The 42397-nt window shown below is 65.9% G+C and carries 46 protein-coding genes; 19 read left to right on the forward strand and 27 right to left on the reverse strand.

Annotation, left to right across the window (positions count from 1 at the left end; translation table 11 throughout):
* Nucleotides 1-416: 416 nt before the first annotated feature.
* The 3 genes from CKJ82_RS11005 to CKJ82_RS11015 are packed head-to-tail and all read right to left on the reverse strand — an operon-like array spanning nucleotide 417 to nucleotide 2646.
* Entirely contained in the window at nucleotides 417-1451 is a 1035-nt protein-coding gene (locus tag CKJ82_RS11005) for a hypothetical protein (protein ID WP_095538181.1), read from the reverse strand.
* Nucleotides 1448-2275: an ATP-binding cassette domain-containing protein gene (locus tag CKJ82_RS11010; protein ID WP_095538182.1), complete on the reverse strand. Its 828-nt coding sequence runs from the start codon at nucleotides 2273-2275 to the stop codon at nucleotides 1448-1450. The genes CKJ82_RS11005 and CKJ82_RS11010 overlap by 4 nt, the downstream gene beginning before the upstream one ends.
* The gene (locus tag CKJ82_RS11015; RefSeq protein ID WP_095538183.1) at nucleotides 2272-2646 is read right to left on the reverse strand and encodes a GntR family transcriptional regulator; all 375 of its coding nucleotides are present in this window, start codon (nucleotides 2644-2646) and stop codon (nucleotides 2272-2274) included. The genes CKJ82_RS11010 and CKJ82_RS11015 overlap by 4 nt, the downstream gene beginning before the upstream one ends.
* A 206-nt stretch (nucleotides 2647-2852) precedes the next feature.
* Here CKJ82_RS11015 and CKJ82_RS11020 point away from each other — a divergent pair, with 206 nt between their 5' ends.
* Nucleotides 2853-3962: an NYN domain-containing protein gene (locus tag CKJ82_RS11020; protein WP_095538184.1), complete on the forward strand. Its 1110-nt coding sequence runs from the start codon at nucleotides 2853-2855 to the stop codon at nucleotides 3960-3962.
* Here CKJ82_RS11020 and CKJ82_RS11025 read toward each other — a convergent pair.
* Complete coding sequence (locus CKJ82_RS11025) at nucleotides 3959-4759, reverse strand: PspA/IM30 family protein (protein ID WP_095538185.1); 801 nt, start codon at nucleotides 4757-4759, stop codon at nucleotides 3959-3961. The genes CKJ82_RS11020 and CKJ82_RS11025 overlap by 4 nt on opposite strands.
* 60 nt (nucleotides 4760-4819) lie before the next feature.
* Complete coding sequence (locus tag CKJ82_RS11030) at nucleotides 4820-5203, reverse strand: thioredoxin family protein (protein ID WP_095538186.1); 384 nt, start codon at nucleotides 5201-5203, stop codon at nucleotides 4820-4822.
* Nucleotides 5204-5308: 105 nt separating this feature from the next.
* Here CKJ82_RS11030 and CKJ82_RS11035 point away from each other — a divergent pair, with 105 nt between their 5' ends.
* Genes CKJ82_RS11035 through CKJ82_RS11045 form a run of 3 tightly spaced genes read left to right on the forward strand, consistent with a single transcriptional unit; the run spans nucleotide 5309 to nucleotide 7934 of the window.
* Entirely contained in the window at nucleotides 5309-5521 is a 213-nt protein-coding gene (locus CKJ82_RS11035) for a transporter (protein WP_095538187.1), read from the forward strand.
* Nucleotides 5522-5569: 48 nt separating this feature from the next.
* The gene (locus tag CKJ82_RS11040; RefSeq protein WP_095538188.1) at nucleotides 5570-5770 is read left to right on the forward strand and encodes a heavy-metal-associated domain-containing protein; all 201 of its coding nucleotides are present in this window, start codon (nucleotides 5570-5572) and stop codon (nucleotides 5768-5770) included.
* Nucleotides 5771-5807: 37 nt separating this feature from the next.
* Nucleotides 5808-7934, forward strand: a complete 2127-nt coding sequence (locus CKJ82_RS11045) for a heavy metal translocating P-type ATPase (protein WP_095538215.1) — start codon at nucleotides 5808-5810, stop codon at nucleotides 7932-7934.
* Here CKJ82_RS11045 and dnaB read toward each other — a convergent pair.
* Nucleotides 7915-9414 (reverse strand): replicative DNA helicase, encoded by a 1500-nt coding sequence (gene dnaB / locus CKJ82_RS11050; protein ID WP_095538189.1) that lies wholly within the window; start codon nucleotides 9412-9414, stop codon nucleotides 7915-7917. The genes CKJ82_RS11045 and dnaB overlap by 20 nt on opposite strands.
* A gap of 485 nt (nucleotides 9415-9899) precedes the next feature.
* Between dnaB and CKJ82_RS11055 the strand changes: the two genes are divergently transcribed.
* Entirely contained in the window at nucleotides 9900-11459 is a 1560-nt protein-coding gene (locus CKJ82_RS11055; protein ID WP_165765433.1) for an HNH endonuclease signature motif containing protein, read from the forward strand.
* Between the two features lie 11 nt (nucleotides 11460-11470).
* On the opposite strand, the gene rplI is transcribed toward CKJ82_RS11055, so the two are convergent.
* The 8 genes from rplI to CKJ82_RS11095 form a co-directional block, all read right to left on the reverse strand.
* Entirely contained in the window at nucleotides 11471-11923 is a 453-nt protein-coding gene (gene rplI, locus CKJ82_RS11060) for a 50S ribosomal protein L9 (protein WP_095278337.1), read from the reverse strand.
* 51 nt (nucleotides 11924-11974) lie between these two features.
* Nucleotides 11975-12484 (reverse strand): single-stranded DNA-binding protein, encoded by a 510-nt coding sequence (locus CKJ82_RS11065; protein WP_095538191.1) that lies wholly within the window; start codon nucleotides 12482-12484, stop codon nucleotides 11975-11977.
* Between the two features lie 48 nt (nucleotides 12485-12532).
* Nucleotides 12533-12829 (reverse strand): 30S ribosomal protein S6, encoded by a 297-nt coding sequence (gene rpsF, locus CKJ82_RS11070; protein ID WP_095278341.1) that lies wholly within the window; start codon nucleotides 12827-12829, stop codon nucleotides 12533-12535.
* 114 nt (nucleotides 12830-12943) lie between these two features.
* Nucleotides 12944-13249 (reverse strand): DUF2442 domain-containing protein, encoded by a 306-nt coding sequence (locus tag CKJ82_RS11075; protein ID WP_095538192.1) that lies wholly within the window; start codon nucleotides 13247-13249, stop codon nucleotides 12944-12946.
* Nucleotides 13250-13287: 38 nt separating this feature from the next.
* A complete protein-coding gene (locus CKJ82_RS11080; RefSeq protein ID WP_095278346.1) occupies nucleotides 13288-13479 on the reverse strand; it encodes a hypothetical protein in 192 nt (63 codons plus the stop codon).
* Nucleotides 13425-14933: a glycosyltransferase family 87 protein gene (locus tag CKJ82_RS11085; protein WP_095278348.1), complete on the reverse strand. Its 1509-nt coding sequence runs from the start codon at nucleotides 14931-14933 to the stop codon at nucleotides 13425-13427. Before CKJ82_RS11085 ends, CKJ82_RS11080 begins: the two co-directional genes overlap by 55 nt.
* A gap of 13 nt (nucleotides 14934-14946) precedes the next feature.
* The gene (locus CKJ82_RS11090) at nucleotides 14947-17241 is read right to left on the reverse strand and encodes a transglycosylase domain-containing protein (protein ID WP_095538193.1); all 2295 of its coding nucleotides are present in this window, start codon (nucleotides 17239-17241) and stop codon (nucleotides 14947-14949) included.
* A 77-nt stretch (nucleotides 17242-17318) separates the two neighbouring features.
* On the reverse strand, nucleotides 17319-17696 hold the full coding sequence (locus CKJ82_RS11095) for a DUF5318 family protein (protein WP_095538216.1): 378 nt from the start codon (nucleotides 17694-17696) through the stop codon (nucleotides 17319-17321).
* A gap of 58 nt (nucleotides 17697-17754) precedes the next feature.
* On the opposite strand from CKJ82_RS11095, the gene CKJ82_RS11100 reads away from it, so the two are divergent.
* The 3 genes from CKJ82_RS11100 to CKJ82_RS11110 are packed head-to-tail and all read left to right on the forward strand — an operon-like array spanning nucleotide 17755 to nucleotide 19597.
* On the forward strand, nucleotides 17755-18213 hold the full coding sequence (locus CKJ82_RS11100) for a MarR family winged helix-turn-helix transcriptional regulator (RefSeq protein WP_095538194.1): 459 nt from the start codon (nucleotides 17755-17757) through the stop codon (nucleotides 18211-18213).
* Nucleotides 18214-18223: 10 nt separating this feature from the next.
* Nucleotides 18224-19186, forward strand: coding sequence for a universal stress protein (locus CKJ82_RS11105; RefSeq protein ID WP_095538195.1), 963 nt, complete (start codon nucleotides 18224-18226; stop codon nucleotides 19184-19186).
* Nucleotides 19187-19189: 3 nt separating this feature from the next.
* Entirely contained in the window at nucleotides 19190-19597 is a 408-nt protein-coding gene (locus CKJ82_RS11110; RefSeq protein WP_095538196.1) for a hypothetical protein, read from the forward strand.
* Here CKJ82_RS11110 and trhO read toward each other — a convergent pair.
* From trhO to CKJ82_RS11125, 3 genes are read right to left on the reverse strand one after another with little or no spacing between them, the layout of a single operon-like run.
* Nucleotides 19572-20477, reverse strand: a complete 906-nt coding sequence (gene trhO, locus CKJ82_RS11115) for an oxygen-dependent tRNA uridine(34) hydroxylase TrhO (RefSeq protein WP_095538197.1) — start codon at nucleotides 20475-20477, stop codon at nucleotides 19572-19574. The two genes, CKJ82_RS11110 and trhO, sit on opposite strands and share 26 nt — an antisense overlap.
* The gene (locus CKJ82_RS11120) at nucleotides 20464-20823 is read right to left on the reverse strand and encodes an excisionase family DNA-binding protein (protein WP_240510767.1); all 360 of its coding nucleotides are present in this window, start codon (nucleotides 20821-20823) and stop codon (nucleotides 20464-20466) included. The genes trhO and CKJ82_RS11120 overlap by 14 nt, the downstream gene beginning before the upstream one ends.
* A 44-nt stretch (nucleotides 20824-20867) precedes the next feature.
* Nucleotides 20868-22361, reverse strand: coding sequence for a DUF1846 domain-containing protein (locus CKJ82_RS11125; protein ID WP_095538199.1), 1494 nt, complete (start codon nucleotides 22359-22361; stop codon nucleotides 20868-20870).
* Between the two features lie 46 nt (nucleotides 22362-22407).
* Between CKJ82_RS11125 and CKJ82_RS11130 the strand changes: the two genes are divergently transcribed.
* The 3 genes from CKJ82_RS11130 to CKJ82_RS11140 are packed head-to-tail and all read left to right on the forward strand — an operon-like array spanning nucleotide 22408 to nucleotide 25697.
* A complete protein-coding gene (locus CKJ82_RS11130) occupies nucleotides 22408-23214 on the forward strand; it encodes an Fpg/Nei family DNA glycosylase (protein ID WP_095538200.1) in 807 nt (268 codons plus the stop codon).
* A 10-nt stretch (nucleotides 23215-23224) separates the two neighbouring features.
* Nucleotides 23225-24757, forward strand: coding sequence for a bifunctional ADP-dependent NAD(P)H-hydrate dehydratase/NAD(P)H-hydrate epimerase (locus CKJ82_RS11135; RefSeq protein ID WP_095538201.1), 1533 nt, complete (start codon nucleotides 23225-23227; stop codon nucleotides 24755-24757).
* The gene (locus CKJ82_RS11140) at nucleotides 24750-25697 is read left to right on the forward strand and encodes an NAD(P)-binding domain-containing protein (RefSeq protein ID WP_095538202.1); all 948 of its coding nucleotides are present in this window, start codon (nucleotides 24750-24752) and stop codon (nucleotides 25695-25697) included. The genes CKJ82_RS11135 and CKJ82_RS11140 overlap by 8 nt, the downstream gene beginning before the upstream one ends.
* Here CKJ82_RS11140 and CKJ82_RS11145 read toward each other — a convergent pair.
* Nucleotides 25673-26419, reverse strand: coding sequence for a YwaF family protein (locus CKJ82_RS11145; RefSeq protein WP_095278372.1), 747 nt, complete (start codon nucleotides 26417-26419; stop codon nucleotides 25673-25675). The two genes, CKJ82_RS11140 and CKJ82_RS11145, sit on opposite strands and share 25 nt — an antisense overlap.
* 245 nt (nucleotides 26420-26664) lie before the next feature.
* Here CKJ82_RS11145 and CKJ82_RS11150 point away from each other — a divergent pair, with 245 nt between their 5' ends.
* The 3 genes from CKJ82_RS11150 (at nucleotide 26665) to CKJ82_RS11160 (ending at nucleotide 29820) form a co-directional block, all read left to right on the forward strand.
* Complete coding sequence (locus tag CKJ82_RS11150; protein WP_133064075.1) at nucleotides 26665-27810, forward strand: hypothetical protein; 1146 nt, start codon at nucleotides 26665-26667, stop codon at nucleotides 27808-27810.
* An 18-nt stretch (nucleotides 27811-27828) separates the two neighbouring features.
* Nucleotides 27829-28641 (forward strand): hypothetical protein, encoded by an 813-nt coding sequence (locus tag CKJ82_RS11155; protein WP_095538204.1) that lies wholly within the window; start codon nucleotides 27829-27831, stop codon nucleotides 28639-28641.
* 66 nt (nucleotides 28642-28707) lie between these two features.
* Nucleotides 28708-29820 carry an MFS transporter gene (locus tag CKJ82_RS11160; protein WP_095538217.1) on the forward strand — a complete coding sequence of 371 codons (1113 nt, stop codon included), beginning with the start codon at nucleotides 28708-28710 and terminating at the stop codon, nucleotides 29818-29820.
* On the opposite strand, the gene CKJ82_RS11165 is transcribed toward CKJ82_RS11160, so the two are convergent.
* Nucleotides 29789-30448 (reverse strand): ABC transporter ATP-binding protein, encoded by a 660-nt coding sequence (locus CKJ82_RS11165; protein ID WP_095278378.1) that lies wholly within the window; start codon nucleotides 30446-30448, stop codon nucleotides 29789-29791. The two genes, CKJ82_RS11160 and CKJ82_RS11165, sit on opposite strands and share 32 nt — an antisense overlap.
* The gene (locus tag CKJ82_RS11170; protein ID WP_095538205.1) at nucleotides 30449-31429 is read right to left on the reverse strand and encodes an ABC transporter permease; all 981 of its coding nucleotides are present in this window, start codon (nucleotides 31427-31429) and stop codon (nucleotides 30449-30451) included.
* A gap of 89 nt (nucleotides 31430-31518) precedes the next feature.
* Between CKJ82_RS11170 and CKJ82_RS11175 the strand changes: the two genes are divergently transcribed.
* A complete protein-coding gene (locus CKJ82_RS11175; protein ID WP_095538218.1) occupies nucleotides 31519-32619 on the forward strand; it encodes a sensor histidine kinase in 1101 nt (366 codons plus the stop codon).
* Complete coding sequence (locus CKJ82_RS11180; RefSeq protein ID WP_095278383.1) at nucleotides 32616-33215, forward strand: response regulator; 600 nt, start codon at nucleotides 32616-32618, stop codon at nucleotides 33213-33215. The genes CKJ82_RS11175 and CKJ82_RS11180 overlap by 4 nt, the downstream gene beginning before the upstream one ends.
* Here CKJ82_RS11180 and CKJ82_RS11185 read toward each other — a convergent pair.
* Nucleotides 33212-34402: a multidrug effflux MFS transporter gene (locus CKJ82_RS11185; RefSeq protein WP_095538206.1), complete on the reverse strand. Its 1191-nt coding sequence runs from the start codon at nucleotides 34400-34402 to the stop codon at nucleotides 33212-33214. The genes CKJ82_RS11180 and CKJ82_RS11185 overlap by 4 nt on opposite strands.
* Nucleotides 34403-34419: 17 nt before the next feature.
* Between CKJ82_RS11185 and CKJ82_RS11190 the strand changes: the two genes are divergently transcribed.
* The 3 genes from CKJ82_RS11190 to CKJ82_RS11200 are packed head-to-tail and all read left to right on the forward strand — an operon-like array spanning nucleotide 34420 to nucleotide 37324.
* Nucleotides 34420-34956, forward strand: a complete 537-nt coding sequence (locus CKJ82_RS11190) for a pirin family protein (protein ID WP_133064076.1) — start codon at nucleotides 34420-34422, stop codon at nucleotides 34954-34956.
* Nucleotides 34957-35871: an SLAC1 family transporter gene (locus CKJ82_RS11195; RefSeq protein ID WP_095538208.1), complete on the forward strand. Its 915-nt coding sequence runs from the start codon at nucleotides 34957-34959 to the stop codon at nucleotides 35869-35871.
* Between the two features lie 37 nt (nucleotides 35872-35908).
* The gene (locus tag CKJ82_RS11200) at nucleotides 35909-37324 is read left to right on the forward strand and encodes an IS1096 element passenger TnpR family protein (RefSeq protein ID WP_095538209.1); all 1416 of its coding nucleotides are present in this window, start codon (nucleotides 35909-35911) and stop codon (nucleotides 37322-37324) included.
* Between the two features lie 7 nt (nucleotides 37325-37331).
* Here the strand turns inward: CKJ82_RS11200 and CKJ82_RS11205 are convergent, their stop codons facing one another.
* The 6 genes from CKJ82_RS11205 to CKJ82_RS11230 all read right to left on the reverse strand — a co-directional run.
* Nucleotides 37332-37670, reverse strand: coding sequence for a DUF202 domain-containing protein (locus tag CKJ82_RS11205; RefSeq protein ID WP_095538210.1), 339 nt, complete (start codon nucleotides 37668-37670; stop codon nucleotides 37332-37334).
* Complete coding sequence (locus CKJ82_RS11210; protein ID WP_095535617.1) at nucleotides 37670-38041, reverse strand: YidH family protein; 372 nt, start codon at nucleotides 38039-38041, stop codon at nucleotides 37670-37672. The genes CKJ82_RS11205 and CKJ82_RS11210 overlap by 1 nt, the downstream gene beginning before the upstream one ends.
* Before the next feature lie 10 nt (nucleotides 38042-38051).
* Nucleotides 38052-38552 carry a VanZ family protein gene (locus tag CKJ82_RS11215; RefSeq protein WP_165765434.1) on the reverse strand — a complete coding sequence of 167 codons (501 nt, stop codon included), beginning with the start codon at nucleotides 38550-38552 and terminating at the stop codon, nucleotides 38052-38054.
* A 31-nt stretch (nucleotides 38553-38583) separates the two neighbouring features.
* Nucleotides 38584-39276, reverse strand: coding sequence for a hypothetical protein (locus tag CKJ82_RS11220; protein WP_095538212.1), 693 nt, complete (start codon nucleotides 39274-39276; stop codon nucleotides 38584-38586).
* Between the two features lie 49 nt (nucleotides 39277-39325).
* Nucleotides 39326-40837 carry a hypothetical protein gene (locus CKJ82_RS11225; RefSeq protein ID WP_095538213.1) on the reverse strand — a complete coding sequence of 504 codons (1512 nt, stop codon included), beginning with the start codon at nucleotides 40835-40837 and terminating at the stop codon, nucleotides 39326-39328.
* A 116-nt stretch (nucleotides 40838-40953) separates the two neighbouring features.
* Nucleotides 40954-42397, reverse strand: a 1444-nt coding sequence (locus tag CKJ82_RS11230; RefSeq protein WP_240510768.1) for a hypothetical protein, incomplete at its 5' end; no start/stop codon positions are given.

Consider the following 42397-nt stretch of genomic DNA (forward strand, 5'->3'; position numbering starts at 1 on the left):
TCACAAGCAGCGCCACCGGCACACACCAACCACACAAAACGTGCAGCCAGCACAACACAGGCACGCAACCAATCCACAAACAAAAGTACATTGGCACACTATCGAGTTCTCAAACAACACACGCACATTTACCCACCACCAAGCATTTTGCTCAGCAGCTGTAAAAAGCGACTTTGTCGACACTACACAAACCACAATCCGAAAGTCAAATCCTTGACCCAACCGGACCGAAGTCCATATTTTCTTATGTCGGCCAGCGATCGTTTTCCTGACCGCCATCTCACCAGCTCAACCCCCTCGCGGAGTCTGTCTGGCGGGGCGTTGTCGGTCTCGCTGACTCACATAAAGTTACACACACCCAAACACCAACACAAATCCCCAGCGTAAGGGCGGTGTCTGGGTGAACGTAACGTTACTTACTTCTTGACTTCGCGCGGTCGCTTTGGGTCGAGCCGACCAGTAAGCATGAGCGCGAAGCCTACCGCAGCCGAGAGCAGGCACAAGCCGCAGAATACGAGCGCCACCTGCATCGCGTCGGTGCCAACACCAGCTTGGTTGCCGGCGACGTCCATGATTTGGCGTGTAGACGTCCACGCGAAGATCACGATGAAGAACACCAAGGATGGCATCCAAGTCTCCACCGCCTTCGCCAGCAGGATCACGCTGAAGCCAATGACTCCGTGGAGAAGAAGTGGGAGGACGGGCACGTTGGCGTCGATAAGCATTGCCACAAGAAGTGCGCTGCCAGTGACCAGCACTGACGCAACGGCCACAACGCTAACCGATGTGACAACCCAGGACTTCCGAGTGATGCCGAAAGATTGCGCCGTAGCGACCGAGGGCAAGCCGCTTCCCACAGCCCAGGCCCAGTAGAAGAGCAACGCGCCAGAGGGGAGCACTGCGGTGACCCAGCTACTGGCGGACCGGGCACACAGCGCGTAGAGGATGCCCGTAATCACGCCGACTGGCACTGCCCACACGCACATGGGGCGCCAGAAGACTTCGAACGCGAAGCCGCCGCGTCGCCGCGCCAAGCTGATGCCTCCGGTGCGAGTGAGGTCGACCGGCTCACCCGACGGCCGCGCCGAGACCAGGAACGTCACTGCAGCGAGGACCACACCAATGGCGCTGGAGATGACCGCCCGGTGCGGGTTGATGAGGCTGAACACGGCGAAGACGACGACCGCGAAGGGCACAACAAGCGTGAGGACCTGCTGGCGGACGCGCGCGCGGTTCATGCCTAGCGCCTTGAAGGCGCTGGGTTCGGGGATGGCGATCCACGACAGCGTCATCACGCACATGAAACTGCCGAAGAGAATCATCCATTGCGCCCCATCCATGGCGAAGAGCACGAAGAGCGGCAGCGATGCGGCACCGAGGAAGCGCATCCACGGCCCCGCCTTGAACTGGTGCCAGAGGAACCTGCGGTCGAGGTGCGTCATTGCGCTCATGCCTGCACCTCCAGGATCGCCTCGAGCACGTCGCCGAGGTCCGCGGCCTGGCCGCGTAAGCCCAGTTCAGCGGCGGTTGGGGCGGGGAGGATGGCGCGGGCGGCGGTGGCGTGGCGTCGGTAAGCGATGGCCCCGGCGGGCTCGTCGAAGTCGCCGGTGGCGATGACGTAGCCGTCGGCGTCCTCAGCGAGCAGATGCTTATCGACGCTCCCCTGCCTACCCAACACAAGCGCCGAGTCCAGGATCTTGGCTGCGTCCTCAATGTGGTGGGTAGCCATGACGAAGCAGCGGTTGCCCCCGGAGAGCCTCAGGAGATGGCGGTAGAAAACCGAGGTGTTGTGAACGTCGAGTCCGACGTAGGGCTCGTCAAGAAGTGTGAGCTCGGCGCCGGAGGCGAGGCCGACCACGATGCCGATCATCGCGCGCTGGCCGCGGGAGCACTTGCTGTAGATGGTGGGCGCGTGCTCGTCGAGGGCGAAGTCGCGCATGAGCGTGTCCGCGAGGTCCTGCGACCAGTGCGGGTAGCGCTTCGCCGCGGCGGCGACGATGTCCGCCAGCGACCACGAGGCGGGGTACGCAGTGTCGACGCCGGTAAAACAGACGCGGTCCATCACGCTTGCGTTATCGAAGGGCTGCTCGCCGAAGACGGTGAGCTCCCCGCTGGTCGGCTTGAGCTGGCCCGCGATCATGGCGAGCAAGGTGGACTTGCCCACGCCGTTGCGGCCGAGCAGGGCGTGGATGCCGGAGCCGGGGAGCTCGAAGGTGATGTCGGTGAGGACCGGCTGCTTCCGGAACTGTTTTTCCAAGTGCGTTGCGGTGATCATTGGTACATTCCTCTGCTTTCTGCGACGCGGTCGATGAGGGTGTGCAAGGTGGCGCGGTCGTAGCCGAGGCGGACGGCCTCGTCGATGGCTGGGGCGAGGTACTCGCCGGCGTAGCGCTCGCGGCGCGACTGCACGGCCCGCTCGCGCGCGTCGGGGGTGACGAACATGCCGAGCCCGCGGCGCTTTTCCAGGATCCCGTCGTCGACGAGGATTCCCAGACCTTTGCGGGCGGTGGCGGGGTTGATCTCGTGGAAGGCGGCAAGCTCGTTGGTGGAGGGGGCACGCTGGCCGGGCTCCAAAGAGCCGTCAACGACGAGGTCCTCCACGAAGCGCGCTACCTGCACGAAGAGGGGATCTGATTCAGCGTTCATGGCATGGGTCCTGCGGTTCCTTCCCTGCCCCGTGGCGTCGAAAAGCTGCCCTGGTGCGTTGGTTGGTTACTTGAGTAACTAACAAGATAACTGCGGAACATTGGGCCGTCAAGGATCGTTGAAAGGGGTGGACCCAGCAGGCCAATTCAGGCACACTGGGGAAGTAAATAGCACTTAGCAACGAAAAGAATCGGAATTTAGGAGCCATGCTTGAACGCACATTGGTGTTCGTCGACACGTCTTACCTGCTCGCGAGCTTTTACAACTCGTGGGAAATCGGCGCACGATCCCAGTTAGAAATTGACCTGCCCGAGGTCGTGGCAACCCTCGGCACCATGATCAGCCAGCAACTCAACCAGCCCATCCACCGCCAGCTCTGGTACGACGGCATCCCGGATTCGGGCCCGCACCGCTACCAGCGCGCGCTGCGGACCTGCGACGGCGTGCAGCTGCGCACCGGCCAACTCATCGAGTGGGGCGACCGTCGCACGCAGAAGGGCGTGGACACCCGCTTGGTGGCGGACCTGGTCGCGCATGCCATGCGCGGGCAGTTCACCGACTTTGTCCTGGTCTCCGGCGACGCGGACATGATCCCCGGCGTCGAGGAGGCGACCGACAACGGGATGCGCGTGCACCTCTACGGGTTCGGCTGGGACTCCATGTCCTCCGCCCTGCGCCACGCGTGCGATACGACGACGATCCTGGACCCCCGCGAGGACTTCGCCGACGCCATGCAGCTGCAAGTCCTCGAAGGCCCGCTGCCACCGACGATCCGGGAGCGCCCGCTCGCGGACGCCGAGCCGCTCGACGAGGCGGAGGGGCCGTCCCCCGTCCCGCTCGGCCCGGACCCGCTGGCGCCCGAGGAACCCGAAGAACCGGAGGCGCAGGAGGAGCCGGAGGACCAGGAGGCGGAGCCCGATGCGCAGCCGGAACCGGAGCCCGAGCCGGAGGAAGCGCCGGCACCGAAGCCGAAGCCCGCTCCGAAGCCGTCGATGATGGCGCCCCGGCGCAAGCTACGCTCGCGCTACGTCCCTCTCCCGGAGGAAGTGTGGACCTCCGCAGGCTTCCAGACCCCGTACGACGTGGGCCAGCAGTATGCGTCCTGGTGGTACGAAAACGCCGCCTCCTCGGAGCAGCGCGACAAGGCGCACATGCTCTCCGGAGGCGGCCTCCCGCCCGAAATTGATCGCCCGCTCCTGCAATTCGCGTGCGAGACGCTGCACGAGTACACGCTGAGTGAAACCCAGCGCGTCAATCTCCGCGATGGGTTTCACTCGGGCATTCGCGGCGTGCTGATCAGCATCAGCCGCAACTAGTCGCCCTTGCTGGACTCCTCGGACTCCTCGGACGCCTCAGGAGCTTCCGGGGCCTCCAGCTGCTTGTCGGCGCTCCCGGAGCCCATCGAGGCGCGGATCTCGTCCAGCTTGCTTGCCGCAGCAACGTCCGTGCCAGCGGATTCGATCTCCGCCATGCGGTCGCCCAGCGAGTCCTTGGCCAGCTCCTGCTGGCCGAGCGCGGTGGCGTAGCGCTTCTCAATCTTGTCGCGCACGCCATCCATGGTGGGCACGTTCTGGTCCGCGGTGAAGTTGTTCATGGAGTCCATCGTCTTGGACGTGGCCTCCTGCATCTTCGCCTGGCCCAGCTGGGATTCGAGCTGCTTCGCCTGCTGCAGCTGCTCCTGCAGGCGCGCCTCGGACTGCTGCTGCTGCGCCTGTGCCTCGCGCGCCGCCTGATCGGCCGACGCGTGGGCCTGCTTCGTCTGCTCCAGGTCCTGCTCCACCGCGACCAGCTGGGACGCGAGCACCTCGGCGGTGTTGTTGAACTCCTGCGCCTTCTGCGCGTCGCCCTCGCCCTGCGCCTTGTCGGCGGCCTGGAGCGCCACGCGGGCCTTCTGCTGCAGGTCCTCCTGCGACTTGATCAGGCGGTCCAGCTTCATCTCCAGCTGGTTGCGGTTACCAATGATGGTGGCCGCCTGCTCGGAGATGTCGCGGTGGTTCTTCTTCGCTTGCTCAATCGCCTGCTGGAGCTGCACTTTGGGGTCAGCGTTTTCGTCGATCTTGGTGTCGAACGACTGCATCAGGTACTTCCAGCCCTTAGAGAACGGGTTTGCCATGTGTCGTGTCCTTCCGTCGTCGCAAAATGGTCGCCGCCCCAGTGTACGCAGGTTTTCGGGCTACTCGCCCTGCTTGCCCTGCTCGGCCAGCATCTTCTCGTACTGCTTGCGGACCTCTTCCATGTCCAATGCCTTGACCTGTCCGATGAGCGACTCAAAGTCCGCCGGCGGCATGTTGCCGGCCTGCTGGTAAAGCGGGATACCGTCGCGGAAGGCAATGATGTTGGGAATACTGGTCACGCCGAGCTTGCCAGCAAGCTCTTCCTCTGCCTCGGTGTCAAGCTTGGCAAAGGTGACGTCGGGGTGCTCTTCCGATGCCTTGGCAAAGGTCGGCGCAAAGGCCTTGCACGGACCGCACCATTCCGCCCAAGCGTCGACGAAGACGATGCCGTCCTTCTGGATGAGTTCGTCGAAGTTCTCTTTCGTCACATCGATAGTGCTCATTGCATACTCCTTTACAGGGGTTTGTTAACGTTGCCCTCGGTGCAACAGTAACAAGCGCGACTGCATTCCTTTGCAGTCTCAGCCGAGCCGGTAGGGGCGGAAATCATGACGAAGAACTACAACATTTCAGGCCAATCCAGTGAGGTCGCAGTTGATTCGCTGATCGACGAAGTACGCCTGGTCGAGGGCACTTTCGACGTCACCGTGGAGCCGAACGAGGGCCGCATGACGGTCTCGGGCGAAAACTTCACCGACGCCGACGTCGTGGCTGCGGCAGAGCACGCCGGCTTCACCATTCTTTCGCCAGATACCCCCTAGGGGTATAGTCGCGGGTGTACGTGAACCGCCAACCGAAAGGACAGCATCATGGCAACCCGCGAATTCACTGTTGAAGGCATGACCTGCGGCCACTGCGAGCTCAGTGTGCAGGAGGAGATTAGCGAGATCCCGGGCGTCACCGACGTCAAGGCCGATCACACCACCGGCGCCGTCTCCGTGTCCGGCGAAGGCTTCTCCGCCGAAGACGTGGCCAAGGCCGTCGCCGAGGCCGGCTACACCCTGGAGTAGTCCCGTGACCAGCCACATCGAGCTGGGCGTCACCGGCATGACGTGCACGTCGTGCTCGTCGCGCGTCCAGCGCAAGCTGAACAAGGTCGACGGGGTCACCGCCGCCGTCAACTACTCCACGGAGACGGCGACCGTTGATTTCGACGAGGCCAACACGACGCCGGAGCAGCTTATCGACGTCGTCCGCACCGCCGGCTACGACGCCTTCGTGATGGGGGATGCGGAAGGCGGGGAGGAGGGGGCGTCGATAAGCTCGGTGAGCGACGCCCGCGACGACGAGGCCGAGCGACTCAAGCGAACGACGATCTGGGCGGCGCTGGTGACGGTGCCGGTCATGCTGGTGTCGATGGTGCACGGCCTGCAGTTTCCGAACTGGCAGTGGGCCGTGTTCGCCGCGACGACGCTGGTGTATTTCTCCGCCGGCAGCGTGTTCCACCGCGCGGCGCTGATCAACCTGCGCCACGGCGCGACCACTATGGACACCCTCATTACGCTGGGCACGACCGCGGCGTACGTGTGGTCCATCGTGGCGCTGTTTGCGGAGCGCGGTCCGCACGAGATCTACCTCGAATCCGTCTGCGTCGTGATTACGTTCCTGCTGCTCGGCAGGTGGTTTGAAACGCGCGCGAAGGGGCAAAGCTCCGCCGCGCTGCGTGAGCTGCTGAGCATGGGCGCGAAGGACGCGAGCGTGCTGCGCGGCGACAAGGAAGTCCGCGTCCCGATCGCGGAAGTCCAGGTCGGCGACCGTTTTGTCGTGCGCCCCGGTGAGAAGATTGCTACCGATGGGCGCGTGGTGTCGGGGCATTCGGCTATCGACGCCTCCATGCTCACCGGTGAATCCGTTCCCGTCGAAGTGGATGAGGGCGCCAGCGTGACGGGCGCGACGCTCAACACGTCCGGGCGCATCGTGGTGGAGGCGACGCGCGTGGGGAGCGAGACCACGCTCGCCCAGATGGGCAAGCTGGTCAAGGACGCGCAGTCCGGCAAGGCCCCGGTCGAGCGGCTGGTGGACCGGATTTCGCGCGTGTTCGTCCCCACCATCATCGCCATTTCCGTCGTGGCCCTGGTCGGGCACCTGCTCGTGGGCAACGGCGTGAGCGAGGCGTTCCGCGCGGCGGTCGCGGTCCTCATCATCGCGTGCCCCTGCGCCCTCGGCCTAGCCACCCCCACCGCGATCCTGGTGGGCACCGGGCGCGGCGCGCAGCTGGGCCTACTGATCAAGGGCCCCGAGATGCTGGAATCCACCCGCCAGGTGGACACGGTGGTGATGGACAAGACCGGCACCGTGACCAGCGGCGAGATGGCGGTCGTGGACGTCACCGGCTGCGACGACGCGCTGCGCCTCGCCGCCGCCGTAGAGGCCGGGTCCGAGCACCCCATCGCTCGCGCGATCGTCAAGGCCGCGGGCGACGACGTCCCGGAAGCGTCCGAGTTTACCAATGAGCCGGGCCGCGGGGCGTCCGCCACCGTGGAGGGCCACAGCGTGCGCGTGGGCCGGCCCAGCGCGGAACTCGACGGGCCACTGGCCCGCACGTTCCGTGAGGCCGAGCAGGCCGGGGCCACCCCGATCGCCGTAGAGGTCGACGGGCGCGCGGAAGGCATGGTCGCGGTCCGGGACACAGTGAAGCCGGACTCGGCCCGCGCAGTGGCGAAGCTGCGCGAGCTGGGGCTCACCCCGCACCTGCTCACCGGCGATAACGCGGGCGCCGCACGCGCCGTGGCCGAGGAAGTAGGCATTGACCCGGACAACGTCACCGCCGGCGTCCTGCCGGAGGACAAGGTACGCGTGGTCCGCGAGCTTCAGGAGCAGGGGCGCCACGTGGCCATGGTCGGCGACGGCGTCAACGACGCAGCCGCGCTCGCGCAGGCCGACCTGGGCCTGGCCATGGGCGCCGGCACGGACGTAGCGATCGAGGCCTCCGACATCACCCTCATGCAGAACACGCTCATGTCTGCGGCGGACGCGATCCGCCTCTCGCGCCGCACCCTGCGCACCATCAAGGGCAACCTGTTCTGGGCGTTCGCCTACAACGTCGTGCTCGTCCCGGTCGCCGCGTTCGGCCTCCTCGACCCGATGCTGGCCGGCATCGCCATGGCCCTGTCCTCAGTGTTTGTGGTGTCCAACTCGCTGCGCCTACGCGGGTTTAGCCGTGCGCCATATTGACAAAGCGAGAGTAGTGCAGCTGGTGCGCCACCGGGATCGTGTCGATAGGGCCGCCGCGGTGCTTCGCGACGATAATGTCCGCCTCGCCCGCGCGCTCGTCGTCACGATCCTGTGAGTCCGGACGGTAGAGCAGGAACACCATGTCGGCGTCCTGCTCCAGCGAGCCTGACTCGCGAAGGTCCGCCAGCTGCGGCTTCTTATCCGTACGCGCCTCCGGGCCACGGTTCAGCTGGGAAATCGCAATCACCGGCACCTCCAGCTCCTTTGCCAGGAGCTTGAGGTTACGCGAGAACTCCGAGACCTCCTGCTGGCGCGACTCGACGCGCTTGCCCGAGCTCATCAGCTGCAGGTAGTCCAGCACCACCAGATCCAGCCCGTGCTGCTGCTTCAGGCGCCGCGCCTTAGACCGGATCTCCATCATGGTGAGGTTTGGGGAATCGTCGATAAACAGCGGAGCGTCCTGGATCTCGGTGAGGCGGGTGGTGAGCTTCTCCCAATCCCGCTCCTCCATGTTGCCCGCACGCATGGCGGACAGCTTGATCTCCGTCTCCGCCGACAGCATGCGCATGATGATCTCCGAGGCGCTCATCTCCAGCGAGAAGATCACTGAGGTCTTGCCGTGCTGGATGGAGCAGGAGCGCATGAAATCGAGCGCGAGCGTCGACTTACCCACGCCAGGTCGGGCCGCGATGATGATCATCTGGCCCGCGTGCAGGCCGTTCGTGAGGTTGTCCAGGTCCGTAAACCCGGTCGGCACGCCCTGGTCGAGGGCGCCGCCCTGAGCGATCTGCGTGAGCTCGTCGATAGTCGGCTTGAGCAGCTCCGAAAGGACGCGGTAGTCCTCGCCCTGGTTATTGCGCGAGATCCCGAAGACCTCCTGCTGCGCGCGATCCACCAGCGCCTCGATCTCCATGCCGTCTTCGCCCTCGTAACCCAGCTGCACCACGTGCGTACCGGCGTTGACAAGCTGCCGGAGGAGCGACTTCTCCTCCACGATCTCCGCGTAGTAGCGGGCGTTTGCCGACGTCGGCACCTCCGAAATCAGCGTATGCAGGTACGGCGCCCCGCCCACCCGCTCGAGCTGGTTCAGGCGGTCCAACCGCCCGGAGACGATGAGCACGTCGATCTGGCTGCCCGAGGAGAACAGCTCGATAATGGCCTGGTAAATCAGCTGGTGAGCCGGAAAGTAGAAGTCCTCCGGCTGCAGGCCCTCCGCGACGTCGAGTACGACCTCCTGGTTGAGCAGCATCGCGCCCAGCACCGAGCGCTCCGCGCGCTCGTCGTGCGGCGGTTGGCGGTACTCGCCCTGGCCGTTGCGCTGCCCCTGCTGTCCCCTCTGTCCTTGATACCGCTGATTCCCGCGACCTCGCCGCGAATTTCCGCTGAAGTCATCAAAGTCGCCAAATTCGCTGAACTCGTCGCGTGGCTCTGGCGGCAGGACGTAGTCATCATCAAAGCCGTGAAGTGCATCGTCGGCCATCGTCGTCACCCCTTTGTTTCATAGGCCTTCAGCGTACCGCGACGGCCAAACACTGCGTTTTCCACAGGTAGGTGTGGATAACTTGGGGATGAATCGACGTCTTGTACACACGGCCCAGGACAGGGTGTGGATAACTTGTGGATAACTAGTATCAGCGACCTGGGGAAACGGCGCATCGCTGCTGGTCACAGGAGTTTTGGGACTTTTTGAGTTGTGTGTGCAGGTTGTGAAAAACCCCGTTCACCACCAGATTTGACAGGCGTAAGTTCACCGGCTAGTAACCTAAACTTTGCCGTTGAACAGGGCTTATTCCGCAGAGTTATCCACAGCAGTAGGGGCGCCACCGGTACAGCGCGGGACGTGACTCGCACACACCTACTAGAACACAGCGTAACAATATGGTCACAGACGTTGCCGTCGTTTATATGTTCGGTATAATTGTCCGCAATGACCACAATGACCGCTCACCGCAGAAAGGGGGAATCGTGCCACCCGCTCACTACTTCAGATGCCAAAACTCGACGGACCATCGCGCGCAGCTTTCGCAGCGCATGCGGGAGGCCGAGTTTGCCCTCTACCGCGGCTACGCAGCCTCGACCGCGGTTGAAGACTTCGACCTGGAGGTCGAAGAGTTAGCTCAGGTTACCAGCCGCCCCAAACATGAGGTCGAAGCTGCGGTTTTGGCGTATTTCCGGCTCGCCAGCCTGCCCAAGCTGCTGGCACTGCAAGAGCAGACCTGTCTCCTTTCCGTGCACATGCTCACCGGCATAGATACTGCCCTGTGCAAGATCGGCGCTTCCGCGGACGAAGCAACGTGGGCGGCTTTTGACGACATGCTCACCCGGATCTTCACGCCGAAGCGTGCAAACCAGGAGCTCCCCTCCCGCGCGTCAGTTGCCCGCCGCATCCGCACGATGATTGCCAAGCTTGACGTCGGCCTCAGCCACAACCCGGAAAAGCGCAAGAAGCGCGAAGCAGAGCACAACCACCGCGCGCGTAACGTCGAGTTCTCCGCGCAGGAGGACCACGGCAGCGCGGGCATCGCAACAATGACGCTCAGCACCGACGCCACCACGATGGCCGTCCTTCGCGCCTCGCTGCAGGCCACGGCCCGCCAGGAGAAGGTCTCGCTCGCGGACGCCGCTGTAAAACTCCTCAACGGCGATGTCGAGCCTGCCGCGAACGTCCGCATCCATCTCTACGCACCCGCGGGCGCCGACGGCACCCGGGCGGCCGGCGCCCCCGTATTCATTCCTCGCTACGGATGGACTGACGCCCTCGCCACCGCGGAGCTCGAGAGTCTGCTCAGCAACCACCCGCCTGAAACGGCCAACCTGGATGAGACAGCCACCACCAAGACGGACAGTTACGCGCCGACGGAGGGGATGAAACACTACGCGCACGCCCGAGACGGCAACTGCATCTTCCCCGGCTGCGACAGACCCGCAACCGCCTGCCAACTGGACCACCGCATCCCGTTCGACCGCGGTGGAGAGACCACGCCTCACAACCTCTTCTGCCTTTGCCCGCACCACCACAACATGAAGACCGACAAGCGCATCTTCTACGTCCCCGACCCTGTCACCGGGGACATCGTGTGGCTGTGTGAAGACGGCACCTACCTCCTCAGCCGCCACGAGGGCCCGCTTTTCGACGAAACCACGCCCACCACCACCCGCTGGCGCAGCACCCTGCCCAACGTCGCCCGAAACCGGGACGCGTACGCAGATTTTCTCGCCCGGGCGCACCACCTGCTGGACGAGTACGACAACCACGGCGACTACTACCGGCTGATGGCGGACCTGCAGGCACTCGAGCACGCCACAGGGCACAGCTTCGACCTGGCCCCTGAACCGCCGACCGAAGAGACAACAGTCATCCCGGAGGAACCAGACCCGGATCCCTACCCCGAGCCCGAACGCGAGCCCTGCCCGTTCCCACCAGGGTACGTCCCTGCGCAGCAGCCCACGCAGCGCGCAAAAAACGCGCACCCCCTCCTCACAAAGGGGTGCGCGTCAGAAAATGCTGTTGTCGCTCGTCGATAAGCGTAAAGCTCTTACGCTGCGACGACCTCGAAGTTAATCTTGCCTTCCACGGAGTCGTGGAGGTTGACCTTGACCTGGTAGCCGCCAGTCTTCTTCACAAGGCCCTTCGGCACATTGATGCGGCGCTTGTCCAGGGACGGGCCGCCGGCAGCCTTCACTGCGTCGGCGATGTCGGCACCGGTGACGGAGCCGAACAGCTTGCCCTTCTCAGAAGTGCGCACGGGGACCTTCACGCCGGTGAGCTGGTCCAGCTGATCGCGCAGCTCCTTTGCGTGATCCAGGTCGCGGACCTGACGGTCTGCCTGTGCACGCTTGATGTCTTCGATCTGCTTCTCTGCACCGCGGGTGGCCGTGATGGCAAGGCCGCGCGGGAGCAGGAAGTTACGTCCGTAGCCGTCCTTGACCTCGACGATGTCGCCGGGCTCGCCAAGGTTATCAACGGCAGCGGTGAGGATCAGTTTCATGAATCCTAACCTTCCTTATGATGAAAAATCTTGTGTGGGTGGGAACAACGTTTAGAACGGGGGCTCGTCATCCATCCCGCCGAAGCCACCTGCCGGTGGGGCGGAGTTCCAGGGATCGTTATCCGGCTGGGCCTGCTGCTGCGGCCGCTGGGCCTGCTGCTGTTGTGGCCTCCGCTGCTGGCCGCCACCATCGCGCGGGGTGCGCGTCACGCTCGCCGTAGCGAACTTGATGGACGGGCCGACCTCATCAACCTCGACCTCAAACACGGTACGATTCTCGCCTTCGCGAGTCTGGTAAGAACGCTGCCGCAAACGCCCCTGCACGATCACGCGCATGCCCTTGGTCAGGGACTCCGCGACGTTCTCGGCCATCTGGCGCCAGCAGTTGCAGGTCAGGAACAGTGCCTCACCGTCCTCGAACTGGTTCGTTTCCCGGTTAAAAGAACGGGGCGTGGAAGCGATACGGAAGTTCGCCACCGCGGCACCGCTCGGGGTGAAACGCAGTTCCGGGTCAGCAACCAGGTTGCCGACAACAGTGATCGGGGTCTCGTTCTGTGCCATGCTCTTCTCCTACCAGCTGGTTTACGTGTGGTTTGAGCCTACCTGTTCCTACTTGTCGGTGCGCAGCACCTTGGTACGCACGACGTTATCGCTCAGGTTCAAAACACGGTCGAGCTCATCGACGGTTGCGTGCTCGCATTCGAGGTTCACAACGGCGTAGATGCCCTCTTCCTTCTTGTTGATCGGGTAAGCAAGACGCTGCTTGCCCCACACATCAACATTCTCCACCTTGCCGTTTTCCTTGCGGACAATCTCCAGGAACTTGTCCAGGGACGGGGCAACGGTGCGCTCATCCTGCTTAGAGTCAAGAATGATCATTACTTCGTAGTGACGCACGGACCTCATCACCTCCTATGGTCTAGTAACTTGTTTCGGCCACCGCACTTTTGCGGTGGCAGGAGGGTCGTTGCGTCAAGCAACCCGTCCAGGCTACCCCACACAATCCCGCAGGCCAAATGCCTACCGGTCCGCTTCGGTGACCAACCCGTCCGGCGTGATGTCAACGTCTATGTCGTTGAACTCGAGCTCCCAGTGCTCGTCATCGAACTCCACCTCGGCGCGACCATCCTTCGCCGCGTCGGATTGAGCCTCTTCGCTGTAGCCGCTTATCGACGCCGGCAGCTCCGGCCCCTGCTGCGGCTCCTGCTTTGCTTCTTGGCTCGGCTGTTCCACGGTCTCCGTCGTCGGCTCGCTCTCGCTGGTGCCGCAAGCGGTCAGTGCGCCCGCAAGCGCGACGGTGGTGGCCAAGATAGAAAGGCGTTGCATATTTTCCTTAGCGTCGTCGAACTTTTTGGCCGCCCTACCTAAACCGGTCGCGGTGCCGCCACAAATAATGCAAGGAAAACGGGAATCACCGTAATGAAGACGAACGCGAGGACGCCAAGACCGAGCGAGAGCATGGGGCGCTGCAGTTTGGCCATCGCCCAGAAGGCGCCCGCGATTAGGAGGAAACCGACTGCAATGGAGCAGATGCCGACGACCGTCGCGGTGCCCACGCTGCCTCCTCGCTCCACTCGTCGGGTGTGCTCAGCAGCGGGTCGTGGCCGTTGTGGGCCTCGGCGACCTTGTCGGTGCGCTTGCCAAACATCTGCTGCACGACCAGCACCATGATGGTGATGATGAGGCCGTCTCGGGCGATGATGGTGGCGTCGAGAAGCCAGCCCGGAGCCCCGAGGTTATCGGTACCCATCATGTGCCACATGAGGATGGGCCACACCATCATGTCCACGGTCATCCAGGTGAGCAGCAGGCGCCAGTACGGCAGCGCGAGCACCGCGGGGACGATGAGCCAGATCGAGTACTGGGGGCTCCACACCTTGTTGAAGAGGAGGAAGAAGCCGACGATGAGGGTGAGCAGCTCGGCGATGCGGGGCGTGCGCGGCGCCTTGAGCCCCATAACCAGGACCGCAGCGCAGCCCGCGAGGAAGAGCACGAGCGTGACCGCGTTGAGGATCACGGGCGCCCCGTCGCCGGAGTCGAATCCGGCCCACCCGGTGATGCGGCTGAACACCGCGTAGATGGTGGTCCACTCCCAGCTGCGGTCGGTGTTGAGGCGTCGGAACTCGCCCCACGCCTCGGGGTCGCGCAGGTAAATGGGCAGGTTGACCGCGACCCAGCTCACCACGGTCGCGGCGACCATCTTGAGGAACGGGACGAGGTCGCGCTTCCGAAGCGCAACGACCAGGTAGGCGCCAAGGGCGAAGATGGGCCACATCTTGAACGCCGTGCCGAGGCCGATCATCACACCAGCCAGCCAGAACTTCTTGTTGCGCGCCGCATAGATCGCCGCCACCGCGAAGAAGATGGACGGGATGTCCCAGTTGGTAAACGAGTGCATGATCAGCAGCGGGGAGCCGACGACCAGCAGCGTGTCCCAAATGCGGTTGCCCGCGAGCTCCGCCACCATGCGCACGGTGGCGACCCAGATGACGGACAGGATGAACACGGTGACGTAGAAGTACCAGCCGACCTCGGGAAGGACGCGGTCCACGAGGAAGTACGTGTTGCGCGAGATGAACGAGGCAACACCCTGGAACAGCCCGGCGAGCACCGGGTATTCCATGTAGCGGGTCAGGCCGTCCTCCACCCAGGAGTAGTCGTACACAAAGCCGGGCTGGTCCAGGCCGCGCGCGCCGTAGAGCGGGACGATGTCGTTGTAGCAGAACGACGTGTACTGGCGGTTGCCGTCCCAGTTCAGCTGCAGCACACCGTTCTCGTCGGCCTTGCCCAGCGCGCAGTTGGATTTAGAAAGCGCGCCGAAGAAGAGGAAGGTGTAGGCGACCGCGAAGATGGTGCGCAGCGGCGTCCAAAACTTCGCCCTCCCAATCTGGGCAAACTTGCCCATCGGGCCCCCCAGGTATTCCACGAATCCCCGAGCGACCGGCTCGGTGCGCCCCGGCTGGACTCGCTGCGCCGCCGTGTCCGTCACGTCCTGAGTGTGCTGTTCCATTGCTCCCCTTCGCTTACTGCAGCGCGTTGTCGAGGCCGTTGAAGAAGTCGTCCACCGCCTGGTCGAGCCCCAGGTCCGGCGCCGGCGCCGGCTGCTGCTGTTGCGGCGCGGGGGCGGGGGCGGGCGCGGCCGGCGCCGGCGCTTGCTGCTGCGGAGCCGGTGCGGCGGGTGCGGCCGGGTCCGGTGCGGGCGCCTGCTCGGGCTGCGACGGGGCGGCGGACTGCTGCTGCTCGGCCGGAGCCGCCGCGGCGCCGTTCCCGGACTGCGTCGTGCCCTGCTGCTGGTTGTAGTACGCCCAGGAGTTGCCGCCCAGGTTCGCGCCGCCGCCGTAGGGGTTCACACCCCAGTACACCGGCGATGCCTCGTGGAAGTTCTGGATCTCCTGGCCCTCCAGGGCCGTGTCCAGGACGTCCTTCCAAATCTTGGCCGGGGTCTGCGCGCCGTACATCAGGCCGCCGTACTCGTTGAAGATCGGCGAGGTGTTGTCGGCCGTGCCGACCCACACCGCGACAGACAGTTGCGGGGTGGAGCCGACCATCCAGGCATCCTTGTTCTGGCCGGTGTTGCCCATCTGGGCGGTACCCGTCTTGCCCGCCGACGGACGCCCGCCCGCCAGGTTGGCATAGGAGTACGGAATCACGGTCTGCATCGCCTGGATCACGTTGTCCGCAACCTGGGCGGAGACGCGGCGCTCGGCGTACTTGTCATCGTTCTCGTAGAGCACCTCACCCTGCGCGTCGGTGACGCGCTGCACGAAGTGGGTCGGGTGGTACACGCCGCGGTCCGTGAGCGTTGCCACCGCGGCGGCCATGTCGAGCACGCGCGACTGGTACTGGCCCAGCACGATGCCCTCGTAGGGCTGGCCGCCGTTCTCGCGCAGGGTCACCGGGATGCCCGGGATGGAGCGCGCCACGCCGAGGGCGTGCGCCATGTCCGCCGTGTCCTGCGTCGTATTGTCCAGGTCGTCCTGGATGCGCATGTACGCCGTGTTCGAGGAAGTGCGGGTGGCCTCGGTCATGTTGATGATGCCGCCGCCACCGCCGTCGGAGTTGGTCACGGAGAACCCGCCCGGCAGGGTGACCGGGGAGGCGTCAAAGTTCGCGGTCAGCGGGATACCCTGCTGCAGGGCCGCCGCCAGCGCGAAGATCTTGAAGGTGGAGCCGGTCTGCAGGCCGACGTTGGCATAGTCCCACCCGGAGGCCTCGTTGCCGCCGTAGTAGGCGCGCACGGCACCCGTGCCCGGCTCGACGGCGACCACGCCGGTGCGGGCGTCGTCCTGCAGGGCGGAAATGCGCTCCTCGGAGATGCGGACCGTGTCGTCCTGCGTCTTCTTATCAATCGTCGTGGTGATCTGCAGGCCGCGGTTGGTCAGGTCATCCTCCGTGATACCAATCGCGGCGAGCTCCGTCATCACCTGGTTCTTGATCAGGCCGTTCGGGCCCGTCGCCTCGGTGTAGGCGGAGTACGTCGCCGGGTCGCGCGTCTCGGGGAACTGCGCGCCCGCTCGCGTCGCCTGGTCGATCGCGCCCATCTCCACCAGGCCGTCCATGACGTAGTTCCAGCGGTCCTGGGCGCCGGCCTCGTTGTTCCACGGGTCAAGCTGGCTCGGGCGCTGAATCAGCGCGGCGAGCACCGCGCCCTCCTCCACGGTGAGTTCCGAGGCGGGCTTGGAGAAGTACGCGTGCGCCGCCGCCTCGATGCCGTAGGCGTTGCGGCCGAAGTACACGGTGTTGAGGTAGGCGTTGAGCACCTCCTCCTTGGACCAGGAGTTGGCCATCTTGATGGAGTAGACCAGCTCCTTCGCCTTGCGCTCGTAGGAGTGCTCGTTGCCCACGATCGAGTTCTTCACGTACTGCTGCGTAATCGTCGAGCCGCCGCCAGCGGAGGTGTTGCCGGTCAGCTGACCCACCGCGGCGCGGCCGAAGCCGGTGAAGGAAAAGCCGGAGTTATCCCAGAAGTCGCGGTCCTCGGCGGCGAGCACCGCATTCTGCACCTCCTCGGGCACCGCATCGAGCGGGATCTGCTCGCGGTTGCCCTCCGGCGGCACGACGCGCGCCAGCTCAGTCTGGGCGTCGCTGAAGTAGATGTTGGAGATCTGCGCCGCCTCAATGTCGTTGGGTTCCGGGATCTCCGCCTGCCTGTAGTTCCAGGCAAACCAGATCGCCGGGATCGCGGCGATCAGCACCAGCAGCAGAAGCAGCGCCAGCAGCCATTGCCACCACCGTGAGCGCTTTGCGCCTTTCGACGCTCGCTTGCTTGACGACGCTACCGTGCTTCCACTTTCCGAGGCGTTCTCTTTGTTTGTCACTCGTTTTCCCTCAAGACGTGCGGACGTGCGGCAGGCCTCAGACCTCGAAGCCCACTGCGCATTATTAATAGGACACACTACCCGTCCGAGACGGGAACAGCGGTCACGGCCTTCCGTAGATGATTCCACTTGCACTCTAGGCAAACTTCGACGAAGTGCACGGTGATCGGCCCCACCTCCGCGACGAGCTGGTCAATCTCCTTCGCGCTGCGGGCAGTGTTGGCGCGGCGGCCCAGGTTCTCGCCGTACACCCACTTCACTTCGCGCAGCTCGGAGCCGCAAATCGGGCAGGGACGGTCGGCCTTGGTGCCGTGGTACTGGCTGGCGGTGCGGAGGAGGAAATCGGCGTCGCAGACGTCGTCAAGCGTGATCTTGCCCTGGCGGAGGTCCCGCAGCGTGGTGCGGCGAGCCCACTCGTGTGACACCTCGTATCTGTACGCAAACACTCGCCCCATCATAGCCGTACGAAAGCTGGTACTATTTAGTCTTCGAAAAGCGTGGAGGAGATTTCTTATGCATGAAACACCCGATCCGTACGAGATCGCGCGGAGCATTCGCCCCGCCATGACCTCGCTGTACGTCACCTACTTCCGCACGGCCGAGCACTCCGACCTGACCGGCCCGCAGCTGTCCATCCTGCGCCGGCTTGCGGACGTCGGCCCGTCCCGCATCAGCCACCTCGCGGAGGCGGAGGGCGTGCGCATGCCGACTGCCTCCAACACCGTCAACCAGCTGGAGAAGCGCGGGCTCGTGCAACGCATCCGCAGCGAGGACGACCGCCGCGGCGTGAGCGTGGAGACGACGCAGCTGGGGCTCGACGAGCTCGAGCGCGTGGGCGACGAGCGCACGAAGTACCTCGGCGAGATGCTCGGCACGCTAGACGCCGATTCACTGCGCCGACTGGCCAGCGTCGCCGATACCATCAACCTTCTCGCCGATGCCTACGTGAATAAGGAACAGACCACAACGTAGACTGGGCGGCGTGTCAGCACGTTCGTTCTCCACAGACCTCGCGCAGCTCCCCGAGACCCGGGAGGCGCTGCGCATCGTTGTTGGCTGGGACTCAAGCAACTCCAATAACACCGAGGCCCTCGAGTTCGCGGCCTGGCTCGGCCGCTCCCTGCCCGTCAAGGTGCAGGTCATGAGTGCGACCAAGAGCTCGTGGGCCAATTCCGTGTCTGAAAAGAAGCACAAGAAATGGCTCAAGCGGGCGCGCGAGGAATTCCGCGACCGCGTCGACGACGCCCTCGACGGCGTCGTCCCCCGCTCGCAGCGCGCCAAGCACGTCGCCCGGCTCATTGAGAAGACGAGCAGCACGGAGCCGCTCTACGACGCCGCGCAGGCCTTCAACGCCGACATGATCGTCATGGGCTCACGCGCCAAAACCTCCAAGAAGCGCTTCCGCCCCACCTCCGTGGCCGAGGAGCTCATGCACTCCTCCACCCTGCCGCTCGGGCTGGCGCCGAAACACGTGAAGCTGTCCAAGAAGGGCATCACCCGCGTGACCTACGCGCTTATTGACTCCGACGAAATCTCCGGCACCGGGACCCGCGACCGCTTCCCCGGCCTCGCCTACGCCGCCTCCCTCGCCTCCGTCATCGGCGTGCCGCTGCGCATTGTCGCGTTCTCCCCCGACGAGCGCAGCTCCGAGTTCTCCCACGAGCTGGCCGCCTGGAACGAGTCCACACTGGGGCTGCTCGACCGCGTCCGCGACCAGGCCTTCGAGGTCTCCGACTCGCTGGACGTGCAGACGCTGCTCGCGTCCGGGCGGGGCTGGAAGCGCGCCGTGGACAGCGTGAAGTGGAAGAAGGGCGACATCATGTGCCTCGGCTCCCAGCCGTCGGGGCAGCTCAAGCGCGTGTTCGTGGGCACCCGCGAGGGCGAGTTCATCCGCTTCGCGCCGGTGCCCGTAGTTATCTACCCGCGCTCGGACGCGGAGGGCTAGCCCATGCAGGACCACCCAGAAAACGACCTGCACTCGGGGGCCGACCGGTTCAGCAGGACCCGGCCGGAGCCGCGGGACTTCGACGCGCTCGCGGACGAGCCGGACCCGGCCGAGGTGGCGGAGCGGAACCGGAGGTCGACGCGGCAGGCGCTGGGGTTCACGGTGGCGTCGATAAGCTTTTGCCTGCTCTTTGGCCTGGTGCTGTCGTGGATTCCGGGCGTGAGCGAGACCTGGTGGGCGGTGCTCACGTCCATCCCGCCGGTGGCGGCGCTGCTCGCTTGCGCCGTGATCATGGTGCGCAAGCTGAACCGCTACGAGCGGTGGGTGCCGTGGATGGGCGTGTTCTGGCTGCCGCTCGTACCGTTCACCATGGTGTGGCTGATCATCACGATTGGGAAGCTCGCCGTGTAGCGCACTCCGCGCAGTACGGGTTCTCCTCCCGGCACTCGGGGCAGCTCAAGTACTGGACGCGGCACTCCGGCTCGTTGGCGCAGTTGTAGAACTGGTTCGTGTCCGCACCGCAGTGCACGCAGTGACCCAGCTGGACGTAGTTGGGATCGTCGGCGCCGCCGCCGAACTCGGTGTGCATGCGCTTGTCAAAGACGTAGAGGGAGCCCTCCCACAGCCCGGAGTTGCCGTACTTCTCGCCGTAGCGGACGATGCCACCGTCGAGCTGGTACACGTCCTCGAAGCCGCGGTTCTTCATCAGGCTGGACAGCACCTCGCAGCGGATGCCGCCGGTGCAGTAGGAGACGACGGGCTTGTCCTTCATCCAGTCGTACTTGCCGCTGTCCAGCTCCTTGATGAAGTCGTGGGTGGTCTCCACGTCCGGCACGACGGCGTCCTTGAACTTGCCAATCTCCGCCTCGCGGGCGTTGCGGCCGTCAAAGAAGACGACGTCAGGGTTGTTGGCAACCAGCTCGTTGACCTCCTCGGGCGTGAGGTGCGTGCCGCCGCCGACGACGCCGTGGCTGTCCACCTTGAGCTCGCCCGGCGCGCCGAAGGACACGATCTCCTCGCGCGCCTTGACGGAGAGCTTGGGAAAGTCGTCCTTGCCGCCCTCGGACCACTTGAACTCGATGCCGCGAAAGTACTCGCGCGTCTTTTTCGCGTACGTTTTGCACGCGTCGATCGGGCCGCCGACGGTGCCGTTGATCCCGTCCTTGGAAACGATGATTCTCCCGTACAGGCCCAGCCCCTCGCACAGGTCGCGCTGCCACAGGCGCACCGCGTCCGGGTCCGCGATGGGCTGGAACTTGTAGTACAGGAGGATCTTGCTAACGCTGGCCACGGTTACCGGCCATCAGATCTTTGTACGCCACGGCGTCGCGCGTGTAGACGCGGCGGTGGGTGCCCACTTTGTGGCCGGCGAGGCGGCCATCGTCAATAAGCTTGACCACGAATGGACGGGAAACGCCGAGCAGGTTGGCCACCTGCTGCGTCGTCATCTCCTCCTCCGGGCCGGGGGCGGGGATGAGGCGCCCCTCGGCAATATCCTCAATAATGTCGCGCAGCCACACCGCGGTCTCCTTGGGCAGCGTGACGCTGTCCTCAGAGTGGGTGCGGGCGCGGGAGAGGTTGCCGTTGAGGTCCGCCAGGGCCTGCTCCACCGGGGAGAGCTTCTCATCTTGTTCCATGCTCAACATCATACGAACAAGACGCAACGGGCGCAATACCCGAATTACCGCTTGTGGTACAGGCGCTTCTTCCAGTAGGTCGGCTCGGAGGTCACCAGAACGCCCAGGTTGCGGAAGATTCCCTCGTCCACGGAGCCAAGGATGGTCGTCGTGTGAGCGTCGCAGCCGCGCAGGTTCCGCAGCTGTTCAAGCGCTGCGGCGGCGTCCGCACTCGAAGCCGCCGATACGGACAGGGCGATGAGCACCTCGTCCGTGTGCAGGCGCGGGTTCACGGAGCCGAGGTGCTTCGTCTTCAGCGTCTGGATCGGCTCGATGGAGTCGGGCGAGAGGAGGTGCACGGAATCGTCGATACCCGCGAGCTCCTTCAGCGCGTTGAGCAGCACGGCGGCCGAGGGGCCGAGCAGGTCCGAGGTCTTGCCCGTGACGATGCTCCCGTTCGGCAACTCCAGCGCGGCACCCGGCTGGCCGGTCGCCTCCGCCACCGCCAGCGCCGGCGCGACCACCGGGCGATCCGACGTGGTCACCTCCGCCTTGCGCATGACGTTGGAGATGCGGTCCGACTCGGTCGAATCGGCCTCGGTGCGGCGCTCCTCCACGAGGGTCTTGTAGTAGCGCCGGATGATCTCCTGCTCCGCGGCGTGGCGGCACGCGGTGTCGTCTGAGATGCAGTAGCCGGCCATGTTCACGCCCATGTCCGTGGGCGACTGGTACGGCGTCTCCCCCGTAACCTCGCGCAGCAGCGTCTTCAGCAGCGGGAAGACCTCGATGTCGCGGTTGTAGGAGGTGACCTTCTCCCCGTACGCCTCCAGGTGGTACTGGTCGATCACGTTGATGTCTTCCAGGTCCGCGGTGGCTGCCTCGTAGGCCAGGTTCACCGGGTGCGACAGCGGCAGGTTCCAGATGGGGAAGGTCTCAAACTTGGCGTAGCCAGCGGGAATGCCGCGCTTGTGCTCGTGGTACACCTGGCTCAGGCAGGTGGCCAGCTTGCCGGAGCCCGGCCCCGGCGCGGTCATCACGATGAGGTCGCGGGAAGTCTCCACGTAGTCGTTGCGGCCAAAGCCGTTGTCGGAAACCACCGTCGCCGTGTCGTTGGGGTAGCCCGGGATCATGTAGTGGCGCGACACCTTCAGGCCCAGGCGGCCGAGGCGCTCAAGGAAGGCTTCGACGTTCTCGTTGTGGCCCTCCAGCTGCGTGACCACCACGTTTTCCACGAGGAAGCCGCGGTCGCGGAACACGTCCACGAGGCGCAGCACGTCATCTTCGTAGGTGATGCCCAGGTCCGCGCGCACCTTCTGGCGCACGACGTCGCCGGCGTTGAAGCAGATGACAATCTCCACTTCGTCCTTGATCCGGTCCAGCATGGCGATCTTGTTGTCCGGGGTGAACCCGGGGAGGACGCGGGAGGCGTGGTGATCGTCGAAAAGCTTGCCCCCCATCTCCAGATAGAGTTTGCCGCCGATTTCCCGCCTGCGGGCGGTGATGTGCTCGGACTGCATCTGAATATATTTCTCTCGGTCAAACCCGATCTTGTACGGCATGGAAGCAATACTACAATCTGCGCCATGAATCTTGCGGAGCGGCACTTTGCCTGAAGGTCACGTCATCCACCGTCTGGCGGCGCGCTTCAACGAGGGGTTTCGGGGCGCACCCATTGCGGCTTCGTCGCCGCAGGGTCGCTTCGATGCATCGCTTATCGACGCCCACCCGCTCCTCGCCGCACGCGCCCACGGCAAGCACCTGTTTTTGGAGTTTGCGCCGGCGACCGTGCACATCCACCTGGGCCTCATCGGCTCGCTGCGCTTCGAGCCGGCCGAGGACGTGTGGGGCCAGATCCGACTGCGGCTCGTGCCGGATCGTGGGAGGGGCGCGGTGGCGGCCAACCTGCGCGGGCCGCAGACCTGCGCCTACCTCAACCCGGCGGAGGTCGCCGCCATCGTGGAGCGCACCGGAGAGGACCCGCTGGGCGCGGGCGCGGACCCGGACGCGCTGTGGGCGCGCGTGCACCGTTCGAAGCGCACGATCGGCTCGCTGATGATGGACCAGGCCTACTTTGCCGGGGTGGGCAACATCTACCGCGCAGAGCCGCTGTTCCGGCTCGGTATCTCACCGTTCACGCCGGGCCGGGCGTTGGATCGCGCCGAGTTCGACGCGCTGTGGGCCGACCTGGTCCACCTCATGCGCTACGGGGTCGAGCACGGCCGCATCGACACGGTGCGCGACGAACACGCGCCGGAGGCGATGGGGCGCGAGCCTCGCAAGGACGACCACGGCGGCGAGGTCTACGTGTACCGCCGGGCCGGCCAGCCCTGTTACGTGTGCGGCGACGAGATCGCGCTGCGCAAGGTGGAGGGGCGCAACCTGTTCTGGTGCCCCACCTGCCAGCGCGACTAGCCTGGCCGATATGTACGCCTGCACTTTTACCGTCGCCCAAGTCCGCGCCGCCGAGCAGCCGCTGTTGGACGCGCAAACCTCGCCGGACGAGCTCATGCAACAGGCCGCGCACGCCGTGGCCCAGGTCGCCCGCGCGATGGTGGAGCCCGGTAGCCGGGTGCTCGCGGTGGCGGGGCCGGGCGGCAACGGCGGCGACGCGCTCTACGCGGCCGCGGAGCTGGCCATGTCCGGCTACCGGGTGGACGCGCTGCTGGTGGCGGGCCGCGCGCAGGAGCGGGCGCTGGCGGCGCTGCGCAACGCGGGCGGGACCGTGGTGGAGCGCGTTGACTGCGCGTATGACCTGGCCATCGACGGCATGACCGGTATCGGTGGTACTGCGGGACTGCGCGCGGAATACGCGGAGGTGGTGGAGGCGCTGCGGGATACGCGGGTGCTCGCGGTGGACGTGCCCTCCGGCATCGACGCCGACACAGGCGAGGGCGGCGAGCTCCACGTCACCGCGGACGCGACCGTGACCTTCGGCGGGTTCCGGCGCGCCCACGTGCTCTCCGCCGCGTGCGGGGTGCAGCTGATTGCGGACATCGGGATCGGCGGCCGCCACCTCTACGAAACGCTCTCCGACACTCTGCCCGAGTGGTCCGCCGACGGGCCGCCGCTGCTCACCGCAAACCGCGCCGTTGTCCCGGACTTCCCTCTCCCCGAGGGGATGCGCACCCTGCTCCCTGCGCCCGTGCCGTCGGTGGAGCCCGGCGCGTCCGACGACAAATACTCCGGCGGCGTGGTGGGCATCCGCGCAGGCAGTAGCACCTATCCGGGCGCGGCGCTGCTATGCACGGCGGGCGCGGTCAACGCCACCCCGGCGATGGTGCGCTACGCCGGAACGCAGGCCGCCGAGGTCGTGCGCGCGCATCCGGAGGTGGTCGTCGCGGATTCGCTCTCCTCCACCGGCCGAGTCCAGGCCTGGGTGTTCGGCCCCGGCGCGGGCACCGACGAGGCGGCGGCCGCAGAGCTGCGAGCCCTGCTCAACGCCCCGGATCCGTTGCTTCTCGACGCCGACGCGCTCACCCTCCTTGCCACCCACCCCGACCTCCTGTCCGCCCTGCGCGAGCGCGACGCCTACACCGCGCTCACCCCGCACGACGGGGAATTCGCCCGGCTGCACGAGGCCGCGGGCCTTTCCGCGGATTCGCGGATGGAGGAAACGCTCGCCCTCGCCGCACACCTCGGCTGCGACGTCCTGCGCAAGGGCCGCGCCACGCTCATCTCCGACGGCCACCTCGTCTACGGCCTGGACGCCGGGCACTCCTGGGCCGCCACCCCCGGCTCCGGCGACGTGCTCGCCGGCATTGCGGGCGCGCACCTGGCCCGCAGCGCGGAGACCTCCTCGCTCATTTCGGCCGCAACCGTGCACGCCGTGGCCGCGAAGCTGGCCTCCGCTACCGAGTACGGCGATGCCACCGCGCCCGCGAGCCGGATCGCCGCGTTTGTCCGCGAGGCTACCGCTCTACTGACCACAACGACTCTGGAGGCGAACAATGCTTGATGCCGCGATCATCGGTGGTGGCCAATCTGCACTCGCGACCGCTTACTACCTGCGCAAGTACAAGGTGGATTTCACCATCTTCGGCGACCGTGCTGCCGGCGCTTGGCCGACGTACTGGGATAACCTCACGTTGTTTTCCCGCGCGGAATTTTCCAACTTGCCCGGCTGGCCTATGCCCGCCTTCGACGGCTATCCGCCGCGCGACCACGTCGTGGACTACCTCACGCGCTACGAGCAGCGCTACTGCTTCCCCGTCGTTCGTGAGCGCGTGGAGCGCATTTCGCTTGACGACGCCACGTTTACCCTCCACCCCCAACGCGTCACCGCCCGCAACGTGATCATGGCCACCGGTAACGTCCCGTTCGTGCCTCACTACCCGGGCACGTTCCCCGGAGTGCAGCTGCACGCCTCCGAATACCGCAACCCGCAGCAGTTGGCGGGCAAACGCGTCGCCGTGGTGGGATCCGGCGATTCCGGTGCGCAGATCACCGCTGACCTGGCGCTGGGCGGGGTTGATGTGGTGTGGCTGACCCGCCACGCGCCGCGCTTCATGCCGGATGACGTGGATGGTTCGGACTTGTTCCGCCGCAACCGTGAACGTTTCGTCGCTATCTCACAGGGCAAGCCGGACCCGGGCGGGGCCGACTTCGGCGGCGACATCGTCGTGGTGCCCGAGGTACGCCGCGCCCGCGACGCCGGGCTGATGCGCACGGAGACGATGCCGGACACGCTTGATGAGGTTTCGGCACTTGGGGTCGAGGCGATCGTGTGGGCCACGGGGTTCCGCCCGGCGCTCGGGCCGGTGCGAGGACTGGACCGCAACACCCCGGGGCTGTGGTTTGTGGGCTACAACCGCATCAACGGGCCGGGCGCGGCCACGCTGGGTGGCGTGAGTCCTTTTGCCAGGGACGTGGCTCAGGCGGTGGCGGGGCGTCGATAAGCACTCGCCCAGGTCATCGCGGCCCAGACCGCTGGGACGCCGGGGACGACGATGAGGAGGTAGTAGGGCCACTTGCCAAAGAGCTCGAGGATGGACCAGCCGCGCGGGTAGCCGGCGAGGAAGCCGTAGTTGCCGCCGGTGATGCGGTTGGCGGTGGCGGCGAAACCGGCCCAAGCGACGGTGATGGCGGTGGTAATGCGCCAGTCGCGCCAGGTGGGGCGGTAGCCGAGGCCGAAGGTGAGCACGGTCGGGACGACGAGGGCGGCGCTGTGGAAGAACCAGTACGCGAATTCCTGCAGGCCCGGGAAGTCCTGGACGTACGCCATGTCGGGGAAGAGCAGTGCCATGGGGTTCAGGAGGAAACCCCAGTAGAAGGACAGGGCGGCTGCGGTGGGATTGTCGGTGAGCAGCGCCGTCGGGGTGATAACGCGGAGGAAGTCCGTGATGTGGAAGGGGGCGGTTTCGTCCCACACGATGTTGCTCGGCGCGAGGACCCAGCAGTAGTAGGCGAACACAAGGATGCCCAGGACGGCGCCGGCGATCTTGCGCGCCGCTTTCACCACGTTGTGGGGCAGGTTGCGGGCCGCGACGACGAGGATGCCGCAGCAGAGAATGAGGACCACGAGTACGGAGAGGTGCCGCGAGTCGTACTGTGTCATCGTCCGGTAGGTGCGTCCGTTGCGCGACGTCCAGTCCGGCGGTTGGAGCGACTGTAGCTGCATGCAGGTAAGGGTACCGCTATATGGCTGTCTAAGAATTACAATGGTGTAACTTCTCAGGTTCAGCCCGGCTACCTGAAGCTATACCATTCAGGATCCACCCCCATATTGGGGCGGTTTTCAAGCTATTGGCAGGCGACATTTAATAATACTTTATCTATCCACCGCCACTACCTGGAATAACGGCAATATACACGGTTATTATCGTTTTTATAAAGCGAACGCAGCCCGTCACAATGCTTCCATTTATGAATTCCTCAGGTAACATAAACAGCGTGTTCAACAATCAGAGATTCGCAGCAGCAGCCACCGCCGTCGCCCTGGGCGCGTGCGCTGTCATTGCGCCGCAAGCGCAGGGCGCAACTGTTGGTACCAACGACTCTGGTTCGTGCCACATCCAGCTGAACGACCAAGAGCAGCAGGAATACGAGCGCGTCGCGTTCGCTTCCACCAAGTTCAACCAGGATGACAACTGGCGCCAAGCCTTCGAGGTTGCCTTCCCGGCCGCCGGCGACATCGCCGCCGAGTTCCAGGACGCCTACGAGAACGGCGGGCGCGAGTCCTTCAACAACAACCTGATGGACAACCTGAACGCGTGGGCCGACCGGATTTCCGCAGAAACCGGTGTCTCGCACGACGCGTCCTTCTGGTACTTCTCCCACCTGTGGAACAGCCTCGCTGTCTCCACCGAGCCGGACATCGCGCTGGTCAAATTCTGGGACGACGTGCACGACTCCCTCGACGCGGGCACCATCACCGCTTCGGAACAGGATGCCGCGTCTGAACCCGCCTTCCGCCCGGTCGCCCCGCTGGCCGTCCTGGAGCAGGAACGCAAGGCCCAGTTCCCGGAGCTGAGCCCGGAGCACGCGGCCGCGTGGACCGACGCCTTCGTGGAGTCGGAGGCCCTGTCCGACTACCGCAAGGGCGCCGCATTCGAATCCGTCTTCCAGCAGACCCGCCAGGAATGCGCAGAGGGCGGCGATGCCATCGTCCTGTTCCCCACCGACGGTGCAAACCCCGACGCGCAGCGCGCGGCGGAGAAGACCGACCAGGGCGCGGACGTGCTTCCCTCGGTAGAGCAGCACCCGCTGACCACTGAGCAGGTTGAGCAGACTGACCAGCCTGAGCGCACCGAGCACGAAAACGGCACGACGACCACCGTCGTGCGGGAGAACGGCAAAACCACCGTCAACGTCTCCGTCACCTCGCGCACCAAGTCGCGTACCGCATCGGAGCCGACCGACAGGCCGGACAACAAGCAGGAGGACGAGCCCAAGGTGGACACCGCCGCCGCAGCCGGCAAGCACATCTCCGTTGACTCCGGCATCATCGCCGCTATCGTGCTCGCCCTGCTGGCGACCATCGGCGGCGCAGTCTTCTCCTTCCTTGGCTAGACCCCGAGCAGGGCACCGATGAGAACGCTCGCCGCACTCGCCACCGCGACCGCACTGGTCTGCGGTGGCGTTGCCGTTGCGCCCATTCCCGCCGCGAGCGCGGCCACCTGCACGCTCACCATGGAGCCGGAGGCCTTCGGTGCGGCCAGCGACGCCGCGCACCTCTACCTCGAGCGCGAGGCAAACCTCATCTACGCCCGCTACGGATCCTTCGTCGAGGCATTCCCCGAGGTGCGCAGCGTCGAGTCCGGCGTGCGCCGCCGCATCCTCGAGGAAGCGCTGGGCATCTACATCGATGACGCCCACTTCGCCGACCCCACCACCACCGAGCACGCGTACGCTCTCGAGGCGTTCGCCGACCTCGGCCTGCCCGAGTCCGTGGCCAACTGGTACCTGCAGCGCCACTCGCCCACGCAGACCACCCACAACCCGCAAATCACCGAGGTCGAGCACTACAAGGACTTCGTCGCCACCGACGGCCAAGTGCCCGTGGGCAAGGACGCCCCGGACTGGTTCACCCCCACCGGCATGGCCACCGACCCGGAGGCGGTCGCCGAGCAGCTCACCCAAGAGTTCCCGGGCCTGATGCTTGCCGACGCCACGCGCTGGGCCGACACACTCACCTCCACCGCGACGTACGAGAACCTGCGCGCCGTCGACCGCTACGCCAATTACTTTGACCAGCAGGATGCGCAGTGCGAGGCTGACCACGCGGAGCCGACCGAAACGCCGGAGCCGGAAACAGACATCATCCCCATCATCGCCGGGGTCCTCATGCTGCTGGGCATCTTCGGCTACGGGGCGTTCGCGTACACGCATTTCTACGCCTAGATTGTTCGTGTGACCGATCTGCAGACACCCCAATCCCAGAAATTCCCTGTGGTCCCCCTCGCGGCGATGAGCTTCGCGGCGTTCGTCTACGTCACATTTGAGATGTTCGCCGTCGGCCTCATCTCTCCGATGGCCTCGGATCTCAACGTCTCCGAAGGCCAGATCGGCCTCCTGATGAGTGTGTACGCCGGCCTCGTCGCCATCGTGACCATCCCGCTCATGGCCGCGACCCGCCAGGTGAACCGACGCCCCCTCTTCATGGCCACGCTCGGCTTCCTGCTCGCGGGCATCGTCCTGCAGGCGATCGCGCACACCTACTGGGTCCTCGTGGTCGGCCGCGTGTGCGCGGCGCTCACGCACGGCCTGTTCTGGTCGCTGGTCAACCCCATGGCGGCGCGCCTGGCACCGCGCGGGATGACGGGCAAGGCGGTCGCGGCGGTCTCGCTCGGCTCCACGCTCTCGCTGGTGGTCGGCTCCCCGCTCACCACCTCGCTCGGCGGGCTCATCGGGTGGCGCGGCTCCACCTGGGTCCTCGGCGTCGCGGTCCTCTTCGCGTTCCTGCTGCTGCTCAAGACGCTGCCCAGCATGCCGGCCATCCCGCCGACGCCGGCGGAGACCGCGCAGCAGCAGCGCTCCGCCATCCCCTCGCTCGTTTTCTACCTGGCGTTCTCCGTCACCGCGGTCTTCGCCACATTCACCTACCTGGCGCTGCTCGTGGAAAACACGGCGGGGCACGCGTTCGTCCCCATCGGGCTCGGCGCGTACGGCGCGTTCGGTCTTGTCGGCGTCGTGCTCGCGGGCAATCGTGTCGACGTCCGCATGATCCGCCTCAACGGCTTCGCCGGAATCCTGCTCATTATCGCCGCGCTCGTCGGGCTGATCGGCCTGCGCACCGGCTCGGGCGTGATCATGTTCATCATGATCGCCATCTTCGGCACCGCGGCGGGCGCGCTGCCCACCGTCGCCACCACCATCTTCCTGTTCGCCGGCAAGCGCAACCAGGATCTGGCCAGCTCCATCTACGTGGTGACGTTCCAGGTCGGCATCGCCTCCGGCTCCGCGCTCGGCGCGGCGGCAGTGGACGCGGGCTACCTCTCCGGCACCCTCCTCATCACGCTGCTGCTCGCCGCGTGCGGGTTCGGCGTGCTTACGCTGCTCTCGCGACCGAAGCTGCGGTAACCTGCCCGTCCGCCACGCGGACGACCTCGTCGGACGAGGAGATGAGCTCCGTGTCGTGGGTGACAAAGCCGCAGGCGATGTTGCGGTCCTGCACCAGGTTGCGCAGCAGGGCGACGATCTCGTGCGAGCGCTCCGAGTCCAGCGCCGCGGTCGGCTCGTCGGCCAGGATCAGCGACGGCTCGCCCATGAGCGCGCGGGCGATGCCGACGCGCTGGCGCTGACCGCCGGACAGCTGCTGCATCTTGCGGTCGCCCAGGCCCTCCAGGCCCACGGTGGCGAGCAGCTCGTCGGCGCGCTCCTTGCGCGGCTTCACGCCGCGGATGTGGTCGGTGACCAAGAGCTGGTCGCGGACGTTGAGGGCGCCGATCAGGTTTGCCTGCTGGAAAATCATGCCGATTTTTTCGAGGCGGACGCGGGTATCCACGGGCGTGTCGTCGATAAGCACTGTGCCCGAGTCGGGCGTGAGCAGGCCCGCGGCCGCGGAGAGCAGGGTGGACTTGCCCGAGCCGGACTCGCCGACGATGAAGGTGAGGTGGCCCGGGGTGGCGCTGAAGGAGATGTTGTCCAGGGCGGTGAGGCGCTCCTGGCCGTCCTGGAAGGTGACGGTGACGTTGTCCATGGTGAGCATTTAGGCGATACCTCCGAGTGCAAGTTGTGGTTCGACGTTGGTGATGGAGCGGGTGGCAAACAGGGCGCCGGCGAGGCCGAGGACCCAGATGAGCAGCGGCGGGCCGACCGTGGACAGCGCGGAGAGCGTGAACGGGACCGTGCCGCCGACGAGCGCGCCGAAGCCGGTGGCGATGGCGGCGCCGAGGATGACGCCGACCGCCAGGATGATGGCGGACTGGCCGAGCGCGTCCTTGCGCAGGTAGCCGTTCGACGCGCCGATCGCCTTGAGGATGGCCAGGTCGCGGGTGCGCTGCATCGTCCACACGGTGAGGAAGGCGACGATGACCAGCGCCGCGATGGCGTACAGGAAGCCCTGGATCATGAGCAGGGAGCCACGCTCGGAGCCGTAGGCCGGCAGGGCGTTGAAGGAGTCGGACAGCTTCATGCCGCGGTCGTCGCTGGCAAGGAGGACCGTTCCCTCGGCGTCGGTGTGCATGGCGGCCTGCCAATCCCTGGTGGGCACCCACAGGACCGGCGAGTGCGAGTACTCCAGGTCGTCGGCGGTGCTGCCCACGGTCACGGGCGCGCCGCCCACGGTGAGCTCCTCGCCCGGGGTCAGGCCCAGGGACTCGGAGGCGACGGCGTCGGTGCCCACCACCTCGCCGTTGGGCAGCCTCGTGCCCTCCGGCAGGCCCAGGATGGCCACGGACTCCTCGGTGCCGTCCGCGCGGGACAGCAGGGTCTGGCCGGCGCCCAGCGGGACGTCGCCGGCCTGCGCGTCCTCCGGGCCGACGCGGGACGTGGTGTAGGAGGGCTCCTCCATATCCTTGAACACGACCGAGTGCGGGTTGAGCGCCTCAAGTGCCGACGTATTCTGCTTGCCAAGGCCAGCCGTCAGACCGGTGAGCATGACGACGAGGAGAGTGATCAGCCCCACGACGCCAATGATCAGGCCGAAGCGACCCTTGGCGTTTCCAATTTCTCTCAATCCAACGAACATGCCCCCATTATCTGCCTGACCTGCACCGTTCCACATCGGGCGAGCGGTGGAACCTTGAGTCAACCGATCGGTTGATTAGGCTTGTGCGCGTGCAAACCACCAGCCGAATCCTCGCCGTCCTCCGCGTCAGCCTGCACCTGCTGGTCGCGGTCCTCCTGCTCGTGGGCATGCTGGGCGACTTCACGCCGCTCGCGCTCCTCTTCGCCGCCGTCTACCTGGCGGGCACCGTGGCGCACAACCGCGGCATGGAGTACTCGGCGCGCGCGTCGTGGGCGTGGCTCGCCATCATCACGGGGCTGTGGGTGGCGCTGGCACTGCGGTCCGAAGCGTACGTGTGGTTGGAGTTCCCGCTGGTCATCCTCGCCGCCATCCTCCTGCCCACCGCCGCGAGCCTGGTCGTGGCTGCCGCGATGCTGGCGCTCACACTCAGCGTGACGGTGCCCGCCTCCGGGTTGGGCGGGCTGATCGGCCCGACCATCGGCACGGTCGTCGCGGTGGTCACCGTGCAGATCTACAACATGCTTCGCGCCGAGGCGCAGCACTACAAGGCGCTCGCGCTCGAGCTCGAGGTCTCGGAGCGCAACCGCGGCGCGGCGGAGGAGCGCGCCCGCCTGTCGCGCGAGGTGCACGACACGATGGCGCAGGGGTTGAGCTCCATCGTGCTGCTGGGCAGGGCGCTGGACAAGCAGCTTGACGACGCCACCGCGCGCGCCACCCTCACCACCATCCGCGAGGTGGCGGCGGACAACCTCGCGGAGGCGCGCCGGTTCGTGGCCGTGAACGCGGAGGGCGGCGGGGCCGAGCCGCCGCGCCGCACCCTGCCGGAGCAGGTCCGGGCGCTGGCGCGGTCCGCGCAGGACCGGCAGCGCGCCCTCGGCGAGCCGCTGGAGATGCAGGTCAACGTAGTGGACGTGGTCGGCCCTGCGGCGGAGGTGGTCGAGCGCGTGGTCCGCGAGGGCTTAAGCAACGTGGTGCGCCACGCGCACGCCTCGAAAGCCGTCGTGACGGTGGATAAGCTGGGCGACACCGTTACCGTCGACGTCTTTGATAACGGCCGCGGCATGTCCGGCAAGGAGGGCTTCGGCCTGCGCGGCCTGCGCGCCCGCGTGGAGGAGGCCGGCGGCGAGCTCTCGGTGGAGGGCAACGTGCTCGCGGCAACGCTCCCGATCCAACGCAAGGAGGCACCATGATCAGGGTCATGCTTATCGACGACCACCCGGTCGTCCGCGCCGGACTCCGCGCCGTCCTCGACTCCTTCGGCGACATCGAGGTCGTCGCCGAGGGCGCGGACGGCACCGCCGAGGTCCCCGACGGCGTGGACGTCATCGTCTCCGACATCCAGATGCCCAACGTGGACGGCATCGAGGTCACCCGGCGCGCCGTCGCCGCGGGCGGCCCGCCCGTGCTCATCCTCACCACCTACGACACGCAGGCCGACGTGGTCGCCGCCGTGGAGGCGGGCGCGCTCGGCTACCTGCTCAAGGACGCGCCCGAGCAGGAGCTTCACGACGCCGTGCTCAAGGCCGCCAGGCGCGAGCGGGTCCTTTCCGCGCAGGTGGCGGGCGTGCTGGCGGAGCGCGTGATGCGCCCGGAGGAGGCGCTGTCGGCCCGCGAGATCGAGATCCTGAAAGCCCTGCAGACCGGCGCCTCCAACAAGCAGATGGCGGCCAGCCTGTTCATCTCGGAGGCGACAGTGAAGACCCACCTCATCCACATCTACTCCAAGCTGGGCGTGGACAACCGGACCGCGGCGGTGGAGAAGGCCCGCGAGCGCCGGATTATTTAGGCGGCGTCCTCGCTGAGCTCGTGGGTGGTGGTGAGCAGCAGCACCGCGGCGAGCGCTAGGCCGGCGCAGATGAGGGTGCCCAGGCCCATGGAGCTCATGTGGTTCGTACCCAGCGCGACGAGCGGGGGCACCGCGCCGGCGACGAGGAACTGGAAGAAGCCGAGGGCGCCCGAGCCGGCACCGGCGCCGATGTCTCGGACCTCCTCGATCGCCAGGGCGGAGGCGTTGGCCATGACGAACCCGCCCATGAAGGAGAGGACCGCCAGGAAGGGAAGTGCCCACAGGGAGGGCGTGGTGAAGGCGAAGGTGAGGAGGATGAGGGCGGCGATGGCGTCGATAAGCAATGCCCCGATGAGCAGCGTGCGGGGGTGGTAGCGCTTGAGCATGCGCATGTTCATCGTGTTGGACACCGGGATGAGCAGGGCCATGCCGCCGAAGATGAGCGCGTAGGTGGTGGCGCCCAGGCCGAGCTGCGACTGGAGGACCAGCGGGGACGCGGAGATGTAGGCGAAGAGGGCGCCGAAGCCGAGGCCGCCGGCGAGCATGAAGCCGACGAAGGCGGGGCGGCGCAGGCACTGCCACATGCGGGGGAAGAGGCTGCGCAGGGTGCCGGTGGAGCGGCCCTCAGCGGGCAGGGTTTCCGGCATGCGGAACGCCATGATGGCCTGGACGACGTTGATGGCGGTGAGGACCCAAAAGAGGCCTCGCCAGCCGACGACCGGCAGGAGCGCGCCGCCGAGGACCGGGGCGATCGCGGGGACGAAGCCGGTCAGCGCCATGAGGCCCGACAGGGCGCGGGCTGCCTGGCGGCCCTTGGACACGTCCGCGACCACGGCGCGCGACACCGCCTCGAGCGAGCCGGCGGCCAGGCCCTGCACGAAGCGGGCGGCGACGAGCGGCCAGATGCTGGGCGACACCGCGCACAAGACGGAGGCGGCGAGGAAGACGGCCGCCGCGCCGACGATCTGGGGCTTGCGGCCCGTGCCGTCCGAGATCGCGCCGAACAGGAGGTTGCCCACCGCCATGCCCAGCATGAACCCGGTGATGGTCAGCTGCGCCACCGCGGGCGACGCGCCGAGCTCGCTGGCCAGCGACGGCATGCCCGGCAGGTACATATCAATGCCGAAGGGGGCGACAGAGGAGAAGAACGCGAGGGCGACAAGCAGCCCGGGTGAAAGTTTTTGCACGCAGGTACCATACCTGTATGAGCACTGAGATGAGCAACGTAGTCGGAGCGTGGCGCTCCATCGAGGTACCGCAGGCGCCCGAGGCGCTGGGTGCCGCCGCCTCCGTCGAACTCTCCGACGGCGAGCTGCGCTACGGCGAGCTGGCCCTGCAATTTGCGGGGGCTGCTGGGGGCGCCGAGCCGTTTACCCCGGAGCCGTTCACGCTGCGCTCCGTGACTACCCGTGTCTCCGGGGAGGCGCGCGTGGTGGCCGGCTCGCTGTTCGGCCAGACCTCCCCCCTGCCCACCCCGGACTCGCTGGTCGCGGTGGTGCTCGCGCTCGAGCCCGGCGCGGAGGTCGCCTTCACCTGCGACGAGGCGCTGGAGTACGGTGTCGTCGCCTGCTCGGGCGGCATCGAGTACGACAACACCCCGGTCCCGGCCGGGTCCTGCGGCCGCACGCAGGCGGGCGCGTCCACCCACGCGGTGGCGAATACCTCGCAGGAGCGCGCGTACGCGGTGCTCCTCGGCGGCAACCCGGCGGACCGCGCTGGCGCAGCCCGTCCGTCCGAGTAAGTGCGCGGCACGCTCCCGCCGCCCGGCCCCGCGTGGGGCGGCAGCGTGATGGGCACCTCGCTGATGGCCACGCTCATGGTCACCAGCGGCTACCCGGCCGTGGCCTGGGTGTTCGCGGTGCTCGGCGCGCTGATCTTCCTGGTGCTGCTGGGCGGTTTCCTGGTCTACCGCAGCCCCCGCTTCCGCCAGGACCTCATGGCTCCGTGGGCGATGTGGTTCATCGGCACGATGGCGTTGGGCACCGCGTGGACCAAGCTGACCGGCGCCGAGTGGTGCATCTTGCTCGGGTTTTGGGTGGGCGCGCCGCTGTGCGTGGTGGCCTACTTCAACCAGCTGCGCAGGTTCTCCGGGGTGCCCAACTTTGCGTGGGGGCTGCCCCTGGTCGGGCCCATTATGGCGTCCAATACGGCGGGGACAATCAGCGCGCTGACGGGCAGTCGGAGCTACGCCGTGCTGGGCATTGTCTTCATGGCTATGTCGGTGCTCGCCGCCTACCCGGTCTTTGCCCGCGTGTACGTGGCTGCGCTGCGCGGGGAGGCCGACATCAGCGGTCCGAGCGCGGCGACGACGTGGATTCCGCTTGGGGTGGTGGGGCAGTCGACGTCGGCAATCGCCCTGCTCTTCGGCGCCCGCGCGGAGATCCTCGTGGGCAGTGCGCTGGTGGCGCTGGCGGTGCCGATGATGCTGTTTGCCATGTGGCACTTCTACCCCGCCGTGGCCCGGTGGGTGGACTACTCGCCGGCGTGGTGGGCCTCCACCTTCCCCACGGGCGCGATCGGGGTGGGCGGCTACACGCTCGCGCAGGCGTGGGGCATCGACTGGATGAACGCGGTGGCGACGATGCTCCCCGCGCTGCTGGTGCTGCACTGGGGGTTGTGCGCGGCGCGCTTCGTGTCGTGGCGGTGCGGCCATTAGCGGGTAAGGGTGGCCGGGCCCACGTAAGGTGAAGAGCATGATCATCACAATGCTGTTCACCGTGGAGGGGTCCCAGCCCGAGATCAGCCGGTGTGTCAACGTGGAACCACACATTGATCTGAGCCGATTGGCGCAGATTATCGACGCATCACTCGGGTTTTCGGGGGTGGCCGGTCACTTGTTTATTCACCAGGAGGGGGAGCACTCCGCCGACAACGAGGTCTACGCCGAGAACCCGGGCGCCGGGGAGCGGTCCATGACCTCCATGACCGTGGGCGAGATGCCGCCGATGCTGTACGTCTACGACCCGGCCGCCAACTGGAACGTGCACGTCAGGCGGCTCGGCGAGTCGCAGCTGGAGGGGCCCACTCCCCTGCTCATCCACGCGCAGGGGCCGGACGTGGTGGAGACCGCGAACGGGCCGGAGATGATGACGCGCTTCCACGAGGAGGCGCGGAACCTGGCCGCCGGGCTGCCGCCGAACATGGAGGTCACGCCCCTGCTGCTCAGCTACCTGCCGGTGATGACGCCGGAGCGGATGCTGGACCGGCTCAGCGTGGTCGACCCCGTGGCGGTGGCCACCCGCATGGGCTTTGTCAGCGAGGAGCTGGGCACCAACCTGGGTGGGCTCCCCGGTGGGCCGTTCGATGCCGATACGTTCGACCCCGGTTCCTTCGATGACGCCTTCGAGCAGGGGTTCGCGGCGGGCTTCGGGGAGGAGCCGGAGGCGACGCCAATGCGCGAGCTGATCCACAAGTTCCTCGCCGACCGCCCGGACCTGCAGGAAATCCTGGACACGGACCCGAACGCGCAGGACAACCCGGTGCTCGTGGAGGCGTTCTCGGAGTTTTTTGATCGCACGATCGCCGAGATGGGCGGCGTCGAAGCGGCGATGGAGGCGTTCGGCGTGGAACGCGCCGAGGTCCCCGGCCCGCGCTCTGCGGACATGCACGCCCCGAAGGGATTCTCGCCGGTGCTCGCGCAGTACCTGGAGGTGCTCGGGCCGGAGGCACCGCTCACGGTGCGCGGCAACCTCAAGGTCGCCGTGGTGCGCGAGCTCGTGCGCATGCTGGGGCTGCCGGTCTACCCCACCCAGCCCCGAGAAGACACGTGGGAGGCGGTCCAGCTGGGTCGCGTGCTGCTCGAGGAGCTCGGCCTCGTGGCCCAGGAGGGCTCCAACCTGGTGCGCACCGCGGCCGGCGAGCGGTTCCTCAACAATCCGTCCCTGGCCGGCCACGAGGCGACGATCCACGCGCTGTTCGCCGACTACTTCTCCCCGTTCGTGTGGCGGCAGACCGTCGAGGTGCTGCGCAGCACCGACTCGTCCGGGGCCTCACCGATGGCGGAGCACACGCTGGACACCCTCATGGTGCTGGGCGGGATCTATGCGATGGGCGACGTCAACGTGATCACGGAGGAGCTGCTCGCGGTGATTGACCCGGGGGCTCGCTAATCGACGCTCACGCAGCCGCCAGCACCACGTAAAGCCCCAACCCGCCGAGCACGCACATGGCCAGCGTGGTCGCCGCCACGCCCACCGCGTTCGGCACCGAGCGCTCGTTGGCCAGGTGGATCGCCTCGAGCCGGTACGCGCGGCGCTGCAGCAGCATCGTCACCGTGCCCATCACCGTGAGCAGGACGATGACGGTGAAAATGACGCCCGGGTAGGCGCTGGACCAGCGCAGCAGCACGGATGCGCAGACGAGCATGGCCAGGGCGGTGCGCCCCCAGCTCAAGGAGGTGCGCTCGGCCTGCAGCCCGGGGTCGGCGAGCGGGATCGGCCGCGTCTGCTGCCCCATCAGGTCAGGCTGATCAGGACGACGACGGCGGCGAGGAAGATGCCCACGCCGAGGACGGGCACGATCGCCGGGGCCGGGAGGGGGCGGCCGTGCCGCAGGGCGCGCTCGAGGCGCGCCCAGCGCACCGCCGCGCCCAGCGAGATCGCCATCGCGATGACCACGATCACGGCGGCGATGATGGAGCGCGTGGCGGGGTCGATCCCCGGCAGGTCGAAGGCCTCGAGCGCGATGCCCCCGGCCAGAAACGCGAGGGCGGTGCGGGTCCAGGCGAGGAAGGTGCGCTCGTTAGCAAGCGTGAAGCGGGGGTCCGGCTCGGTCCCGTCCGGGAAGACCCGGCGCGTAAACCAACCGCGCTGCGTGTCCTGACTCATGCCCCCTACCCTAGGCGATGAACGCGGCCAGCTGGTTCGCGCCGAGCGAAAGGTACGGCACGAGGATGACCACGGCGCAGGCGTTGAACAGCCACATCGCGGTGGGCGACTTGTGCAGGGAGGCGGCGGCAGCGCCGATGAGGCCGCCGGTGGTGTTGAAGATGAGGTCGTCCATGTCGCTGTAGCCCGCCGCGAGGAGGAATTGCAGGGACTCGACGGTGAGGCTGGCGAGGAAGCAGAAGCAGGTGGTGGCGGCGACGGAGCGTCGATAGGCGATATAGCCCACGGGGACAAAGAGGGCGAGATTGCCAAAGAGGTTGAACCAGGGCCCCCACCACACGCGGTAATGCCGGAAGGAGACGAGGGGGTCGAGGCGGATCTGCTGGATCTGGTGCGCGGCGGCGTCCCACAGGCCGGGGACGGAGATGTAGGCCTTGCCCACCGTGAAGGCGAGCACGAAGGCGGCCGCGACCGCGAGGCTCAGCGTGTACAGGGCGGGCGAGATTTTCACCTGGGCAACACTAGCGCCCCGCATTGCCCTGCTACTGGGGGTTGGCTGCGTGGTTGCTGGGGACCTGGCCGCCCGAGGCCTGCAGGTACGCGTGCGCGAACGCGAGCAGCGCCACCGGCAGCGTGACCAGCAGGCCGACGCCGGCAAGCAGCGCGCCCGCGACGTTGAGGAGCGTGAGCAGCACCGCCAGCCCCAGCAGCGGGGCGTAGTTGCGCGAGCCCGCGACGACACCGGGCCGGGTGGCGTCCCACATGGTCATGCCGCTTGCAGAGTAGTAGATGATCTGCGTCAGCCACGGCGCGAGCACGTTGAGCAGGACGATCGCGCCGCCGCCCAGCCACAGCGCGCCGGACGGGAAGAAGCCGTCCACCCTGCCAGAGAACGCCACGACCGTGGACCAGAGCGTGAAGCAGGCGACGAACACGAAGACGACGAGGAGCGCGGTGAGCAGCGTCTCCTTGTACAAGAGGGTGGTCATCTTCCGCAGGCGAGGGGCGCGCTCGCGGGTCTGACGCAGCGCCGTGACCGTGGCGAATGGGATAACGAGCGCCGCGAGGACCAGCGGCGTGACGTAGTAGCACAACGCGAGGCTGGCCGCCGTGATGAGCAGCGCGACGGCGGTGCATGGGACCCAGAGCCGCCAGTTGGACGTCGCTGCCGCCCACCCCCACGTCAGCGCCGGGCGGATGCGGACCGTGCCCGCGCGTGAATGTTCCTCCTGCATATATCGCACGCTACCAAAGTTCCCAGGGTTTGCACGGGTACGTCCCCTATTAATTTCTGCCGCGGTATGTGCTGTGCTTATCGACGGGAACCGGTCCCCGCGACGCCTCCCGGTACGCGTGGGCGTACGCCAGCAGTGAGAGCGGGATCGTCACCAAAAGGCCCAGGCCAAGAACCGCGGCGCCGAGAATGTTGAGGACCGTGCACACCAGCGCCAGGGCGAGCAGCGGGAAATAGTTGCGCACGCCGCGCCGGAACCCGCGGCCGATCGCCTGGCCGATCCCGCTGCCATCCGCCGCGAAGAACGGCATGAGCGCCCACAGCGGCGATACGGCAAGGTAGCACAGCAAACCGATGCCCAGCATGATGGGACCCATCGGCGTCCCCTCCGGCACGTCCCACGGCAACGTCTGGTGAAGCGCCCAGCGCACGGCGGAGGGCACTGGCCACGAAATCGCGGCGGCGAACAGCCCGACCACCACGGTCTGCGCGAAGTGCAGGGGCTTCGCCTCCCCGATCGAGAACGTGATGCGGTCCGTCTGCCGCAGCGCCGCCGACACGGCAAACGGGACCACCACGACAAACCACACGGCGGGGAAGAGGAACAGCGCAACGATGAAAAGCAGCGGGTTGCCAGCCACGACACTGATGACGAGGAACGCGAACGTCAGCTGCACGCACGTGGCCCAGTTTCCGGTGAACGCGGACCACGCCCAGGAGAACGCGCGGCCCACTCGGACCCGCCCGGTGCCGGGCTCGGTGGGCCAGGCCTGCGGGTCGACGTACGTGTTGCTGGCCTGGGCGTACGGGTTTTCGCCGGGGGCTGGTGTGGGGGCGGGTGTGGGTTTTTCGGGTTCTGTGGGCTCTGTTGGTCCTGTGGGCTCCTCCACCACGGGTCGGCCTACGGCCTGGCAGTACGCGTGGGCGAGCGCACACACGACGATCGGCACCGCCACCAGCAACCCGACGCCGATGCAGACAACACCTGCGAGCAGGGCGAGCAGCGACAGAGCCTCGAGAACCATGAGGCGCAGCCAGTTCGCGGCGGCGCGCTTCGTCGCGGCCAGCAGGCCGTAGCCGTCAGCGGCGGCGAGGGGCAGGAAGCTGCACAGGGGCGCAAGCACAAAGAAGGCCACGAATCCGCCGAGGATAAACCAGGCGGCCGGGTCGGCGTAGAGCGGGGTGTGTGGTCTCTCGCCGTACGGGTCCACCAGCGCGGCGAAGGAGGGGGCTGCAATACCCAGCCAGAGGGCGAAGCACAGGAAGCCGATGAGTTCCACCACCGCCGTCGCGCCGAGCGTCTGGAAGGCACGGGGGAATTCCAGCTCGGTCAGGCGCAGCCGGGGGTGCTGCGTCTGCTGCAGGGCGACGATGGCAAACAGGGCCGACGCCAGCATGAACACGATCAGGTGGCCATAAAACTGCAGCAGGACCCACAGGACGACCCACGCGAGGAAGGCGACGAGCGTGAGCGGCACCCATATCGCCCAGTTGTTCAAGACGGTGCGGATTGACCACTCGAAGGCGGCGCGGACGTTGATGGTTTTGGGGTTAGCGGTCATTACCTGAACACGGGTTGTGGGTACAAAGAAGGTATGACTAAGTTAGCTGGCTTAGTGTGAGCAGATCAACCTTAACGATTTTTCACTAGTCAGACCCGAGAGTGCCAAGTTGGAGCCTAGCCTCCATGTCCTTCTTCAACATCACTGTTTTGATCACTAGTATCCAATACATCTATATGCGCGTGATTCCAACGGAAGCCACTATTCGCTTTAGTTAACCGAGCGCTCTCCTGCTTCCATTCCTCGTCCGTCAACAGAATTGCCCAATTGTCATTATCTAATTCATCCTGCGATTTCGGATAGAACTCTTCAATGTTGGTTATACGGCTCCAGGTGTAGTCCATAATCGGATTGTGGGGGTCGACCTGGAAGCAACACCAGGCCCTAAGCCAGTTAATGCCTTGTTCTGCCGTTCGCACGATTTCTGCAAATTCAGGAAAATCATTATCGGCGTGCTTGATCCCTTTGTAAGCGGTGTTAAATCGGCTAGCCCATTGCGCAGGATGCATCATTGCAATCCTTGGCATGCTAAGGCATATCCGTTTTAGATAGACAGGAAAGCAGTTATCTACTGTTCCCCGCTCTACTTGGCCAGGGATTCTGTGCCCGAATTCCTCTACCGCAACTGCTACATTTAACAGCCGATTCTCCCAAGAGATCTTTTCGGATAAAGCTCTTTTTAAAGCATCGACACCGGGCTTATTATTTACCCAGAACTCTAGCCAGCGGGAAAGAACTTCGGGGTTTTCCGTGGAATAGTGGATTAGCGCCTCAGGATTTCGACCTTTTTCTATGTCAAGCAGAGCATCCTCGTTACCTAAAGTTTCGACTCTACACTCCTCCCAATAGTCAGGATCGATTGGTCGATGATTGACGTCGAGTACCGGATTGCTACTCGAGCTAACGCTTCGCTCAGAAAAACCAATAGGCTGACCGTATATGATTGAAAGGAAGTCGAGAATTGCGGAATGTTCCTCAAACGCAACATCACGTTCTTCTGGCTTCTCCAGCTTTGTGATAATTCGAGCAATACTAAATGCCTGTAGCCCCTTGCCCATTCCGATTGACTCAGTACGTGCCTCAATAACAATCCGGTGGTTCAACTGTCCCTTAAACGGAATTGTCTTCGGCTTCTTGAGATTGATCGCCAGCCAGTTTTTATCGTCTCTGTAATCGGAATCGATAAGCTCTGTACACTCCAGCATCCAGTTACGCAGCATCGGCACGTACGAAACAACCTCAGATGCGTTCTCCCATGTCCTGCCATTTCCATCGAAGATCAATTGTTGAGGTCGCAGCTCCCACCGTTCAACTCCCTGAAATGGCCCCGCACCCTGTACCTGAATTGTCCAGCAATTTGCTACCTCGACTTGCCCCAGTTCGTCTACAAAAAGGAAGTCAAATGAACGGTTCCAGGTGCTGCGGGGATTTACTGTTGCGCGCGTGCATTTAGTAACACCGTGGTGAGTATCGAGTAACGCGATGGTGAGTATCGAGTAACACTGCAGTTTTCGGGGGAAACTCTTTGGTGACCGCGTGACTTCGGGGCACGCGGCATTG

This window comes from Corynebacterium gottingense, assembly GCF_002285125.1.
In the GTDB taxonomy this organism is placed as follows: domain Bacteria; phylum Actinomycetota; class Actinomycetes; order Mycobacteriales; family Mycobacteriaceae; genus Corynebacterium; species Corynebacterium gottingense.

Excerpts from the sequence above, each read along its gene's own strand:
- CKJ82_RS11005 (WP_095538181.1), bottom strand. The coding sequence starts at position 1,451 with ATGAGCGCAATGACGCACCTCGACCGCAGGTTCCTCTGGCACCAGTTC.
- CKJ82_RS11010 (WP_095538182.1), bottom strand. The coding sequence starts at position 2,275 with ATGATCACCGCAACGCACTTGGAAAAACAGTTCCGGAAGCAGCCGGTC.
- CKJ82_RS11015 (WP_095538183.1), bottom strand. The coding sequence starts at position 2,646 with ATGAACGCTGAATCAGATCCCCTCTTCGTGCAGGTAGCGCGCTTCGTG.
- CKJ82_RS11020 (WP_095538184.1), top strand. The coding sequence starts at position 2,853 with ATGCTTGAACGCACATTGGTGTTCGTCGACACGTCTTACCTGCTCGCG.
- CKJ82_RS11025 (WP_095538185.1), bottom strand. The coding sequence starts at position 4,759 with ATGGCAAACCCGTTCTCTAAGGGCTGGAAGTACCTGATGCAGTCGTTC.
- CKJ82_RS11030 (WP_095538186.1), bottom strand. The coding sequence starts at position 5,203 with ATGAGCACTATCGATGTGACGAAAGAGAACTTCGACGAACTCATCCAG.
- CKJ82_RS11035 (WP_095538187.1), top strand. The coding sequence starts at position 5,309 with ATGACGAAGAACTACAACATTTCAGGCCAATCCAGTGAGGTCGCAGTT.
- CKJ82_RS11040 (WP_095538188.1), top strand. The coding sequence starts at position 5,570 with ATGGCAACCCGCGAATTCACTGTTGAAGGCATGACCTGCGGCCACTGC.
- CKJ82_RS11045 (WP_095538215.1), top strand. The coding sequence starts at position 5,808 with ATGACGTGCACGTCGTGCTCGTCGCGCGTCCAGCGCAAGCTGAACAAG.
- dnaB (WP_095538189.1), bottom strand. The coding sequence starts at position 9,414 with ATGGCCGACGATGCACTTCACGGCTTTGATGATGACTACGTCCTGCCG.
- rplI (WP_095278337.1), bottom strand. The coding sequence starts at position 11,923 with ATGAAACTGATCCTCACCGCTGCCGTTGATAACCTTGGCGAGCCCGGC.
- CKJ82_RS11065 (WP_095538191.1), bottom strand. The coding sequence starts at position 12,484 with ATGGCACAGAACGAGACCCCGATCACTGTTGTCGGCAACCTGGTTGCT.
- rpsF (WP_095278341.1), bottom strand. The coding sequence starts at position 12,829 with ATGAGGTCCGTGCGTCACTACGAAGTAATGATCATTCTTGACTCTAAG.
- CKJ82_RS11075 (WP_095538192.1), bottom strand. The coding sequence starts at position 13,249 with ATGCAACGCCTTTCTATCTTGGCCACCACCGTCGCGCTTGCGGGCGCA.
- CKJ82_RS11085 (WP_095278348.1), bottom strand. The coding sequence starts at position 14,933 with ATGGAACAGCACACTCAGGACGTGACGGACACGGCGGCGCAGCGAGTC.
- CKJ82_RS11095 (WP_095538216.1), bottom strand. The coding sequence starts at position 17,696 with ATGGGGCGAGTGTTTGCGTACAGATACGAGGTGTCACACGAGTGGGCT.
- CKJ82_RS11100 (WP_095538194.1), top strand. The coding sequence starts at position 17,755 with ATGCATGAAACACCCGATCCGTACGAGATCGCGCGGAGCATTCGCCCC.
- CKJ82_RS11110 (WP_095538196.1), top strand. The coding sequence starts at position 19,190 with ATGCAGGACCACCCAGAAAACGACCTGCACTCGGGGGCCGACCGGTTC.
- CKJ82_RS11120 (WP_240510767.1), bottom strand. The coding sequence starts at position 20,823 with ATGGAACAAGATGAGAAGCTCTCCCCGGTGGAGCAGGCCCTGGCGGAC.
- CKJ82_RS11125 (WP_095538199.1), bottom strand. The coding sequence starts at position 22,361 with ATGCCGTACAAGATCGGGTTTGACCGAGAGAAATATATTCAGATGCAG.
- CKJ82_RS11135 (WP_095538201.1), top strand. The coding sequence starts at position 23,225 with ATGTACGCCTGCACTTTTACCGTCGCCCAAGTCCGCGCCGCCGAGCAG.
- CKJ82_RS11140 (WP_095538202.1), top strand. The coding sequence starts at position 24,750 with ATGCTTGATGCCGCGATCATCGGTGGTGGCCAATCTGCACTCGCGACC.
- CKJ82_RS11145 (WP_095278372.1), bottom strand. The coding sequence starts at position 26,419 with ATGCAGCTACAGTCGCTCCAACCGCCGGACTGGACGTCGCGCAACGGA.
- CKJ82_RS11150 (WP_133064075.1), top strand. The coding sequence starts at position 26,665 with ATGAATTCCTCAGGTAACATAAACAGCGTGTTCAACAATCAGAGATTC.
- CKJ82_RS11155 (WP_095538204.1), top strand. The coding sequence starts at position 27,829 with ATGAGAACGCTCGCCGCACTCGCCACCGCGACCGCACTGGTCTGCGGT.
- CKJ82_RS11160 (WP_095538217.1), top strand. The coding sequence starts at position 28,708 with ATGAGCTTCGCGGCGTTCGTCTACGTCACATTTGAGATGTTCGCCGTC.
- CKJ82_RS11165 (WP_095278378.1), bottom strand. The coding sequence starts at position 30,448 with ATGCTCACCATGGACAACGTCACCGTCACCTTCCAGGACGGCCAGGAG.
- CKJ82_RS11170 (WP_095538205.1), bottom strand. The coding sequence starts at position 31,429 with ATGTTCGTTGGATTGAGAGAAATTGGAAACGCCAAGGGTCGCTTCGGC.
- CKJ82_RS11180 (WP_095278383.1), top strand. The coding sequence starts at position 32,616 with ATGATCAGGGTCATGCTTATCGACGACCACCCGGTCGTCCGCGCCGGA.
- CKJ82_RS11190 (WP_133064076.1), top strand. The coding sequence starts at position 34,420 with ATGAGCACTGAGATGAGCAACGTAGTCGGAGCGTGGCGCTCCATCGAG.
- CKJ82_RS11200 (WP_095538209.1), top strand. The coding sequence starts at position 35,909 with ATGATCATCACAATGCTGTTCACCGTGGAGGGGTCCCAGCCCGAGATC.
- CKJ82_RS11205 (WP_095538210.1), bottom strand. The coding sequence starts at position 37,670 with ATGGGGCAGCAGACGCGGCCGATCCCGCTCGCCGACCCCGGGCTGCAG.
- CKJ82_RS11210 (WP_095535617.1), bottom strand. The coding sequence starts at position 38,041 with ATGAGTCAGGACACGCAGCGCGGTTGGTTTACGCGCCGGGTCTTCCCG.
- CKJ82_RS11220 (WP_095538212.1), bottom strand. The coding sequence starts at position 39,276 with ATGCAGGAGGAACATTCACGCGCGGGCACGGTCCGCATCCGCCCGGCG.
- CKJ82_RS11225 (WP_095538213.1), bottom strand. The coding sequence starts at position 40,837 with ATGACCGCTAACCCCAAAACCATCAACGTCCGCGCCGCCTTCGAGTGG.